Source organism: Actinacidiphila paucisporea, assembly GCF_900142575.1.
GTDB lineage: Bacteria > Actinomycetota > Actinomycetes > Streptomycetales > Streptomycetaceae > Actinacidiphila > Actinacidiphila paucisporea.
Map to the genome: position 1 here is coordinate 173,014 of NZ_FRBI01000008.1, position 57,671 is coordinate 230,684.

The following is a 57,671-nucleotide window of genomic DNA, read 5'->3' on the forward strand; positions in this document are numbered from 1 at the left end:
GAACACCCGCAGCATGTTCGAGGCGTGGAACGCCCATCTGTGGGACGACGCCAGCGGCCTGATGCTGTGGATGTCGCACCCCGCCTGGCACAGCACCGTGTGGCAGACCTACGACTACGACTTCGACGTCAACGGGACGTACTACGGGGCCAGGTCGGCCTGCGAGCCCTTGCACGTCCAGGCCGACCCGGTGACCTGGCAGGTCATCGCGGTCAACCACACCGCGAGCGAGCTGCGCGGCGCCCAGGTCACCGCCCGGGCCTACGACCTCGCCGGCCGCCCGCTCGGCGCCGCCCGCACCGCCCGGGTGGACGTCGGCTCCGCCGCCACAGCCGAGGCCTTCACCGCCGGGTGGACCGGCGACCTGCCCGACCTGCACCTTCTGCGGCTGGTCCTGGCGGACGGACGGGGCCGCGAGCTGTCCCGCAACACCTACTGGCGCTACCGCACCCCCGCCGCCATGACCGCGCTCAGCACCGCCCGGCAGGTCCGCACCTCGGCCACGATCGGCCGGGTCACCGCCGACGGTTCGCGCCGCGGGCTGACCGCGACCGTACGCAACCGGGGGTCGGCCGTCGCCGCGATGGTCCGGCTGTCGCTGCTCGACCAGCACACCGGCGAGCGGGTGCTGCCGACGCTCTACGGCGACAACTACCTGTGGCTGCTCCCCGGCGAGTCCCGTACGGTCCCGCTGTCCTGGCCCGCGCACGCCCTGCCCTCGGGCCGGCCCGAGCTGCGGGTGGAGGGCTACAACAGCCCGGCGGTCACCGCGAGGTGAGCCGGCGGCGGACCGGCGTTCTCGTTATCGCGGGGCGCCGGTCCGGTCTCCTTGGCATGAGGCACGCAACGACACGCAGGGGCCACCAGCGACGGCACCGGGTCCGCCCCGCCTGGCCGCGGGCCGCGGCGGCGCTCGCGGCGGTGGCCGCCGTCGCGCTCGTCGCCTGGCTGGCGGCACCGGGCGACGCCGGACCGGAAGGCGGCGGCCCGGCCGCCGCCCGGCCGGCCGCGAGCAGTACGCCGGCTGCTCCCGCCACCGCACCGGCCCCGGCCGTGTCCTCGGCCACGGCCACGGCCGCGTCGGCGGCCGCGCGGCCGCCGACGCCCGGCCGCCGGGCCACCCCTGCCGAGCAGGCGGCGCCGCAGAAGACCGCGGCGCCGCCGCGGAAGCAGTCCGCGCCCGGCGGGCAGCGCAGCATCGTCATCGTCAACCACACTTCGCAGACGGTCTGGGCCGTGGCCACCGGCACTGCCGCGTACCCCAAGGGCCGCCGGCTGGCCCCGGGCGCCAGCACCTCGCTGCTGGTCGGCACCTCCTGGGGCGGCCGGATATGGGGCCGCACCGGCTGCACCGGCGACGCCTCGGGCCACTGCCTGACCGGCGACTGCACCACCACCTGCGGCGGCCCCGTCACCCCCACCACACTCGGCGAATTCACCTTCGACGCCTTCGACGGCATGGACTTCTACGACGTGAGCATGGTCGACGGGTCCAACCTGCCGATGTACATCAACATCTCCCACACCGCCAGCACCGACCCGCTCACCCCCACCGGCTGCTACCGCGGCGCCTGCACCCACCCGGTCGCCTGCCCCGCCGCCATGCGGGCCACCGCCGCCGGCGGCCAGGTCATCGGCTGCAAGCCGCCCTGCGCGGCCTTCGGGGGTGACACCTACTGCTGCCGCGGCGCCTGGTCCGGACGCGAGAACTGCCTCCCGGCGAAGTGGCCGGTCGACTACACCCAGGTCTTCAAGAAGGCCGAGCCCTACGCCTACTCGTACGCCTTCGACGACGGGGCCACCATGGCCTGCAAGGGCGCCTGCTACTACCGGGTGACCTTCGGTACGGGCTGACCGCATGGCCGGCCCCGAAGCGGGACGGGCCGCGACCGGCGGCTCGGCCTAGCATGGGCCGAATGCGCGACGACACGCCCGACGAGGCCCACCGGGCCCGGCTCAGCCGGGTCTTCGACGAGGACGCGGAACTCTACGACCGGGCCAGGCCCGGCTACCCGCCGGGACTTTTCGACGACCTCGCCGAACTGGCCGGCACCGGGCCGGGATGCCGGGTCCTGGAAGTCGGCGCCGGCACCGGCAAGGCCACCGTGCCGCTCGCCGAACGCGGCTGCCGGATCACCGCCGTCGAGCTGGGCGCGGGCATGGCCGCCGTCGCCCGGCGGCAGCTGGCCGCCTTCGACGCGGTCGAGGTCGTGACCGCGGACTTCGAGACCTGGCCGCTCCCGGCCGAGCCGTTCGACGCGGTCGTCTCGGCGACGGCCTTCCACTGGATCGACCCGGCGGTCCGCACCACCAAGTCCGCCGACGCGCTGCGCCCCGGCGGCGCGCTCGCCGTCGTCGCCACCCTGCACGTGGCAGGCGGCACCCGGGACTTCTTCGCCGAGGCCCAGGCCTGCTACGAACGCTTCGACCCGGCCACCAGGCCGGGCATACGGCTGCCCGCCGCCGCGGACATCGACACCTCGGCCCACGCGGCCGAGATCGCCCGCAGCGGCCGCTTCGGCCCGCTCGCCGTCCGGAACCACGAATGGGACCTGACGTACACCACGGAGCAGTACCTGGAGGTCCTGCGCACATACTCCGGCCACCGAGCCCTGCCGTCCGCGGCGCGCGAGGGGCTGCTCGCCTGTATCGCGGGGCTGATCGACGGGGGCTACGGCGGACGCGTCACCAAGCGGTACCTCACACAGCTGCGGGTGTCGCGGGCACGGTGAGGCGGCCGGCGGGCGTCCGCCGCGGGCCTCAGACGATCCTGGTGCCCGTACCGCTCACCCGGACCCGGGCGTCCCCCGCGCGCAGTTCGACCGTAAGGGTGCCGGGACGGCCCATGTCGGCGCCCTGGTACAGGGTCAGCACGGCGTCCGCCGGGACCAGCGCGAGGTCCCGCGCGTACGCGCCGAAGGCCGCCGCGGCCGCGCCGGTCGCCGGGTCCTCGACGACGCCGCCGACCGGGAACGGGTCGCGGACGTGGAAGGTGCGGTCCGCCTCGCGCCACACCAGCTGGACGGTCGTCAGGTCGAGCCGGTGCATCAGCGCTCCGAGCCGCGCGAAGTCGTAGTCGAGGTCGGCCAGCCGGGCGCGGGTCGCGGCGGCGAGCACCAGGTGGCGGGCGCCCGCGAAGGCGATCCTGGGCGGCAGCGCCGGGTCCAGGTCGGCGGCGGCCCAGCCGAGCGCGGCCAGCGCCTCCGCGACGTCCGCCGGGTCGGCGGCCTCGACGTACGGTTCGACGCTCGTCAGCGTCGCGCGCAGCTCGCCGCCCTCCCTGGCCACGCTGACCGGCACGGTCCCCGCGGCGGTGGCGAACTCCAGCTCGCCCGGGCCGTCCCGCTCGGCCAGCGCGACCGCGGTGGCGACGGTGGCGTGCCCGCAGAAGGACACCTCGGCCTTCGGGCTGAAGTAGCGGATCGTGTACGCACCTTCCCCGGTCCGCTCGGTCAGGAAGGCCGACTCGCTGTAGCCCAGCTCGGCCGCGACGGCCAGCATCCGCGCCTCGTCGAAGCCGGACGCGTCCAGGACGACACCGGCGGGGTTGCCGCCCGCGGGGTCGGCGGAAAAGGCTGTGTAGTGCAGAATCTCGCTCACGCCTCACCCCAACCGCACGGTCCGCCAAACCATTCCCGTCCCGCCACCCGCACTGCCGCGCGGGCGGGCGGCGTACCCCCGTGAGCGAGCGCGCAGCGGCCCTCAGGTGTGGCCGATCACCGGGTGCGGGCGGTACGGGGCTGTCAGCCGGGTGGTGTGCTCGGAGGGAAGGCGGAGGGAGACGGAGGCCACCGCGTCGTCCACGTGGTGGGGTTTGGTCGCGCCGATGATCGGGGCCGTCACGGTTGGCTGGGCGAGGAGCCAGGCGAGGGCGATGCGGGCCGGGGGGACGCTGTGGGCGGCGGCGACCTCCGTGAGGGCGTCCACGACGTCGAAGTCGGTCTCGGCGTGGGCGTCGAAGCGGGTGTCGGCCAGCGGGTCGGAGGCCGCGCGGAGGGTTCGGCGGGCGCCGGTGCGGGTGCGGTTGCCGGCGAGGAGGCCGCGGGCGAGGGGGCTGTAGGGGATGACGCCGACGCCCTGGTCCGCGCACAGCGGCAGCATCTCGCGCTCCTCCTCGCGGTAGACGAGGTTGTAGTGGCTCTGCATCGAGACGAAGCCGGGGCCGCCCGCCGCCCGGGCGGCGTACTGCGCCTTCGCGAACTGCCAGGCGTACATCGAACTCGCCCCGATATAACGTGCCTTGCCGGAGCCGACGACGTCGTCCAGCGCGGCCATCGTCTCCTCGACCGGGACGTCGAGGTCGTAGCGGTGGATCTGGTAAAGGTCCACGTAGTCGGTGCCGAGCCGGGTCAGGGAGGCGTCGATCGCCGCCATGATGTGCCGGCGGGACAGGCCGCGGTCCTCGGGGCCCGGACCGGTGGGGAAGTAGACCTTGGTGGCCAGGACGTAGTCCTCGCGGCGGGCGAAGAGCCGGGACAGCAGCCGGCCGGTGATCTCCTCGCCGGTGCCGCCCGCATAGCTGTCGGCGGTGTCGAAGAAGGTGATCCCGGCGTCGACGGCCCGCCGCACGATCGGCTCGGCGGCGTCCTCCCTGAGCTGCCACTCGCGCGCCGGCGTGTCGCCGAAGCTCATCATGCCCAGGCAGATCCGCGAGACCGTCAGCTCCGAGGACCCCAGCGCCGCGTATTCCATCCGTGCCTCCTGCCGCCGGGGACCGGGAGGCGGACCCCGCGCCACACCGTACGGGACCGCGAGGGCGCGGCGCGCGGCCATATTCTGCTGCCGTGCACATCTGCTTCGTCTGTACGGGCAACATCTGCCGGTCGCCGTCCGCCGCGCTCGTCCTCGCCGAGCGGTTGCGCGGGGCGGGCCTCGACGACCGGGTGCGGGTCAGCAGTGCCGGGCTCGGCGGCTGGCACGCCGGTGACGCCGTCGACTCGCGGGCCGCCCTCGTGCTGGCCGCGCACGGCTTCCCGGTGGACCACGTCGCGGCCCAGCTCGGCCCCGGGCACCTGGACGCCGACCTGCTGGTCGCGATGGACCGGGGCCACGAGACGGCGCTGCGCCGGGTGGTGGACGACCCGTCACGCGTCAGGCTGCTGCGCTCCTTCGACCCGGACGCGACCGGCGACCCCGACGTGCCCGACCCGTACTACGGCGGCCCCGAGGGCTTCGAAGAGGTGCTGGACATGGTCGTGGCCGCGATGCCGGGGCTGCTGGAATGGGTGCGCGAGCACCTCGACGCATGAGCACCGAGGGGCCAGCCGCCGAGGGGCCCGCCGCCGCGGCGGCCCGGCTGACGGGGCGCCGGGTGACGGGGGAGCGCCGGCTGTCCGGCACGCTCAGCGAAGTCGTCCTGGACGGCGGCGCGGTGGTGATGGTCAAGCGCGCGGACGGGCCCGGCGCGGTACGGGCCGAGGCGGCCGGCCTGCGCTGGCTGGCCGACGCCGGCACGGTCCCGGTGCCCGCGGTCCACGGCGACGACGACCGGTGGCTGGTGACCGACCGGGTCGCGACCGGCCGGCCCGACCCGCAGGCGGCGGCCCGTTTCGGCCGGGACCTCGCCGGGCTGCACGCCGCGGGCGCACCCGCCTTCGGCGCCGCGCCGCCCGGCGGCCCGGCGGACGCCTGGATCGGGGCGGCGCCGATGCGCAACACGCCCGGCGCGGACTGGCCGCACTGGTATGCCGAGCACCGCGTGCTGCCGTATCTGCGGCAGGCCGTGGACGCCGGCGCCATGGCGAGCGCCGGGGCCGCGGTCGTGGCGGAGGTCTGCGACCGGCTCCCGGAGCTGGCGGGCCCCGCGGAGCCGCCGGCCCGGCTGCACGGGGACCTGTGGAGCGGCAATGTGCTGTGGGGCGCCGACGGGCGCGTGCGGGTGATCGACCCGGCCGCGCACGGCGGGCACCGGGAGACCGACCTGGCCATGCTCCGGCTCTTCGGCTGCCCGCAGTGGGACCGGGTCTTCGGCGCCTACCGCGAGGCGGCGCCGCCGGCCGACGGCTTCGCCGCCCGCGTCCCGCTGCACCAGCTCTTCCCGCTGCTGGTGCACACCGTGCTCTTCGGCGGCGGCTACGCGGACCAGGCGGTCGCGGCGGCCCGCGCCGCCCTGGCGGGCTGATCGCGGGCTGATCGCGGTCACGGTCGTCGGCTAGTCTGCGTGCCGTACGCGGAGGCGGGGACAAGGACGTCGGCCTCGGCGGCGGGGGCACCGCGAAGCCCCTCCCTCGAAACGGCGAGATGGTGAGTGACCATGACCGACGTCCCCAGCGGCCACCGCTTCGTGATCCTGCACGGCTGGGAGAACCACCGGCCCGCCGGCCACTGGCAGCACTGGCTGGCCGGGCGGCTGACCGGCCTGGGCCACGAGGTGGCCTACCCGCAGCTGCCTGACCCCGACGACCCCGGACTCGCCGAGTGGCTGGGGGAGTTGCGTACGCTGCTCGCCGAGCCGGCAGGGCGGCAGGTCACCGTCGTGTGCCACAGCCTGGCCTGCGCGCTGTGGCTGCACGCCGTCGCCCGCGGGGAGGTGGCGGTGCCGGTCGCGCGGGCGCTGCTGGTCGCTCCGCCCTCTGCGGGCTTCCTGCGGCAGTACCCGCAGGTCGCGGCCTTCGCGCCGCCGCCCCTGACCGCCGGGCAGGTGGCCGGCGCCGCCGGGCGTACGCGCGTCGTCTGCGGTGACGACGACCCGTGCTGCCCGGAAGGCGCGCTCGCCGAGTTCGCCGTGCCGCTGGGCCTGCCCGCCGACGTCGTCACCGGCGGCGGACATCTCACCGTCGCCTCGGGGTACGGCCCTTGGCCCGGCGTACTCGACTGGTGCCTGGCCCCCGAGGGCGAGGGACCGGTGCGGGGCCTCGACCCGGCCGGGGGCGCCGGGGCGCGGACGTAGGCTGGTGGACCATGGACTACCTGAAACTGGGCACGACCGGTCTCGACGTCTCCCGCATCTGCCTGGGCTGTATGAGCTACGGCGTCGCCGACCGCGGCAACCACAGCTGGACGCTGGACGAGGAGGCGAGCCGGCCGTTCGTGCGGCAGGCCGTCGAGGGCGGGATCAACTTCTTCGACACCGCGAACGTCTACTCCGACGGCACCAGCGAGGAGATCGTCGGCCGGGCCCTGGCCGACTCCGCCCGCCGTGACGAGATCGTGCTGGCCACCAAGGTGCACGGCCGGATGCGGTCGGGACCCAACGGCGGCGGGCTGTCCCGCAAGGCGATCATGACCGAGATCGACCACAGCCTGCGCCGGCTCGGCACCGACTACGTCGACCTCTACCAGATCCACCGCTGGGACTCCACGACTCCCGTCGAGGAGACGATGGAGGCCCTGCACGACGTGGTGAAGGCCGGCAAGGCCCGCTACATCGGGGCGAGTTCGATGTACGCCTGGCAGTTCTCCAAGGCGCAGTACGTGGCCGAGCGGAACGGCTGGACCCGTTTCGTCAGCATGCAGAACCACTACAACCTGCTCTACCGCGAGGAGGAGCGGGAGATGCTGCCGCTGTGCGCGGACCAGGGCGTCGGCGTCATCCCGTGGAGCCCGCTGGCCAGGGGCCGGCTGACCCGGGCCTGGGACACCACCAGTGCGCGCAGCGAGACCGACGAGTTCGGCAAGACCCTCTACCAGGAGACCGACCGGCACATCGTGGACGCGGTGGCGGCCGTCGCGGACGAGCGCGGTGTCACCCGCGCGCAGGTCGCGCTGGCCTGGCTGCTGCGGCAGCCCACGGTGACCGCGCCGATCGTCGGCGCGACCAGACCGCAGCACCTGGACGACGCGATCGCCGCGGTCGACCTGCGGCTGGACGACGACGAGTGCAAGCGGCTCGAAGAGCACTACACCCCGCGCGGCGTCGCCGGCTTCGCGTAAGCCGCCGGGGACGACGCGGGGGAGCGGCCCGGCCGTCCGGCCGGACCGCTCCCCCTTTCTTCGGTGCTCACCGCTACGCCGTGGTCACCGCCACGGCGGCGGCTCGCGCCGGGGTGCCGGTCGGGTCCTCGGCGGTGGCCCGGAAGGTGTGCGGCCCGGCGGCGAGGCCGCCGGCGCCCGTGCAGGTCCAACTGCCGCTGTCGGAGACCGCGGCCGTGCACAGCGGCGCGTCGTCGGACGTCACCGTCACTGTCGCGCCGGGCTCCGCGGAGCCCGCCACGACGGGCGCGGCGCCGACGGTCTCGCCCGCCGCGGGCGAGGCGATCGCCACCGGCGGTGCGAAGTCGGCGACGTCGGGAACGCCGTCACCGCTGACCTTCACCGCGACGCTGTGCACCGTCACCTGGCCGCCGCCGTTGCGCAGCCGGAAGTCGGCCGCCGAGTGCTGCTGCCCGCCGAAGTACGCGTCGGTGGCGGTCACCGTCGCGGTCTTCCAGGTGTTGCTGCCGGTCAGCGGGATCCCGGCGGTCGACTTGTAGGGGTCGGAGCTGCCGTTGTCGTACTGCACAGAGAACGAGCCGGTGCCCTGGTCGTAGTAGGAGACGGTGAAGGTCGCCGAGTAGTAGCCGGCGTGGGCGACCGAGTCGTCGACGTCGAAGTAGATGTTGCCCTGTGTGCTGGTACGCGCCGACAGGCCGCCGACCACCGCGGCCGTCGTCGGGCCGTCGAAGCCGCCGGAGGGCCGCTCGTCCTGGCTCATGCCGTAGGCGTGGTTGTCGGTGCCGACGACCGCGCCGACCACGGCGGTGCCCGGCGGCAGGTCGGAGGCGTCGAAGGCGACCCCGGCCGACGCCTCGCCGACCAGGCCGGTCGGGTCGGTGGCCGTCGCGGTGGCGGTCTGCCGCCCCGGGGTGAGGCCGCCGCCGGGGGCGCAGCTCCACACGCCGCTGTCGTCCGCGGTGGCGGTGCACAGCACCCCGGACGCCTCCCGCACGGTCACCGTGCCGTCGGGGATCGCCGTACCGGACACCGCGGAGGCGAGCTTGACGGTGGCGCCGGCGCGCGGGGTGGTGATCACCGGGGCCGGCGGGAAGGCGTGCCGGTCGGGCACCCAGGCGCCGGTGACCGTCATGCCGACGCTGTGCACGGTGACCGGGCCCGCCGAAGAGTGCAGGCGCAGGTCGGCGCCGTCCTTCTGCAGGCCGCCGAAGTAGCCGCCGGACAGGGTGATGTCGGCGGTCTTCCAGGTGCCGGTGCCGGTCAGCGCGATGGTGCCGGCCTCGCGGTAGCGGTCCTTGGGCCCGGCGTCGTACTGCAGGGACAGCGAGCCGGTGCCCGAGTCGTAGTACGACACGGTGACCCTGGCGTCGTAGGAGCCGGTCGCGGCCGTGTCGTCGCCGACGTCGAAGGACAGGTCGCCGGTGGCGGTACGGGCCGAGAGCCCGGCCACGTCGGCGGCGGTGGTGGGGGAGCCGGGGTCCTCGATCCGGGTGAGGCCGTAGGCCCGGTCGGTGGCGCCGAGTACGGTGCCGACGGTGGAGCTGCCGGACCGGGTGCCCGCGTCGAGGCCGAGCTGCACGCCGCCCAGGTGCCTGGCCGTGGCCGGTGCGCTGCCGGTGACCGGCGCGAACGGCAGGGCGGTGGTGGGGGCGGCGGCCTGCTGGACCAGGTACGTCCTGCCGGACTTCACGGGCACGTTCAGCAGGGCGGCGGTGGACGCCTTGAGGACGACATGGCCGTTCTCGCCGTCGACGACTTCGGTGGGCTGCCCGGGCCACGGGTTCTCGACCCGCTGGGTGCCGGAGGTGCCCGCCTCGATCGCGGCGGTGACCAGCCTGCCGCCCTGCACCTGCACGTCGGCCTTGCTCCTGCCCTTGATGAAGACGGTGCCCGCGCCGTCCCACTCGGCGGGCCAGGCCGGTGCGAAGCGGAGGATGCCGTCGTAGTCCTGCGCGAGCGCCTCGCCGACCGCGGTCGCGACGCCCGACTCCTGCTCGATGTACGGCTGGTAGCCGACGGAGTTGCCGAGGTCGGCGAAGCCGTTGGGGTAGACCTGGTGTCCCTCGGTCAGCGCGACCAGGTTGCTGCGCACCTCGGCGGGATCCTGCAGCCGGGCCGCGTCGATGGCGTCCATCGACCAGTCGTTGCCGCCCTTGTTGGGGCGATGGGCGTAGCTGCGCTGCTCCAGCGAGAAGAGGTTGGGGTCCTGGTCACTGACGGTGTTCCAGGGCCACAGCGGTTCCAGCTCGATGTTCTCGCCGTTCCTGCGCTGGGCGGCCGGCTCGTAGGAGATCGCCAGCATGTCGGTGCCGGTCGCGTCCGCCGCCGCCGTCTCGGCGGCGGTGTAACCGGGGTTGAGCAGCCGGCTGCGGGTGGCCTGGTCGGTGCGCGGGTAGGGCGGGATCTGCCGCTGGGCGGTGGCGACCCGGGCGACCAGCACCTTGTCGGCGCCGTGGTCGGTGCCGAGCAGGGTCGCGATCCGGCCGATCAGCGGGAAGACCGCCTGGTCGAGCGCGATGTCGGTGGTCGGGTCCTGCACGGCCCACTGGGTCTCGTGGGCGTTGGCGTTCGCGTGCAGCAGCCCGTCGGCGCCGGGGGTCTGGTAGGCGAGCTGGAATTGGGTGACCGACTTGATGAACGGCCAGTACCGCTTCAGCGCGGCCTTGTCGCCGGTGGCCTCGTACTGCTCCCACATGTAGAGGGCGATCTCCGGTCCCGAGGAGATGTCCAGGGCGTTCCAGTTGGGGCTGCCGGGCTCGCTGCACGAGCCGTTCTCGCCGGCGCCGGGGGAGATGCCGTTGCCGTTGAAGCGCATGGTCTCCGGCACGCAGGACCCGGGGCGGCCGCCCATCTGCTGCTTCGTCCAGGCCTCGATGGCGGGCAGGTCGTCGGCGTACATGTCGAAGATCGGGGTGTTGAGCCGGTAGTTGCCGCTGCTCATGTTGGCGGCGATCTGGGTGCGCAGATTCCACAGCCAGTACGCCGACGGTGTCCACGTCTGGGCGTCCTTGTTCCAGGCGAACATGTCGGCCTCGCCCGCCTGGCTGCCCGGGTGGATGCCCTCCTTCATCGACGCCGCCTCCTCGTAGAGGTAGAGCGTGCGCAGGTTCTCGATGTAGTCGGCGCTGCCGTCGGCCGAACTCATCGAGATCAGGCCCGAGTTCGCCCAGAAGTCGCCCCACCGGCGGTCCTGCCCCTGCAGCAGGCCGCGTTCGGCGGCGGTGGCGTCGCGGCCGATCACCTCGGCGGCGGTCCTGGCGGCGTCGCCGCCGGTCCAGCCGGGGGAGGCGACGACGACCCGGAAGGTGCCGTCGGCGTGCGGGGTGAGGCTGACCTTGATCTGGGTGGGGCCGGCGACGGTGGTGGTCACCTGGCGGCCGCCGGCGGTGATGGCGGCGAGCGAGCCGAACGTCGCCCCGGTCCCGATCGGCGGGGCGCCGTCGGCCCAGGTTTCGGCGAGGGTGCCGACGGTGCCGGACACGGCGGCGGTGGGCCTGCGGGGCGACCACAGGTTGAGGGTGGCGGTCTGCGGCACGCTCGGGTCGGCGCCGGAGACGTCGACGATCAGCTCGTCCTTGCCGGCGGCGACCCAGGCCTTCATCGACATGCCGCCGCCGGACTCGCGCAGCACCCCGTCGGTGAGGTCGAGCTGTCCGTGGAAGTCGGCGGCGTGCGAGAGGGCGGTCAGGCCGGGGATGGTGAGCTGCCCCGGCGACTTGCGGTCCGGCATGGTGTCGGAGCGGTTGAGCTGGGCGGTGAAGCCGCCCGCGGCCCAGGCGGCCACCCCCAGCGATCCGTTGCCCAGCGGCATCGAGGCGACGGGGTCGGAGTTCGGTGAACCGAGCACGAGGTCGGAGCGGCTGACGACACCGGTCGGGTCGAGTGTGAAGTCTCCGTGCTGCCAGGCGGTGGTCGGCCCCGCGGCGGCCGTCGCGGTCCCCGCGTCGGCCACGGCGGCGCCCGCGAGCGCGGTGAGCGCCGCCGAGCACAGCGCGACGACCCGTCTGTACGCGACCCGCCGGCGACGGCGGGGGAAGTTCTGCACGATGCCCTCCAGGGCGGTACGGCTTCAGTCAACGGCGTTGACGTAGTAGTCCGATGAATGCGCCTGCTCCCGTGCATGGCTCCAGTACGGCGTGCGGAAACAGGACGCCGGGCTCACGTAACATCGGATGACTGTCGTTCTAGACCATCCAAGGCGACGGCGTAAAGACCCGGGACGCAGCAAAGTGCCGGTCCGCGGGAAGCCCGCGAACCGGCACCTCGTCCCCCTGTCGCGCGGTGTCACCCGGCGGCGGTCGTCGGCATCCCGAGGTCGACCGGGCCGCCGGCCCCGCGTGCGGCGGGCTTGCAGGCGTCGTGGCAGTCCTTCTCCAGGCTGCAGCACAGCGAGCAGATCGCACCGCTGTGGAAGGGGCAGCCGGCGATGTCGGGGCGCTCGAAGTCCTCGGCGCAGACCGTGCAGGTCATGGTCGCCGCCGACAGCAGGCCGTCCTCGGCGAACAGCGGCTCCGCCAGGTCGTCGGTCCGCGCGATGTAGTAGCGGCCCTTGGTGGCCACCGCGAGCACGGGGGAGAGCACCATCGCCACGACCAGTGCGATGAAGGGCGAGAAGGCCTTGCCGTACGCGCCGAAGGCGTGGAAGTAGGCGGCGATGGACACCGCGGACGCCACCAGCATCGAGCCGAAGCCCACCGGGTTGAAGTTGTACAGGTGCGCTCGCTTGAACTCGATGAAGGACGGGCTGAGTTTGAGCGGCTTGTTGATCACCAGGTCGGCGACGACCGCGCCGATCCAGGCGATGGCCACGTTGGAGTAGAAGCCCAGCACCGTGTTGAGGAAGCCGAAGACGCCGCCCTCCATCAGGGCCAAGGCGATGCCGACGTTGAGGAAGATGTAGACGACCCGGCCGGGGTGGCGGTGGGTCAGCCGGGAGAAGAAGTTCGACCAGGACAGCGACCCCGAGTAGGCGTTCGTCGTGTTGATCTTGATCTGCGAGAGGATCACGAAGAAGGTCGCCAGGCCCAGCGCCACCGGCGCCGCGAAGGTGTGGATACCGGAGACGTACTGCTGGATCGGCTCGTTGGCCTTGGCCAGGCCGATGTGGCCGGCGATGTAGAAGGCCAGGAAGGCGCCGCCGATCTGCTTGGCCGCGCCCAGCACCACCCAGCCGGGGCCGGCCGCGAGCACCGCGGTCCACCAGCGGCGGGCGTTGGCCGGGGTCTTGTCCGGCATGAAGCGCAGGTAGTCGACCTGCTCGCCGATCTGCGCGATAAGTGACAGCGCCACACCGGCGCCCGCGCCCACCCCGATCAGGCTGACCGAGGAACCCGTGGGCGAGTTGCCCGCGAAGTGCGTGAACCGCGAGAAGGCGTGCGGGTCCTGGATCGCGATCGACACGAAGGGCGCCACCATCAGCACCAGCCACACCGGCTGCGTCCACACCTGCATGGTCGACAGCGCGGTCATCCCGTAGAAGACCAGCGGCAGGATGATCAGCGCGCAGATCAGATAGCCCACCGCGAGCGGGATGTGCAGCCCGAGGTCGAGCGCCTGGGCCATGATCGAGCCTTCGAGGGCGAAGAAGATGAAGGTGAAGCTCGCGTAGATGATGGACGTGAGAGTGGAGCCGAGATAACCGAATCCGGCGCCCCTGGTCAACAGGTCCATGTCGATGGAGTATTTCGCCGAGTAATACGAGATCGGAATTCCGGTGAGGAAGATGGTGACCGCGGCGGCCAGGATCGCGATCAGCGCGCTGCTGAATCCGTGGGAGATCGCGATGGAGCCGCCGATCGCGAAGTCGGCGAGATAGGCGATGCCGCCGAGCGCGGTGGTGGCCACCACGTAGGGGGTCCAGCGGCGGAAGGACTTGGGCGCGTAGCGCAGCGAGTAGTCCTCCAGCGTGGTGTTCTTCGTCCAGCCGTTGTAGCGGCGGGTCGTCGTACCGGTGGCGCCGCCGGGAGGCGCCGGTGTGTCGACCGTGTCCGTCACGAGAACTCCCTTTTCCGTCCGCGGTGTGCGATCCACCGCCTGGGATACATCCCGGGCGGCGTTGGAAGAGTCCCGCCGGTTTGTTTCTCGGTGATGTCGGGGTCTTTAAATACGTGACGCGTCGCCGGGAATTGGGCGACGCGCGTAGATGAAAGGGAGTGATCGGCCGGGATAAGGCGGTGGTCCGCTCCTGGTGTCCGGCCGGCGGAATTCCGCGGCGAATCCGGAACCGCGGTCGGCGGGCGGCCGGGGCGCGCGGGGTGCGGGACGGCGCTGTCCTGGGCTGCCCGGCGGCAGATGCTTCCCCTAGAAAGTATTTCCTGGGGAAGGTACTGTCAATGCCCGGAGGTGGGCTCACAGTTGGGCGATGACGGCGAAGTCGAAGGTGTCCGCCCTGGCCAGGTAGACCCGCTGGTCGAGGTGGTTGCCGCGCAGCCGCAGGGCGCCGCGTGGCCCCTCGTAGCCGACCGAGTCGCGGACGGCGTGCATCGCGCGCACGTCCGCCGAGCCCGCACGCTCGGCCAGTGCGCCGAGCAGCCGCAGCCCCTCGAAGCAGGACTCGCCGAGACTGCCCACCACGGGCGCGTCCACGCCGAAGCGGCGGGCGAAGCGCCGGTTGAAGTCCAGGCTCTCCGCGGTGGCCAGCGTCTCGAAGTAGCCGGCCGCCGCCCACAGTCCCGCGGTGCCGTCGGCGCCGCTGGCCAGCAGCATGTTCTCGTCCATGTGGGTGCTCAGCCGCTGGCAGCGGGCGGGCAGCCCGCGGGCGGCGAAGGCCCGGTTGAAGCGCACCGCGTCCGCGCCGACCAGCAGCATCAGCACGGCGTCGGCCTCGCTGCGCTCGATCCGCCGCAGGACGGGACCGAAGTCGGCGCTGCCCAGCGGCAGCAGCGCCTCGCCGACCGTGCGCCCGCCGCACTCCCGCGCGTGCCGGCGGGCGGCGGCCGCGGTGACCCGCGGCCACACGTAGTCGTTGCCGACCGTGAACCAGCGCCGCACGCCGGTCACTTCGGCCAGCAGCCGCATCGCGGGCAGCAGATGGCGCCGGTCGGTCTCCCCGGTGAGAAAGACCCCCGGAGTGCGCTCGCCGCCCTCGTACTGCGCGGTGTAGACGTACGGCACCAGGTGCGCGATCCGCGGCGCGAGCGCTCGGCGTACCGCCGAGATGTGCCAGCCGACGACCGCGTCGACCGCGCCGAACCGCACCAGTGCCTCGACCTGCGCGGCCACCTCTTGCGGCGGCCCCGCACCGTCCACCGGGACCAGCCGGACCGGCCGCCCCGCGACGCCGCCCGCCGCGTTCATCTCCTCCGCGGCCAGCTGCGCGGCCAGTTCGCAGGAAGGGCCCAGGATGCCGCCGGGTCCGTGCAGCGGGACCACCAGTGCCACGGTGAGCGGCAGGTCGGTGCCGGCGGCGGGCCTGCCGCCGCGCCGCCGCGAGGGGACGTCCGGCGGTTCCGGGAGCATGCGGCCACCTCCGGAGGGGCGTACGGGTACGAGAAAGGCCGACCCGGTCCCGGCGCCCTCGCAGAGACCTCCTAATGTGGCCGAACAGTAGACCTGGGAAAGGACACCGGCAAACATGCCATCGGATCCGGCACGGCAGCCAGGGCGGGACCTCGCTCTCGTCCTGAGCCGCGCAGAACGCCTCATGGTGGCGCGGCTGTCGGAGCTGCTCGCGGCCGAGGACTGCTCGGTCGAGCAGTGGCGGGTGCTGAGCGCGGTGGCGGACGGCGGCGGCCACCCGATGACGGAGATCGCCGACTACGCGCTGATGCCCGCGCCGAGCCTGACCAAGCTGGTCGACCGGATGGTCGCCGACAACCTCGTCTACCGCAGGGCCGACCCCGGCGACCGGCGCCGGGTGCTGCTTCACATGGCCGCCCGCGGCCGCATCCTCCACCAGCGCGCCGCCCACCGGGTGGCCGAGGACCACGCCCGGGTGCTCGCCGCACTCGGCGACGGCGGCGACCTCGCCGCGGCTCTGTCGCGGCTGGCGGACGTCGCCGGCGACACCTCGCACGCCCACTTAGCCGGCTGACCGACCAGGGCACGTCCGGTGACCTGCCCTTCCGGGGTGGGGTGCCCTTTCCACGCTGAGGGTCCACTTTCCCGCGGGTCCGGCGTACGCGCCTCCCGGCGCCTGTCCCGGTGGCAGGCGTCTCCCGCCGTTCCGGTCGCACCGGTGACCCCGTACGCCACGCGCGGCCGTCGACGTCTGTCACAGCACGCTTGACGAGGGGCGTTGTGGCCAATTCACAGAAAATTGTGCACAATAACAGAGGTCGGACCGTCCGTTTCGATGGCGTTTACGGCGAGTGCGACCCATGACGAAGAGAGAGGCGGTGGCGTCAGTGGCGGGACCCGCGAAGACGACCGTCCGGTCGGACGGCGGCGAGCAGAGTGTCTACAACGAGCTGCGCCGCCTGATCCTGATGGGAGACCTGGAACCCGGCGCCGAGATCAGCCAGTTGGAGCTGGCCGACCGGCTCAAGGTCTCCCGCACCCCGCTGCGCGAGGCGCTGCGGCAGCTGGTCAGCGAGGGTCTGGTGGTCAGCGGCGGGCCGCACCGCTCGGTCCGTATCAGCACCCTGAGCATGAGCGACCTGGACGACCTCTACTCGATGCGGGTACTCGGCGAGGGCCTGGCCATATGGCTGACCGTGCCGATACTGCGCGGCGAGGACTTCGAACGGCTGGAGCGGGACCTGGAGTTGACCACCTCGCGGGCCGACGCGGACGCGCACGGCCGCTTCCACGCAGGGCTGCGGATCGGCGCGGGGGCCCGGCTCAACGACGAGTTGAGCCGGCAGTTCGACCACGCCGAGCGCTACCAGCGCGCCTTCCTGCGGCTGCTCGACCCGGAGGTCTTCGCCGTGAAGGTCGCCGAGCACCGCGCGATCCTCGACGCGTGCGCCGCCCGGGACGCCGAGCGGGCCAGGGACCTGATGGTCGACCACCTGGCGGGCACCGCGATGCACCTGATGACCTCGCAGCGCCACGCGCCCTTCGCGCTGCCCGCCGCGGTGGTCATGGCCAAGGCAGGGCGCTCCGCCGGCCGGGGGTGACACCGCGGCCCGGTGACGGAAAAGGGGTGCCGCCTGGCCTTCAGGTCCGGCGGCACCGCTCTTTCCCCGGTCAGATACGGCGGTCGTGCCCCGCCCAGTACTCCTCGCGCAGCGTCTTCTTGAGCACCTTGCCCGCCTCCGAGCGCGGCAGCTGCCGGAAGATCACCTGCTTGGGCGCCTTGACGCTGCCGAGCCGCTCCCGGCACAGCGCGACGACCTCCTCGGCGTCGGCCCGCGCGCCGGCCTTCAGCTCCACCACCGCGGTCACCCGCTCGCCCCACTTGTCGTCGGGCAGCCCGATGACGGCGCAGTCGCCGACCGCGGGATGCGACCAGAGCACCTGCTCGACCTCGCTGGGGAAGACGTTGAAACCGCCGGAGATGATGACGTCGCGCTTGCGGTCGACGAGATAGACGAAACCGTCCTCGTCGACGTAGCCGATGTCGCCGGTGGCGTGCCAGTCCCCGGGGCGGCGGACCGCGGCGGTCTGCTCCGGGTCGTCGTGGTAGCCCGTCATCCGCAGCGAGCTGCGCACCACGATCTCGCCGTGCGTACCGCTGCCGCACAGCTGCCCCTCGTCGTCCATGATCGCGACGTTGGCGACCAGCGACGGCCGCCCGCAGCTGGCCAGGCGCCGCCGCAGCGCCGGGTCGGCCAGCGCCTCGCTGTGCTCCTGGGGGGAGAAGAAGGCGCACATCATCGGCACCTCCACCTGGCCGTAGAACTGCGCCATCACCGGGCCGAAGACGCTGATCGCCTCCTCCAGCCTGGCCACCGACATCGGCGCGGCGCCGTAGAGGAAGTAGCGCAGGCTGGAGGTGTCGCGCCTGCCCGCGTCCGGGTGGTCGAGCAGGGCGTAGATCGCGGTGGGCGGCAGCAGCAGGCGGGTGACCCGGTGCTCCTCGATGGAGCGCAGGATCTCCGCGGGGGAGACGCCGTCGTGGACGATCGTGGTGCCGCCGAGGCTGAGGACCGGGAAGGCGGCCGCGCCCGCCGCGTGGGTGAGCGGCGCGGCGACCAGGTTGACCGGCCGCCGCTCGGGCAGATGCGCGTTGAAGGCGTGGATCATCGCCTCCAGGGAGCGGTGCGGCAGCCCCACCGCCTTGGGCCGCCCGGTGGTGCCGCCGGTGCCGAAGTAGGCGGCCACACCCTCGGGTTCGAGCGGCGGCAGCTCGACCCGGGTGCCCTCGGGGGCCATCCAGTCCTCCAGGCACAGCTCGCCGCCCGCCGTCGGCCGCAGCGCCACCAGGTGGTCGAGTTGCGGTACGAGCTCGCTCAACTGCCAGGCGGTGTCGGCCGACCGGGGCGCGTAGACCAGCATGCGCGCGCCGACGAGGGCGAGCATCGCCGCCAACTCCTCCGTGCTGGAGGTCGCGTTGAGCGCGACCCAGCGGCAGCCGGCCCGCATGATGCCCAGCACGCACGGCATGACCAGTGGGTCGTTCGGGCTGAGCACCGCGACCTGGGCCGCCTCGCCGCCCAGGTCGCGGTGCAGGGCGGCGGCCACCCGGTGGGTGATCTCCCGCGTCTGCGCGTAGGTCATCGCGTCGGTGCCGTCCTGCCGCATGAAGGCGACGGCCTCGGGGTCGAGGGACACCCCCCGGTCGAAGAACTCGATCACGCGCATCGCGTACCGCCCGCCGGCCGGTCCTGCCCGGTCACCTGACGCCCTGCGCGCTGTGCACGGGTCCTGGCGTGCCGGCCGGCGCCACGCAGCGGTTGGCCTGCTCGCCGAGACCGGCGATGGCGGTGCGCAGGGTCTGGCCGGCCGACAGGTACAGCGGCGGGCGGCGGGCACCGCCGATGCCGGCCGGGGTGCCGGTGGCGATCAGGTCGCCGGGGACCAGGGTGATGAAGGAGCTGATGTAGGAGATGAGGCTGCCGACCGAGTGGATGAGCTGGCTGGTGTCCGACTGCTGCATCACCGTGGAGTCCACCGCGCAGCTGACCGCGAGCGCCTTGGCGTGCCCGACCTCGTCGGGGGTGACCAGGAACGGGCCGACCGGCGTGGAGGCCTCGAAGGTCTTCCCCTGCAGGAACTGCGAGGTGCGCAGCTGCCAGTCGCGCATCGAGACGTCGTTGACGATGGTGTAGCCGGCCACCGACTGCCAGGCCTGCTCCTCGTCGGCGCTCCTGACCGTCTGGCCGATGACGACGCCGAGTTCGACCTCCCAGTCGACCGCGTCGGAGTTGGCCGGCAGGACCAGGTCGTCGTACGGGCCGATCAGGCTGCGGCTGTACTTCGCGAAGAGCGTGGGGTGGTCGGGCAGCTCCAGGCCCACCTCGGCGACGTGGTCACGGTAGTTGACGCCGACGCAGACGACCTTCTCCGGATGCGGCACCAGCGGCGCGTAGTCGGCGTCCGCGCAGGAGACCCGGCCGCCGTCCGACTGCATCAGCGCGCTGGCCCGCCAGTCGGGACCCGAGGCGAGCAGCGCACCGACGTCGGCGTACGGAAGCAGCCGGATGTCGTCCCCGTCCACCCGGCCCGCCCTGGTGCCGCCTTCCCATCGGATCGTCGTCAGTCGCATCGGTCCCGTCCTCCCGTTGATGAGCCAAGAATGCGCGAAACACCGGTCTCCTGTACGCTCTTCCCCTCCGAGTGTATACTAATCGTATTATCTTGGATACAAAGACTGGCCTGCCGTTATCCCATGGGATCCACGGCCCGTCGGGCAACCCGCCTTGAAGTGCGTTGCCAGTCACGCCACTTGAGCACATGAAGTATCCCAAAACACCTGAATCACCTGAATCATTCGGCTTGAAGCGACCGCTTGAAGCAATCGAGGAAGGATGGACGCCGTGATCCCACGACGCACCCTGCGCAGCGCCGTAACACTGACGGTCGGCACTCTCCTGCTCGTCGGTGCCAGTGCCTGCGGCAGCGACTCGGGGTCGGGCAAAGGGGGCAAGCTGACCTCGGTCAGCTACCGCGGCCCGTTCGTCACCTCGGGCGGTGACGCACCGATCTACTACGCAGACAAACTGGGCTACTTCGCCGACGAGGGCCTCAAGGTCACCATCCGGGACAGCAAGGGCTCGGGGCAGACCATCACCGACGTCAACAGCGGCGGTTCGGACTACGGCATGGCCGCCGCGGTCAACCTGGTGCTGGCCGTCGGCCAGGGCCAGCCGATCACCAGCGTCGCCACCCCGCTGGGCCTGAGCAGCTTCGGCTTCTTCGTGCCCAAGGACTCGGGCATCACCTCGATCAAGCAGCTGGCCGGCAAGAAGGTCCTGGTCACCGCTTCCGCCCAGCCCAACGTCTTCGCCGCGATCGCCGCCGAGGGCCTGGACAAGTCGGCGGTGCACCTGGTCGTCTCCGACCCGACGACGCTCGGCGCCGCCTACACCGGCTCCAAGGGCGTCGACGCCGTCTACACCACGCAGTTCCTCGCGGCCACCTTGACCAAGCGGCCCTCGACCTTCCTGCCGCAGTCCCAGGCCGGTTACAACCCTCCGGACTACGCGCTGCTGGTCAAGAAGAACCTGCTGAGCTCGTCCCCCGACCAGGTGCACGGCTTCGTCCGGGCGGTGCTGCGCGGCTACCAGGCCGCCGCCAAGAACCCGCAGGCCGCGATCGACGCGCTGCTGGCCAAGCACCCGGAGCTGAACCCGGCCCAGGCGATGGGCACGTTGAAGGCGACGCTGCCCTTCTACTGCTCGCCGGGACAGCTCGACCAGCCCTTCGGCATGAACGCCAACCGCGACTGGGTGATCACCGCCAACGCGATGAAGACCTACGCGGGACTGCCGGGAGCCACCAACGGCAGCCGGTTCTATTCGAATGACCTGTTCTCCGGGAAGGACCCGCTGAGTGTGGCAACGTGCTAGCTGCGCACCGGAGACCGGGCCACGGTGCGGAACGGGAAGGGGAGGCGATCATGACCGGCACCGCTAAGCGTCCGCCCACGACGTCCGCCGGCCTGCCGCTGCGGGTGGAAGGTCTCGGCAAGACCTTCCGCTCCGCCCGCGGCGCGGCGGTACGGGCACTGGACGGCATCGATCTGACCATCGGCGCCGGCGAGTTCGTCAGCATCCTGGGGCCCAGCGGATGCGGCAAGAGCACCCTGCTGGCGATCCTCGCGGGCCTCGACACCGCCACCGACGGCACCGCGTCCGTCGGCGGCCGGCCGGTGACCGCACCGCTGGTGGACGCGGGGGTGATGTTCCAGCGGGACCTGCTGCTCGACTGGCACACCTGCGAGGACAACATCCTCATGCAGTTCAGGATGCGCGGTCTGGCCACCGCCCCCTACCGCGACCGCGCCCGCGAACTGCTGGCGCTGGTCGGCATGGAGCACGCGGCGCAGCGCTATCCGCGGGAGCTGTCCGGCGGCATGCGCCAGCGGGTCGCCATCTGCCGCGCGCTGGTGCACGAACCGCCGCTGCTCTTCCTCGACGAGCCGTTCGGCGCGCTCGACGCGCTGACGCGGGAGAACCTGAACACCGAACTCGCCGCGCTCACCGCCCACTCGGGCGCGACGGTCGTCTTCGTCACGCACGGCATCGACGAGGCGGTCTTCCTGGGCGACCGCGCGGTGGTGATGTCCGCCCGCCCGGGCCGGGTCATCGCGGACGTGGCGATCGACCTGCCGGTTCCGCGCGGCCCGCAGGTGCGCGAACTGCCGCAGTTCACCGCCTACACCGCGCGGCTGCGCAAGTTGCTGGCCCACGAAGTGCAGGCGGTAGCAGTGGAAGGGGCTCGATCATGACGGGGACCGGGCAGCGGGTGCGCACCCGGCACAGATTCGGGGTGGCCGGGCCGGAGGCGGCCGGCGTGGACCGGAGGGCCGGCGAACCCGGCGCGCGCGGCGCCGCGGCGCTGGCCGGACGGGTGGGCCGGTGGACCGCGGTGTGGTATCTCTTCGCGGTGCTGCTGGTGCTGCTCGCCTGGGAGATCGCGATCGTGGTGGGCGGCACCCCCGACTACCTGCTGCCGACCCCCACGCAGGTGGCGAAGGCCTTCGACACCTACCACCAACCACTGCTGCACCACAGCTGGTTCACGCTCAAGGAGATCCTGCTCGGCTTCGCCGTCGCGGTGGCCGCCGGCATGCTGATCGCCGTCCCGATCGCCTTCTCCAGGACGGTCGAGCGGGTCGCGTACCCGCTGATCGTGATGACCCAGGCGGTGCCGAAGGTCGCGCTCGGGCCGCTGTTCATCGTGTGGTTCGGCTTCGGCCTGGAGACCGACGTCATCATCGCGGTGTCGGTGGCGATCTTCCCGGTCATCGTCAACACCGCGCTGGGCCTGACGTCCATCGATCCCGACCTGGTGCGGCTCGGCCGCTCCATGGGCGGCTCCAGGATGCGGCTGTTCTGGCTGGTGCGGCTGCCGACCGCGCTGCCGAGCATCTTCGCCGGCCTGAAGGTCGCGGTCACCTTCGCCGTGATCGGCGCGGTCGTCGGCGAGTTCATCGTCGGCGGGTCGGGCCTGGGCTACCTGACGCTGTCGGCCAGCGGCAACCAGAACGTGCCGCTGCTGTTCGCCTCCGTCATCGCGCTCGCCCTCATCGGCGTGCTGTTCTACGCGGCCATCGACCTCGCGGAACGGGTCGTGCTGCGGCACCACCCGCAGTCCGGGAACCGTGGATGACCACCGACACCGAGGCCCTGCTGGCCGCGCTGGCCGCGGCACCCCGGCAGGCGCTGCCCGCCACGCGGCTGGCGGCACTGGTACGGGCGGCCGGCGTCGACGCCGGCCGCTTCGCCGGTGCGCTGGCCGCGCTGGCGGACGGCGGACGGGTCGCCGTACTGGACCCGCCGCCGCCCGACCGGCATCTGGCCGACACCGACCTGCGGGTGGTCGCCGCGGTCGCCGGGCCGGCCGGTGACGACCCGGCGGACGCGTACCGGCGGGCCCGGCAGGCATGGGAGGAGATCCTGCGGGGCCTCCTGGCCGCCCACCGCTGCCAGTAGGCCGCGCACTCCCGCCGCACCACCGCGTACCACCCCGTACCGACGAGGAGCGAGACACCATGGCACTGCGTGCAGCCGTCGACATCGGAGGCACCTTCACCGACGTCGTCACGTACGACGACCTCACCGGTCAGCTGCTGCTGGGCAAGTCGCTCAGCACGCCGCAGGACATGATCCAGGGCGTCTTCGACGGGCTGGCCGCGGCCGGGACGGCGCTGGACGAGCTGGCGTTCGTCATCCACGGCAGCACCGTCGTGGTCAACTCGCTCATCGAGCGCAAGGGCGCCCGCACCGCCCTGGTGACCACGGCCGGCTTCCGGGACGTCTACGAGATCGGCCGGATCAACCGGCCGGACGCGTTCAACCTCGCCTTCACCCGGCACGAGCCGCTGGTACCCCGCGAGTTGATCCACGAGGTGGCGGAACGGCTCGGCGCCGACGGCCGGGTGAGCACCCCGCTGGACGAGGACCAGGCCAGGAAGGTCGCCCGCCGGCTGGCCGCCCAGGGCGTCGAGGCGGTCGCGGTGACCTTCCTGCACGCCTACCGCAACCCCGCGCACGAGATCGCGATGGGCGAGATCCTGCGCGAGGAGCTGCCCGGCGCCTACGTCTGCCTGTCGCACGAGATCAGCCGGGAATACCGGGAGTTCGAGCGGACCTCGACGGCCGCGGCGAACGCCTTCGTCGGGCCGCTGGTCAGCGACTACCTGCGGCGGCTCGACCAGCGCCTCACCGAGGGCGGTTCCGCGGCGCCGCTGGCGGTCATGCAGTCCAACGGCGGGGTGTGCGACGTGGCCACCGCCTCGTCGAGTTGCGTCCAGATGCTGGAGTCGGGACCGGCCGGCGGGGTGGTGGGCACCATCGCGCTGTGCGAGGCGCTCGGCTACCGGGAGGCCATCGCCTTCGACATGGGCGGCACCACCGCCAAGACCGCCGTCATCCGCGACCTGACCTTCCCGCTCGCCAGCGACTACTTCCTCGGCGGCTACCGCACCGGACTGCCGATCCGCATCCCGTGCCTGGACATCGTCGAGGTCGGTACCGGTGGCGGCAGCATCGCCTGGCTGGACGAGGCCCGCGGCATCCACGTCGGCCCGCGCAGCGCGGGTGCCGACCCGGGCCCGGCGAGCTACGGCCGCGGCGGCACCCAGGCCACCATCACCGACGCGGCGGTCGTCCTCGGCCATCTGCCGGCGGGCGGCCGGCTGGCCGGCGGCCTGCGACTCGACGGCGACGCCGCCCACCGGGCGGTCGGCGCCCTCGCGGCCGAGCTGTCGCTGGGCCCCACCGCCACCGCGGCCGGCGTGATCGCGATCGGCGCCGCCGCCATGGCCAACTCGGTGCGCGCGGTCACCACGGAAAGAGGCCTGGACCCACGGGACTTCGCGCTGTTCGCCTACGGCGGCAACGGGCCGCTGCACATCTCGCTGGTGGCCCGCGAGCTGGCGATACGCAAGGTCGTCGTGCCGCCCTTCCCCGCCGTCTTCGCCGCGCTCGGCATGCTGATGGCCGACGTCCGCAGGGACATCGTGCAGACCGGGGTGCGCACCCTGGGCACCGAGGAGCACATCGACGCCGACACCGCCGACTCGCTCGAAGCGTCCTTCCAGGAGCTGGAGCGCGAGTGCGCGCAGGCGCTGCGGGACGGCGCGGTCCGCTTCGAGGGCCTGGAATTCCAGCGCGCCGCCGACATGCGCTACGTCGGCCAGGAGCACACCGTGACCGTCCAGGTGCCCGGCGAGCCGGGCGCCGCCGCGCTCAAGCGGGCCTTCGACGTCACCCACGGGCAGCGCTACGGCCACAGCGCGCCCGAGGAGCGCGCGCAGATCGTCAGCCTGCGGGTCTCGGCGGTCGGCACCCTCGGCAAGCCCGACCTGCCCAAGATCGCCCGCGGGCGGCAGGAGCCGCCGGCCGGCGCCAGGACCGGCGGCCGCGACATCGTCTTCACCCCCGCGCAGGGGCCCGTCCCCTCCGCGGTCTACGCCCGCGAGGCGCTGCTCGCGGGCAACAGGATCGCCGGCCCCGCCGTCGTGGAGGAGCCCACCGCCACGACGCTGCTGCGGCCCGGCGACACCCTCGAGGTCGACGCGTTCGGCAACCTCCTCCTGACGATCGGACAGTGAGCACCGCCATGGACGACACCACCGTGCCCGCGGCCGCCGCCCCGCAGGACGCCGCAGCCCCGGATCCCGCCGCCGCCCCCGACCCGATCACCGCGGAGATCATCCGCGCCTCGCTGGTCTCGATCACCGACGAGATGAAGACCAACCTGATGAGGACGGCCTACAACCTCATCATCTACGAGGCCCAGGACTTCACGGTCGGCCTGTTCGACGCGAACGGCGACACCATCTCGGTCGGCCTCGGCCTGCCGATGTTCGTCGGCGGCCTGTCCGACGCGATCAAGGCCAAGATCGCCTTCTACGGGCCCGGCGGCATCAAGCCCGGCGACATCCTGCTGACCAACGACGCCTACATCATGGGCAGTCACCTCAACCACATGATCTTCACCCTGCCCGTCTTCCACGAGGGCCGGCTGGTCGCCTTCGCCGCGTCGATGGCGCACTGGCTCGACGTGGGCGGGCTGCTCGGCGGCACCACCACGGACATCTTCGCCGAGGGACTGCAGATCCCGATCGTGAAGCTGTTCAAGGAGGGCGTCCAGGACGACGAGCTGACCCGGCTGATCGCCACCAACGTCCGCTTCCCGGACCTGGCGATGGGCGACCTGCGCGCCCAGGTCGCGGCCATCCGCACCGGCGAGACCCGGATGCGGACCCTGCTGGAGCGCTACGGCGCCGGCACCGTGCAGGCGGGGGTCACCGGACTGTTCGACCACAGCGAGGAGTTGGCGCGGCAGGCCGTCCGCGACATCCCGGACGGCGACTACCGGGCCGAGGCCTTCATGGACGACGACGGGGTGCACACCGGCACGCCGGTGCCGATCAGGGTCCGGGTGGTGGTCGAGGGCGACACCATGACCATCGACCTGAGCGAGATGAGCCCGCAGGTCGCCGGCTACTTCAACTCGGGCGCGACCGCCGGGCGTTCGGCCGCCCAGGTGGCCTTCACCTGCCTGACCTCGCCCGGCCGGCGGCCCATCAACTCCGGCTCGGTGCGCCCGCTGAAGGTGCTGCTGCCGCCCGGCACGGTGGTCAGCGCCACCAAGCCGGCCGCGATGCGCTGGTGGATGACCTATCCGATGACGGTGGTGGACTGCGTCTTCCGGGCGCTGGCCGAGGTGCTGCCCGACGCAGTCATCGCCGGCCACTACGCCGACCTCGGCATGACGCACAGCTACGGTGTCGACGACCGCACCGGGCAGTTCTTCCAGTTCTTCGGCGGCCCGCAGGGCGGCGGTTGGGGCGCCACCTCGCGCGCCGACGGGCAGAGCGCCACCATCTGCATCAACGACGGCGACACCCACAACGCCCCCGCCGAGGTCATCGAGGCCAAATACCCGATGGTGACCGTCGAGGAGTACGCCCTGCGCGAGGACTCCGGCGGCGCCGGCCGCAACCGCGGCGGCCTCGGCACCCGGATCCGGGTGCGGATGAACACCTCCGCACGGCTGGACTCGTGGATCGAGCGGACCTCCTGCGCCCCCTGGGGCCTGGCCGGGGGCCGGGACGCGCTCGCGAACCGGATCTCCGTGGAGCGGGCCGACGGCGAAGTCGTCGACTTCCGCAACGGCAAGGTCGGCACCCGGCTGTCGGCCGGCGACTGCCATGTGGTGGAGCTGGGCGGGGGTGGCGGCTACGGGGATCCGTACGAGCGCCCGGCGGCACGCGTGCTGGCCGACGTGCGGGCCGGCTACGTCTCGCCCGCGGCCGCCAGGGACTCCTACGGTGTGGTCGTGGTCGCAGACGGCGAGGCCTTCCGGCTGGACGAGGCGGCCACCGCCCGGCTGCGGGAGGCCTGAACGGCGCACGGGCGCCGGTCGTTGACCCGCAAGCCTGTACACAATTTCCGAGAAGATGTACGTTACGATCTCCGTAGTGAATACAGATCAGACCGGCGGCCGCCACGGCTCCGGCAGCTCGCTGGCAAGGAGGCCGCAGATGCGCCGCGCGTACGCCGATGTTCCGGCGGGCCAGATCCACTACGTGGAGGAGGGCGAGGGCAAACCGGTGCTGCTGCTGCACCAGTCGCCCCGCTCCTGGACGGAATTCCGCGAGGTGCTGCCGCTACTCGGGCGCACCCACCGCGCGATAGCCATGGACACCCTCGGCTACGGCGCCTCCTCCGCCCCTCTGCCCCCCGCCGGCGGGCCGCCGGGGGAGTCCGTCGAGGCGTACGCCGACGGCGTCGTCCAGCTGTTCGACGCCCTCGGCATCGAACGGGCCGCCCTGGTCGGCCACCACACCGGCGGGGTCATCGCGGTCGAGGTCGCCGCCGTCCACCCGGACCGGGTGGAGAAGATCGTGCTGTCGTGCACCCCGCTGGTCGACGCCGAGGGCCGCACCCAGCGCCCCCGGGTCGACCACGCCGAGGTCCACGAGGACGGCGACCACCTGCTCGAACTGTGGCGCGCCCGCCAGCCGTACTACCCGCCGGGCCGCCCCGACCTGCTCGAAGCCTTCATCGTGGACGCGTTGACGGCCGGTACGCGCCGGCACGAGGGCCACGCGGCCGTCGCGCGCTACGCGATGGAGACCCGGCTGCCCCGCTTGCGCTGCCCCGTCATGGCGGTCGGCGCCCCCGGTGACGTCGCCTACCGCGACCTGCCCCGCTGGGCCGCCGCGGTGCCCGGCATCCGTATCGAGGAGATCAAGGGCGGCATGGTGCCGCTGCCCGACCACCTCCCCGAGGAATTCACCGACGTGGTCCGCGACTTCCTGGACGCGGCATGAGCGCCCCCCGGTTCGGCCTGCGCCTGCCGCCGTGCGCGCCCGCCCGCGAGGTCGCCGACTTCGCCCGGCGGGCCGAGGCGGAAGGCCTCGACACGGTGTGGATCCCCGACTCGCAGTTCCTGTGGCACGACGTGTGGACCACCGCGGCCCTGGTCGCCGACCGCACCGAGCACATCGGCATCGGCGTGGCGGTCACCAACTTCGAGACCCGCCACATCGCGGTCACCGCCAACGCCGTCGCCTCCGTCGACGACATCTCCGGCGGCCGGGTCAAGGTCGCCTTCGGCACCGGCGACAGCTCGGTGAAGACCATCGGCAAGCGGCCCACCCCGCTGCACCGGATGCGCGACAACATCGCGCTGCTGCGCCGGCTGCTGCGCGGCGAGGAGGCCTGCTGGCCGGGCCCGTACGGCGAGCGGCCGATGCGGCTGCGCCGGCACGCGAGCCGCGAGGTGCCGGTCTACATGGCGGCCAGCGGGCCCAAGGCGCTCGCGCTCGCCGGCGAGGTCGCCGACGGCGTGATCCTCGCCGCCGGCACCGCGCCGCCCCTGGTCGAACGCGGCACCGGCTTCATCCGCGCCGGGGCCGAGCGCGCCGGCCGCACCCTGGCCGACCTCGACGTCGTGCTGGCCGCGCACACCCTGGTCACCCAGGACGAGGCCGACGCGGTCCGCCAGGTCAAGCCGCTGTGCCTGGCCATGGCCCAACTCGGCGCGGGCGCCGCGCTGCGCGCGGTCGGCATCGACATCGAGGTGCCGGACGTGGTCGAGGGCGTCTACCCCGACATCACCCACGCCGAGAGCTGGGACCTCGCCGTCAGCATCGCCGACCGCTACATCGGCGACGACGACGCCGAGCGCTTCGCGACCCACCTGACGCTGGCCGGCACCCCCGGCCAGCTGGGCAAGCGCGTCGACGGCGCCATCGGCGCCGGCATCGAGTCCTTCTACCTGCTCGGGGCGTCCTCCTACCAGTTGCCGCACAACCAGCTCGACGCGTTCGCGTCGACCTTCGCCCGGCACAACCGATAGCTGGCCCGCGGTCGGTCCTCCGGCCGCCCGGCCGGACCGGTCCGCCGCCGCACACCACGGGGGGTGCGACGGCGGACCGCCCCCTTCCCCGGCGCGGTCAGTCCTGCCAGGCCCAGTCGGCGACCTCGGGCAGGTCGGTGCCGTGCTCGCGGATCCAGCCGTGGTGCCGCAGGCGTACCTCCTCCATCCGCTGGCGGACGGCGGCCGCGGTGACGGGCAGGCCGGGAACGCGGTCGATGACGTCCATGACCAGGCGGTAGCGGTCGAGGTCGTTGCGCAGGACCATGTCGAAGGGCGTGGTCGTGGTGCCGATCTCCTTGTAGCCGCGCACATGGAGGTTGGCGTGGCCGGTACGGCGGTAGGCCAGGCGGTGGATGAGCCAGGGGTAGCCGTGGTAGGCGAGGATGACCGGCTTGTCGGGGGTGAACAGGGCGTCGTATTCCGCGTCCGTCATGCCGTGCGGGTGCGCCCCGTGCGGCATGAGGCGGGCGAGGTCGACGATGTTGACGACGCGGACGCCGAGTTGGGGCAGGTGGTGGCGCAACAGCTGTGCTGCCGCCAGCACTTCCAGGGTCGGTACGTCGCCGGCGCAGGCCAGGACGACGTCGGGGCCGCGGCGGACGTCCTCGGTGCCGGCCCACTCCCACAGCCCCGCGCCGCGGGCGCAGTGGGCGCGGGCGGCGTCCATCGACAGCCAGTCGAAGCCGGGCTGCTTGCCGGCGACGACGACGTTGACGTAGTCCCGGGATGCCAGGACGTGGTCGGCCACGGAGAGCAGGGTGTTGGTGTCCGGCGGGAGGTAGACGCGGACGACTTCGGGGGCCTTGTTGAGCACGTGGTCGATGAAGCCCGGGTCCTGGTGGGAGAAGCCGTTGTGGTCCTGCCGCCAGACGTGCGACGTCAGCAGGTAGTTCAGCGAGGCGAGCGGGCGGCGCCACGGCAGTTCGCGGGTGGTGCGCAGCCACTTGACGTGCTGGTTGACCATCGAGTCGACGATGTGGACGAAGGCCTCGTAGCAGGAGAACAGCCCGTGCCTGCCGGTCAGCAGGTAGCCCTCGAGCCAGCCCTGGCAGGTGTGCTCCGAGAGGATCTCCATCACCCGCCCGTGCCGGTCGAGGTGCTCGTCCACGTCCAGGACCTCGGCCTGCCAGGCCTTGCCCGTCGCCCCGTAGACGTCCTGCAACCGGTTGGACGCCGTCTCGTCCGGGCCCACCAGCCGGAAATTGCGGCGGTCCGCGGTGTCGGCCATGACCCTTTCCAGCAGTGTGCCCAGCACGGCTGTCGGCTCGTGCAGGGTGGCGCCGGGGGTGTCGACGGGCACGGCGAAGTCGTCCAGCGGCGGCAGCGGCAGCTCGCGCAGCAGCAGCCCGCCGTTGGCGTGCGGGTTCGCGCCCAGCCTGCGGGCCCCGCCGGGGACGCACGCGAGCACCTGCGGGCGGGGGCGGCCATCGGCGTCGAACAGCTCGGCGGGCCGGTAGGAGTGCAGCCACTCCTCCAGCTGGCGCAGGTGGTCGGGGTTGTCGCGCACCGCGGCGAGCGGCACCTGGTGGGCCCGCCAGGTGCCCTCGACCGGCAGCCCGTCGACCTCGGCGGGGCCGGTCCAGCCCTTGGGAGTGCGCAGCACGACCACCGGCCAGCGCGGCCGCTCGGTCGCGCCCTGCTCGCGGGCGGCACGCTGGAAGGCGGCGATACGGTCCAGCGCCGTGTCCATCGCGACGGCCATCGCCCGGTGCACGGCCATCTCGTCGTCGCCGGTGACGTGGATCGGGTCGTGGCCGTAACCGCGCAGCAGCTCCTCCAGTTCCTGCCGGGGAAGGCGGGCCAGCACGGAGGGGTTGGCGATCTTGTAGCCGTTCAGGTGCAGGATCGGCAGGACGGCGCCGTCGTGGACCGGGTCGAGGAACTTGTTGGAGTGCCAGGAGGTCGCCAGCGGCCCGGTCTCCGCCTCGCCGTCGCCGATGACGCAGGCGACCACGAGGCCGGGGTTGTCGAACGCGGCTCCGTAGGCGTGGGAGAGGGCGTACCCCAGCTCGCCGCCCTCGTGGATGGAGCCGGGCGTCTCGGGTGCCACATGCGAGGGGACCCCGCCGGGGAAGGAGAACTGCCGGAAGAGCCGCGCCATCCCGGCCGCGTCCCTGGTGACCTCGGGGTACGTCTCGGTGTAGCTGCCCTCGATCCACGAGTTGGCCAGCACGGCGGGGCCGCCGTGGCCGGGCCCCCACACGCAGATCGCGTCCAGGTCGCGGGCCTGGATCACCCGGTTGAGGTGGGTGTGCACCAGGTTCAGCCCGGGAGAGGTGCCCCAGTGCCCCAGCAGGCGCGGCTTGATGTGCTCCGGCCGCAGCGGCTCGGTCAGCAGCGGATTGCCCATCAGGTAGATCTGGCCGACCGCGAGGTAGTTCGACGCCCGCCAGTGGGCGTCGAGCGCCCCCAGCTCGTCCTCGGGCAGCGCCGCGGGCGGGCGGGTGGTGGACGCGTCGGGCATCGGGACCTCCAGGCGGAGACGGTGTCGTCCGCACCAGCCTTCCCGTCCGCCGCCCGACGAAGCAGGCCATTCGGGGGGATATGGGCGATTTGGCGGCACCGGGGCGGCCGGAGGTCGGGCGTACGCTCGACGGGACGGTACGGTGACGGACACGCGGGAGGCTGCCCATGCCCACCTCTGGCAGGGGAGTGGCACAGCGGGTGCTGTGGATCACGGCGGCGGCGGGGCTCGCGCTCGACCAGGTCACCAAGGCGATCGCGGCGGTGACCGTCGAGGGCCACCCGCCGAGCCACGTACTCGGCGGCCACGTCACCTTCACCGCCTACCGCAACTCCGGCGCCGCCGGATCCTTCGCGCCGCGCGCCACGCTGGTCTTCACGGTGCTGGCGATCGGCGTCCTCGCCTTCATCGCCCGCACGGCCCCCTCGGTGCGGACCCCCGGCTGGGCCGCCGGCCTCGGCCTGATCTTCGCCGGCGCCGGCGGCAACCTCGCGGACCGCCTCTTCCGCACCCCCGGCTTCGGGCGGGGAGCGGTGCTGGACTTCATCCAGGTCGGGCACGGCGGCATCTTCAACCTCAGCGACCAGTGCGTCATGGCCGGCGTCCTGACCGTGATGGTCCAGCTCCTGCGGGGCGTCCCGCTCACCTCCCCGGCCGCCTCCCCCGCCGTCGAGCCGGCGGACCCGGCGGCGGCCGGCGAGGCCGGCTGACGCGCCGCCGGCGGTACGCACGCGGGCCCTAGGCGGTGGCCGTCACGAGCCAGGCCGCGCCGGTGAGGCGGACACCCGCGGGGGTCTCGTACGCCGTCAGGGCCTCGTAGAGGTCCGCGTGGGCCCCGTCGGAGGAGTACGGCTCGGCCGGGAAGATGGCGCGCACCGGGCCCCATCCGGCGAGGAAGCGGGCGGCCGCGACCGCGTCCCTGCCCCACGTCTGGGGCGCTTCGACGCCGGTGGCGGCGACGTCGCGGAAGCCCGCCCGCTCCAGCAGCGCCGTGACCTCCGACCGGTCCGCGAGGGAGAAGGCGCCGGCCAGGTCGGCGGGGCGGACAGGGGTGCCGGCGGGAGTGTGGCGGCGGGTGAAGGAGCTGAGGACCGAGCCGATCTCGTTGCGCTCCATGGGCTGCAGGCACAGGAAGACCAGCCGGCCGCCGGGCCGCAGCGCGCGGTGGACGTTGCGGAACGCGGCCACCGGGTCGGCGAAGAACATCACGCCGAAGCGGCTGACGGCGACGTCGAAGCGGGCGTCGGGGAAAGGGTGGACCTGGGCGTCGCCCTGCACGAACTCCACGTTCGTGACGTCCTCGACGACCGCCGTGGCGCGGGCACGCCGCAGTATCGGCAGCGACAGGTCGATGCCGACCGCGTGGCCCCACGCGGCGCGGCGGGCGGCGAGCCGGGTGACCTGGCCGTTGCCGCAGCCGATGTCGAGCACCCGGTCCCGGTCGGCGACCGGGGCCGCGGTGAACAGCGCCTCGTTGAAGCCGCCGTTCACGGCGTCGTAGTCGGCCTGGTGATCCGCCCAGTGGGCGCCTTCGTCACCGTTCCAGGCGGCCGCCTGCTCAGTGTTGACGATGGTGTACACACGTCTCCTCGTTGCCTGGTGTCGACACCTCAACGACCCGCGCCGCCGCCCGTCACGGGGCGGCGGCGTTCCGCCGGGCAGCAGGCGCGAAGCCGGTGGGCGGCGGCAGCCGAGCGGCGCCGTCCAAGCCAGCAATCTGCGCGATGCCCCCGCATCGGCCCGGCCGTAGCGTCTGAGCCGGGAGTTTCGGAACATCGAGGTTCGTGGTGCTCGTACGGGGGTGGTTGCTGCCGCCTGCCCGTCGCCGTACCCGGGCCGCCGACCGTCTGGGAGGGGCATCCGGATGCAGGAGCAGGACGACGCGGTCGCGGTCATCGGGCTGGGGTGCAGGCTGCCGCAGGCCCCGGACCCGGCGGCGTTCTGGCGCCTGCTGACGGAGGGCCGCAGCGCGATCGGCGAGGTCCCGCCGGGGCGCTGGGACGCTGGCGACGACGGCGAGCTGCCGGCCGCCGTACGCACCGGCGGCTTCGTCGACGGGGTCGACCTCTTCGACCCGGCCTTCTTCCGGCTCTCGCCCAGGGAAGCCACCGCGATGGACCCGCAGCAGCGGCTGATGCTGGAACTGGGCTGGGAGTCGCTGGAGGACGCCGGCATCCGCCCCGCCGACCTGCGCGGCAGCGCGACCGGCGTCTTCTTCGGCGCGATGGCCGACGACTACGCCGCCATCGCCCGGCGCGGCGGGCACCGGGCGATCACCCGGCACACCCTCGCCGGCCTGGAGCGCGGGCTGATGGCGAACCGGCTCTCGTACGTCCTGGGCCTGCGCGGACCGAGCCTGACCGTCGACTCCGGGCAGTCCTCGTCGCTGGTCGCCGTCCACCTGGCGGTGGAGAGCCTGCGCTCGGGCCGCAGCGCGCTCGCGCTGGCCGGCGGCGTCCACCTCAACCTCGTCCCCGACAGCGCGGTCAGCGCCCACCGCTTCGGCGCCCTGTCGCCCGACGGCCGATGTCGCGTCTTCGACGCCGGCGCCAACGGCTACGTGCGGGGCGAGGGCGGCGGGGTGGTCGTGCTCAAGCCGCTGCGCAGGGCGCTGGAGGACGGCGACGACGTCTACTGCGTGATACGCGGCAGCGCCGTCAACAACGCCGGGGCCGCGGCGGGCCTGACCGTACCGAGCGCTCCCGCCCAGGAGGAGGTGCTGCGCGGCGCCCACGCCATGGCGGGCACCGACCCGGCGGCCACGCAGTACGTCGAACTGCACGGCACCGGGACCAGGGTGGGCGACCCGGTCGAGGCCACCGCGCTCGGCGCCGTCTTCGGTGCGGGCCGCACCGGCGGGGCCGCGCCGCTGCTGGTCGGGTCGGCGAAGACCAACGTCGGCCACCTGGAGGGCGCGGCCGGCATCGTCGGGCTGCTCAAGGCGGCACTGAGCATCAAGCACCGCCGCATCCCGGCCAGCCTCAACCTGACCACGCCGAACCCCGCGGTCCCGCCCACCGTGCGGGTCGCCACCGCCACGGGACCGTGGCCGCACCCCGACCGGCCGCTGATCGCAGGCGTCAGTTCCTTCGGCATGGGCGGTACGAACTGCCACCTCGTCCTGACCGACGCCCCCCGCCCGCCGGCCACTGCCGCGGAAGCGGAACCCGCCGCCCCCGCCGTGTCGCCCTGGCCGGTGTCGGGACGCGACGCCGGCGCTCTGCGCGGCCAGGCGGCGCTGCTGCGGCAGCACGTACTCGCGCACCCCGAGCACCGCCCCGCCGACCTCGGCAGGTCGCTCGCCGTCGGCAGGACGGCCTTCGCCGAGCGCGCGGTCATCGTCGCGGACGACCGGGACGGCTACGTCCGCGCGCTCGGCGCCCTCGCGCAGGGCGCGGACGACCCCGCCGTCGTCCGGGGCACCGCGTCGGAGGGCCCGCACCGGACGGCCTTCCTCTTCGGCGGCCAGGGCGGGCAGCGGGCCGGCATGGGCCGCGGCCTGCACGCCGGCTTCCCGGTCTACGCGCGCGCATTCGACGCCGTCTGCGCGCAGTTCGACCGGCACCTCGACCTCGACCTGCGCGAACTCGTCCTGACGCCGGACCGGTCCGGCCCGTCGGGGCTGATCGACCGGACCGCGTACTCCCAACCCGCCCTCTTCGCGCTCGAAGTGGCCCTGCACCGGCTGCTCGAACACCTCGGAGTGGTGCCCGACCTGCTCGCCGGGCACTCCGTCGGGGAGGTGGCCGCCGCTCATGTCGCGGGGACGCTGTCGCTGCCGGACGCCGTCACGCTGGTGGCTGCCCGCGGGCGGCTGATGCAGGAACTGCCCGCCGGCGGCGCCATGGTGGCGGTCCAGGCGGCACCCGGCGAGGTCGCGGCCCTGCTCGACGCGCACGGAGGGCGGGCCGGCGTCGCGGCGCTCAACGGGCCCGCGTCGGTGGTCGTCTCCGGCGACGAGGCCGCCGTGCTGGCCGTCGCCGGCGAACTGGCCGCACGCGGGCGCAAGACCAGGCGGCTGCGGGTCAGCCACGCCTTCCACTCACCGCTCATGGACCCGATGCTGGACGCCTTCGGCGAGGTCGTGGCGGGCCTGGACCTGCGCCCGCCGGCGCTTTCCGTGGTCTCCACGCTGACCGGCGCCCCGGCCGACCCCGAGCTCTTCGCCACCCCCGGCTACTGGGTCGAACACGCCCGCGGCACCGTACGGTTCGCCGACGCGGTCGGCGCGCTGCACGCGCTCGGCGCGACGACCTTCCTCGAACTGGGCCCGGACGGCGCCCTGTCGGGCCTGGCCCGCGGCTGCCTCGACGACCCGGCCGTGACGGCGCTGCCGACCCTGCGGGGCGACCGGCCCGAGGCGCGCGTCCTGGCCACCGCCCTCGCACACGCCCACGTCCGCGGCCTGCCGGTGGACTTCGGCGCGCTGTACGGCGCCGGCGCACGCCGGGTGCCGCTGCCGACGTACGCCTTCCAGCGCTCGCGGTACTGGCTCGGAGCCGCCGCCGAGCCGCCGCCTGCCCCTCTCGCCCCGGCCTCCCCGCCGGCCCCTGAGCCCGGAGAGCCGGTGGCCGCCGCGGACGCCGGCGCCGACCCGCTGGAACTGGTACGCACCAACCTGGCGCTCGTCCTCGGCCATGTCACCACCGACGTGGTCGACGTGGACCGCGCCTTCAGCGAACTGGGCCTCGACTCGCTCGGCGCCGTCGAACTCGCCGACAGGATCGCCTCCGTGACGGGCGTCGACCTGCCGCCCGAGGAGATCTTCAACCACCCCACCGCCGCGCTGCTCGCCCGGCACCTCGGCGGGACGCGCGGCGGCTCGGCCGCCGCGCAGGACGGCGAGGCGCCCGCGTGGGCCGCGGACCCCGCCGAGCCGATCGCGATCGTCGGGATGGCCTGCCGCTACCCCGGCGGTGTCGCGGGTCCCGAGGACCTGTGGGAGCTGGTGCGCTCCGGCGGCGACGCCATCTCGGACTTCCCCAAGGGCCGCGGCTGGGACCTGGGTTCGCTCTTCGACGCCGACCCCGACAAGCCCGGTACGTCCGCCGCGCGGGCCGGCGGCTTCCTGCACGACGCGGACCGGTTCGACCCCGCCTTCTTCGGCATCAGCCCGCGCGAGGCCGCCGCGATGGACCCGCAGCAGCGGCTGCTGCTGGAGACGTCCTGGGAGGCGCTGGAGCGGGCCGGCGTCGTACCGCGGACGCTGCGCGGCAGCAACACGGCGGTCTTCGTCGGCGCCATGTCGCAGGAGTACGGCCCGCGGCTGCACGAACCCGCGCTCGGCTACGACGGCTACCTGCTCACCGGCAGCACCGCGAGCGTCGCCTCGGGACGCATCGCCTACACCCTCGGCCTGCACGGGCCCGCGCTCACCGTGGACACCGCCTGCTCGTCCTCGCTGGTGGCCACCCACCTCGCGGTGCGGGCCCTGCGGCAGGGCGAGTGCTCGCTCGCGCTCGCGGGCGGCGCCACCGTGATGGCCACGCCCGGGATGTTCGTGGAGTTCAGCCGCCAGCACGGACTGTCGCCCGACGGCCGCTGCAAGGCCTTCTCCGCCGACGCGGACGGCACCGGCTGGTCCGAGGGCGTCGGCCTGCTCGTCCTGGAACGGCTCTCCGACGCGCGCCGCAACGGCCGTACGGTGCTCGCCGTGCTGCGCGGCTCCGCCGTCAACCAGGACGGAGCCAGCAACGGCCTCACCGCGCCCAACGGCCTCGCCCAGGAACGCGTCATCCGCCAGGCCCTCGCCGACGCCCGCCTCGCCCCCGCCGACGTCGACGCCGTCGAGGCCCACGGCACCGGCACGACGCTGGGCGACCCCATCGAGGCCCGCGCACTGATGGCCGTCTACGGCGCCGACCGCCCCGCCGACCGCCCGCTGCGCCTCGGCTCCCTGAAGTCCAACCTCGGCCACTCGCAGGCCGCCGCCGGCGTCGGCGGAGTGATCAAGACGGTGATGGCCCTGCGCAACGGACTGCTCCCCAGGACCCTGCACGCCGGCACCCCGACCCCCCGGGTCGACTGGTCCACCGGCGGGGTGTCGCTGCTCACCGAGCCGGCCCCCTGGCCCGGCACCTCCGCCGGCCGCCCGCGCCGGGCGGCGGTCTCCTCCTTCGGCATCAGCGGCACGAACGCCCACATCATCCTCGAACTGCCCCTCGACGACCCGGCTTTCGGACCACTGGACACCGCCCCCGCCGGGCCGGCCGACGACGGCGACCACGGCAGCGATCTCGTCGGTGGGCCCGAAGACGGCGACCTCGGCAGCGACCCCGTCGGCGATCTCGACGGGCCCGCCCCTGGCGGCGACCTCGGCGCCGTGGCCCTGCCGCTGTCCGCCAAGGACCCCGGCGCGCTGCGGGACCAGGCCGCCCGGGTCCGCGCGCTGCTGGAGGCCGGCGCGGCCGCCCCCGCCGATGTCGGGCACGCACTGGCCACCTCCCGCAGCCACTTCGAGCACCGGGCCGTCGTGGTCGGCGGGTCCGCCGCGGAACTGGTCGGCGCGCTCGGCGGCCTGCGGGACGGCGAGACACCGGCCGGGGTGGTCACCGGGCGGGCCGAGGCGCCGGGCCGCACCGTCTTCGTCTTCCCCGGGCAGGGGTCGCAGTGGCGCGGTATGGGGCTCGAACTGCTCGACTCCAGCGCGGACTTCGCCGGCAGGATGCGCGAGTGCGATGCCGCGCTCGCGCCGTACACCGGCTGGTCGGTGCTCGCGGTGCTGCGCGGCGAGCCGGACGCGCCGCCGGTGGAGCGGGTCGACGTGGTCCAGCCGCTGCTGTTCGCCGTGATGGTGTCGCTCGCCGAGGTCTGGCGCGCGCACGGCGTCGAACCCGACGCGGTCGTCGGGCACTCGCAGGGCGAGATCGCCGCCGCCTGCGTGGCCGGCGCGCTCGGCCTCGACGCGGCGGCCAGGGTCAGCGCCCTGCGCAGCCGGGCAGTGGCCGCGCTGTCCGGGCTCGGCGGCATGGCCTCCGTGCCGCTGCCCGCCGCCGAGGTCGAGCGGCGACTCGCCCACCACGGCGGGGAACTGGGCGTCGCGGTGACCAACGGCCCCGCCTCCACGGTGGTTTCCGGCGACGCCGCCGCGCTGGACGAACTGCTCGACGCCCTCAAGGCCGAGGAGGTCGACGCCCGCCGCATCGACGTCGACTACGCCTCGCACTCCCGCCACGTCGACGCCCTGCGCGACCGGCTCGCGGCGGAGTTGGCCGGCGTCACCGGGTCCGCGTTCGCGACGCCCTTCTACTCCACGGTCTGCGCCGACGTCTTCGACACCGCCGGCCTCGACGCGGACTACTGGTTCCGCAACCTGCGCCACACCGTCCGCTTCGACGAGACGATCCGGCGGCTGTACGCCGACGGGCACCGCTCCTTCGTGGAGATCAGCCCGCACCCGGTGCTGGTGACCGCCATCCAGGACACCCTGCGGGAGACCGCGCCCGACGACGGCGTCGGCGCCGACGCCTGGGGGACGCTGCGCCGCAACGACGGGGGCCGCAGGCGCTTCCTCGCCTCGCTCGGCCAGGCCCACGTCCGCGGCCTCGCCGTGGACTGGGACGCCGTCTTCGCCGGACACGCCCCGCGCCCCGTCGACCTGCCGACCTACCCCTTCCAGCGGCAGCGCTACTGGCTCGACGCCCCCTTACCTACCGGCGACGCCCCCGGCCTGGAGCCGGCCGGGCACCCGCTGCTCGCCGCGGCCCTCGACCTCGCGGACGGCGGCGGCCTGGTCATGACCGGCCGGCTGTCGCTGCCGACCCACCCGTGGCTCGCCGACCACGCCGTGCGGGGCACGGTGCTGCTCGCGGGCACCGCCTTCGCCGACCTCGCCCTGCACGCGGCCCGGCGGGCCGGGTGCGGCCAGGTCGAGGAGCTGACGCTGCACGCGCCCCTCGCCTTCGGCCCGCAGGACGCGGTGCAGATCCAGGTCACGGTCGGCGCCCCCGACGCCGGCGGCCGCCGGCCGGTCGGCGTCCACGCCAGGCCGCAGGCTCCCGCGGGTCGGCCCGCCGACTCCGAGGGCTGGACCTGCCACGCGGAGGGCACCCTCGCCCCGCAAGCGGGCACCGGCCGCGCCCTCCACGGCAGTTGGCCGCCGCCCGGCGCGGAGGCGCTCGACGTCACCGACGCCTACGACCGGCTCGCCGAACTGGGCTACGAGTACGGCCCCGGCTTCCGGGGGCTGCGCGCCGCCTGGCGCAAGGGCGACGAGGTCTACGCGGACATCGCGCTGCCGGCCGGCCCGGACGACCCGCACGACGCGGCCGGCGACTTCGAGGTGCACCCCGCACTGCTGGACGCCGCGCTGCACCCGCTGGTGCTCTTCGCCGTCGGTCACGACAAGCCCGGGATCGTCCTGCCGTACAGCTGGGGCGCCCTGACGCTGCACGCCACCGGGGCGAGCGCGCTGCGGGTGCGTATCGCCCCCGCGGGGACGGGCGGCGGCACCTTCGTCCTGGACGCGGCCGACCCGGACGGCGCTCCCGTGGTCAGTGTCGCCGCGCTGGCCACCCGGGTCGCGGGCGACGAGCAGTTCGGCGGCGCCCGGCGCTCGCCCGGCACCCCGCTCTTCCACGTCGAGTGGTCCCCGGCGCCGGCCGCCCCCGACCGGCGGGAGGCGCGGGCCCTGCGCTGGTCGCTCCTGGACGGCTCCTGGAGCGCGGCGCCGGTCGCCGACGTCTACGTGCTGCGCGACGCGACGCCCCGGGACGAGCCGAACCAGCCGGCCGCCACGCACCGCGCGACCGCGGCCGTCCTTGCCCTGGTCCAGGCCTGGTTGGCCGACGACCGCCTCGCGGAGAGCCGCCTGGTCGTCTCCACCCGCGGTGCGGTGGCCGCCCGCGACGGCGAGGACCTCCACGACCTGGCGGCCTCCGCGCTGTGGGGCCTGCTGCGGGTCGCCCAGACCGAACACCCGGGCCGCATCGTCCTGCTGGACACCGACCCGCGCCTCCCGGTGCCGGGCGACGGCCCGCAGCCGGCGGGTACCGGACCGGTACCCGCCCCGGCCGGCGGTCCCGGCGCCGGAGCGGCTGGCCCGCGCCTCGCGGCCGCCGTCGACGACCACTGGTGGGAGCGGTACGCCGCCGCTCTCGCCGTCGGCGAGCCGCAACTGGCCGAACGGGACGGGCAGCTGCTCGCGCCCCGGCTGGCCCGGGTGTCCGCCGACCTGCCGGCCGCGCCACAGGACGGCGCCCCGTGGCGGCTGGAGCCGGCGCCCGCCGCGCGGGGCGACCTGGACGCGGTCGCGCTGGCCCCGCGCCCCGAGCTGGGGCGGCCGCTGGAGCCGGGGGAGGTGCGGGTCGCGCTGCGGGCGGCCGGGCTGAACTTCCGCGACGTCGTCGTCACCCTCGGCATGGTCGACGACGGCCGGGCGATGTGCGGCGAGGGCGCCGGGGTGGTGCTGGAGACCGGGCCGGGCGTCACCGACCTGGCGCCCGGCGACCGGGTGATGGGCCTGTTCTTCGCCGGCGTCGGTCCGGTCACCGTCACCGACCGCCGCCACCTCGCGCCGATCCCGGTCGGCTGGAGCTTCGCCCAGGCCGCCACCGTGCCGATCGTCTTCGTCACCGCCTACCACGGCCTGGCCGACCTCGCCGCGCTCAAGCCCGGTGACTCGCTGCTGCTGCACGCGGCGACCGGCGGTGTCGGAATGGCGGCGCTGCAACTGGCCGCGCACTGGGGCGCGGAGGTCTACGCGACCGCGGGCCGCGCCAAGCACGCCACCCTGCGCGCGCTCGGCGTCCCCGCCGACCGCATCGCCGACTCCCGCACCCTCGGCTTCGAGGAGGCCTTCCGGACCGCCGCGCCCGGCGGCATGGACGTCGTACTCAACTCCCTGGCCGGGGACTTCACCGACGCCTCGCTGCGGCTGACCGCGGACGGCGGCCGGTTCATCGAGATCGGCAAGACCGACATCAGGGACGCCGCTGAGGTCGCCGCGGCCCATCCGGGCGTCACCTACAAGGCGTTCGACATCCTCGACGCCGGCCCCGACCGCATCCAGCAGATCCTGGCCGACCTCGGGGCGCTGTTCGACAGCGGTGTCCTGCGCCCGCTGCCGCTGCGCTCCTGGGACGTACGCCGGACCGGCCGCGCGCTGCGATATCTGGGCGCGGCCCGGCACACCGGCAAGGTCGTGCTCAGCCTGCCCCGCGAACTCGACCCGGACGGCACCGTGCTGATCACCGGCGGCACCGGCACGCTGGGGCTGCTGCTGGCCCGGCACCTCGCGACCGACCACGGCGTACGCCGGCTGCTGCTGATCAGCCGCCGCGGGCCCGCGGCGGAAGGGGCGGCCGGGATCACCGAGGAGATGGCCGCGCTCGGCGTCGAGGTGTCCGTTGCGGCCTGCGACGCCGCGGACCGGGGGGAGTTGACCGCCGTCCTGAACGCGATACCGGCCGAGCACCCGCTCACCGCGGTGGTGCACGCCGCCGGAGTGCTGGACGACATGACCATCGCCTCCCTCACCCCGGGGCAGTTGGAGTCCGTGCTGCGCCCGAAGGTCGACGCCGCCTGGAATCTGCACCGCCTCACCGCCGGCCGCGACCTGGCCGCCTTCGTCCTGTTCTCCTCGATCGCCGGCGTCCTCGGCAGCCCCGGCCAGGCCAACTACGCCGCCGCGAACGCCTTCCTCGACGCCCTCGCCCACCACCGGCACGTCAACGGGCTTCCCGCGACCAGCATCGCCTGGGGCTACTGGGCCGAGGCCAGCGGCATGACCGCGCACCTCACCGGCCTGGACAGCGCCCGCATGGCCCGCGGCGGGCAACTGCCGCTCGCCACCGACCAGGCCTTCCTGCTCTTCGACGAGGCCGTCGCCCACCGGTCCGCCGCCACCGTGGCCGCCCGCTTCGACCACGCGGCTCTCGGCGTGCAGGACTCCGGCATCCCCGCGCTGCTCCGCGGCCTGGTAAAGGCTCCCGTCCGGCGGGCCGCCGCCGCGCCCCGCGAGACGCCGATGTCGCTGGCCGGGCGGCTCGCCGCGGGAGGCGGCGCCGACCCGCGGCGGGTGCTGCTCGACCTCGTACGCGGCCACGCGGCGGCCGTACTCGGACACGGCGACCCCGAACACGTCCCCGCGGGGCGCTCGTTCAAGGAGGCCGGCTTCGACTCGCTGACCGCGGTGGAATTCCGCAACCGCATCACCGCGGCCACCGAGCTGCGGCTGCCCGCGACGCTCGTCTTCGACCACCCCACGCCCACGGCGGTCGCGGACCTCCTGCTGGAACGCCTCGCGCCGGCCGCCGCCCCCGCGGCCGCGCCGGCCGCCGGCTCCGCCCCGCCGCGGGCCACGCTCACCGCCGACCTGGACCGTATCGAAGCCGCGCTGGGCTCCCTCGGCGCGGACGAACCCGAGCGGGCGGCCGCCGCCGACCGGCTCCGCGAGCTGGTGAGCCGCTTCGCCGGCGACCTGCCGTGGACCGCGGCCCCCGCGCACGACTACGCATCCGCCTCCGACGAAGACCTCTTCAACGCGCTCGACAGCGACCCCTTGATGCGCCAGGTGGGAAATGACTACTGAAGCCAAGCTCCGCAGTTACCTCAAGACCGCCACCTCTCGCCTGGCCGAGGCACACCAGCGGTTACGCGACCAGGAGGCCCGCGACTTCGAGCCGGTGGCGATCGTCGGCATGGCCTGCCGCTATCCCGGCGACGTGGCCGACCCCGACGACCTGTGGCGGGTCGCCGCCGAGGGGACCGACGCGATCGGCGGCTTCCCCGAGGACCGCGGCTGGGACCTCGAAGCGCTGCGCCGGGCCGGCGACGCGCCCGCGGCGGGCGGCGGCTTCCTCGCCGACGCCGCCGGGTTCGACGCCGCCTTCTTCGGGATCTCGCCCCGCGAGGCCGTCGCCGTCGACCCGCAGCAGCGGCTGCTGCTCGAACTGGCCTGGGAGGCCTTCGAATACGCCGGCATCGACCCCGACACCCTGCGCGGCGGCGACACCGGCGTCTTCACCGGCCTGGTCCACAACGACTACTGCGCACCGATGCACGAGCCGCCGGCCGGATTCGAAGGGCACCTGCTCACCGGCAGGTCGACCAGCGTGGCGTCCGGCCGGATCGCCTACAGCCTGGGCCTGGGCGGCCCGGCCGTCAGCATCGACACGGCGTGCTCGTCGTCGCTGGTCGCGATGCACCTGGCGTGCGCGGCGCTGCGCCGCGGGGAGTGCGGGCTCGCCCTGGCGGGCGGGGCCGCGGTGATGCCGACTCCGGGCATGTTCGTGGAGTTCGGCGCGCAGGGTGGACTCGCGCCCGACGGGCGGTGCAAGCCGTTCGCCGACGCGGCGGACGGTACGGCGTGGAGCGAGGGCGCCGGACTCGTCGTCCTGGAGCGCCTCAGCGACGCGCGGCGGCGCGGCCACCGGGTGCTCGCCGTCATCCGCGGCAGCGCCGTCAACCAGGACGGCGCCAGCAACGGGCTCACCGCGCCGAGCGGTCCCGCGCAGCAGCGCGTCATCCGCCAGGCCCTCGCGGCGGCCCGGCTCGCCCCCGCCGACATCGACGCGGTCGAGGCGCACGGCACCGGTACGACGCTCGGCGACCCGATCGAGGCGCAGGCCCTGCTGTCGGTCTTCGGACCCGACCGCCCGGCGGACCGCCCGCTGCTGCTGGGCGCCCTCAAGTCCAACCTCGGCCACTCGCAGGCCGCCTCGGGCGTCGCGGGCGTCATCAAGATGGTCATGGCCATGCACCACGGCCTGCTCCCGCGCACCCTGCACACCGACCGCCCCTCCGGCCACGTCGACTGGTCCTCCGGCGCGATCACCCTGCTGACCGATCCCACCCCCTGGCCGCCCGGCCCCACCCCCCGCCGCGCCGGCGTCTCGGCCTTCGGTATCAGCGGCACGAACGCCCACGTCATCCTGGAGGAGCCGCCCGCCGCCGACGCTCACGCCACGGCAGACCCGGGCGTGTCGCCCGCCCTCTCCGGCACCCCCGACACGCCGGGCCGCAACGCGCACCCGGCCGCTGGGACGTCACCCGGTGGCGGGGACGCCGCGCCGGGCGCGGCCGCGGCCGGCGGTCAGGAGCCGGGCCCGGCCGACCAGGCAGCCGGTTCGGCTGCCACGGTGACCGCCGTGACCGCGGCGGCTCCGGCGGCCCCCGGCGCCGGGAGCCCGCCGGACGACCGGCGTGTCGCGGGCCCGGCCGGGACTCAGGTCGCCGCGCCCGGCGCGGCCGACGGCCGGAAGCCCGGCCCGGCCGACCACGCAGCCGGTTCCGCGGCGGCCCCCGGCACAGGCGCCGGGCTCGCCCCGGCTGACGGCGCCGGCTCGGCAGGCACGGGACTTCCCGCCGGCGCGGTGCCGTGGGTGCTGTCCGCGCGTGCGGGCGGGGCCCTGCGGGAGATGGCCGGACGGCTGCGGGCGTATGCCGAGGATGCCGGGCCCGCGGACGTCGGGGTCGCGCTGGCCACCACGCGGGCGATGTTCGAGCACCGGGCCGTGGTCGTCGGGGAGAGCCGGGCGGAGCTGCTCGCCGGCCTCGACGCGCTCGCCGCGGGGGACGACGCCGCGCAGCTCGTGCGCGGGCAGGCCGGCGAACGGCCGCTGACGGCCTTCCTCTTCACCGGGCAGGGCGCCCAGCGCCCCGGCCGAGGCGCCGAACTCCACCGGGAGCAACCCGTCTTCGCCGCCGCCCTCGACGAGGTGTGCGCGGCACTCGACGCGCACCTCGAACGGCCCCTGCGCGAGGTGATGTTCGCCGCACCCGGCAGCGAGGAGGCGGCGCTGCTCGACCGCACCGCCTACACGCAGCCCGCGCTCTTCGCGCTGGAAGTCGCCCTCTACCGGCTGGCGGAGTCCTTCGGCGCCGTCCCCGACTACGTGCTCGGGCACTCCATCGGCGAGCTGGCCGCCGCCCACGTCGCGGGTGTCTTCTCGCTGAGCGACGCCGCCGCGCTGGTCGCCGCGCGCGGCCGGCTGATGGGAGCCACGCCCGCGGGTGGGGCGATGTTCTCCCTCGACGCCGACGAGGCGGAGGTGCGCGGGCTGCTCGCCGGCCTTACCGGCCGCGTCACCGTCGGCGCGGTCAACGCCCCCGGCGCGACGGTGATCACCGGAGACTCGGACGCCACCACCGAGCTGGCCGAGCAGTGGCGCTCGCAGGGCGGGAAGGCCACCCGGCTGCGGGTCAGCCACGCCTTCCACTCCCCGCACATGGACGGCGCGCTGGACGAACTGCGGGCCGTGGCAGGCACGGTGGCCTTCCACCCGCCGCGCATCCCGGTCGTCTCCAACGTCACCGGCGCGGTCGCGGGCGAGGAGATGCTGACCGCGGACTACTGGGTCGCCCAGGCCCGCGAGGCCGTCCGCTTCCTCGACGGCGTCCGCACCCTGCGGGACGCCGAGGTCACCGCCTTCCTCGAACTCGGCCCCGACCGGGTACTCACCGCGCTGGTCCACCGCTGCCTGGGCGCCGACGACACCGGCAGCGTGCTGGCCACCGCGCTGCGCACCGGCAGCGCCGAGGCCCGCTCCGTGCTGACCGCGCTCGCCGAACTGCACACCGCGGGCGCCACGGTGACCTGGCCGGCCGCGGTCTTCGGCGCGGGGGCGCGGGCCGTGCGGCTGCCGGCGTATCCCTTCCAGCACCGGCGCTACTGGCACTTCGCCGAGCCGCGCACCGCCCCCGCCCGGCCCGCCGCGCGGCCGGGGCACCCGCTGCTGGGCGCCCCCGTCGAGCTGGCCGGGGCCGCGGGCCGCTGGTTCGCGCAGAGCCTGGCGCCCGACCGGCCGTGGTATCTCGACCAGCACCGGGTCGCCGGTGTGCCGGTGCTGCCCGCGGCGGCGATGCTCGAATGGGGGCTCGCCGCGGCCCGGTCGGTGCCGGGCGGGCAGGGTGCGCCCTTCACCCTCGAAGGCGTCACCTTCAACGAATTCCTGCCCCTCGCGCAGGAGCATCCCCGCCCGGTCCAGGCGGTGGTCGAGCCGCGCGAGGCCGGCGCCGCCCTGATCCGCTGCTACAGCCGCGAGGACGCCGCCGCCGAGTGGGTCGAGCACGCCACCGCGACGGCCACCCGGCCCGCGCCGGAGCGCCCCGCCGACGCGGAGCCCGCCACCTTGACCGCCGGGATGACCGAGATCGCGGTCGACGCGCTCTACGCCCGCCTGCGCGCGGGCGCCGTCGACCACGGCCCCGCCTTCCGCGCCCTGCGCCGCCTGTGGCGTGCGGGCGACGAGGCAACGGCCCTGGTCGAGACCGCCCCGGCGCCGGGCGGCGCCGCCGGCTCCGGCGGCGACGGCTACGTCATGGACCCGCCGCTGCTCGACGCCTGCTTCCAGAGCGTCGGCGCCTTCCTGGGCGACGGCGAGGGCGTACCGCTGCCCGTCTCGCTCGGCCGCTGCACCGTCTTCGAGCCGCTGCCCTCCCGGGTGTGGTGCCGGGTGCTGCGCACCGACGACGGGACGGCGGGGGAGCGGGTCCTCGACCTCGCGCTGCACGCCGAGGACGGCCGATGTCTGGCCACCGTCGAGGCCCTCAGATTCCGCGCCGTCCCCGCGGGCGCGCTGGCCGCCCTCGCCGGGCCGGGCCTGCGCCGCTACGAGACCGCCTGGGTGCCGCTCGCCGGCGTGCCGGGCACCGACGCCCCCGCGGCGGGGACCTGGCTGCTCTTCAGCGACGACCCGGCGCTCGCCGCCCGCTGGTCGGCCCAGCTGGCCGCCACCGAGACTCCGGCCACCCCCATCGCCGCGGCCACAGCGCACGCCCTGCGCGACGAGCTGACCCGCGTACGCGCCTCCGGCCGCACCGTCGCCGGCCTGATCCTGCACGCGGCGTCCACGGCCCCGGGCCCCACCGCGCCGGGCGACCCCGCGCAGGACACCCTGCAGGCCGCCGTCCGGCTCGCCCGCGACAGCTTCCTCCTGCTCCAGGAGTTCGTCCGCTCGCCCGGCACCGAGATGGCGAGGGTCCTGATCTGTTCCACCGGCGCCACCGACGACGCCCCGGACCCGGCGCAGGCGGTGCTCACCGGCGCCGCCAAAGCGGTCATCGCCGACTTCCCCGACCTGCGGGTCGCCCAGATCGACCTCGACCCGGTCGCCGAAACCCCGGCCCTGCCCGGCCTGCTCGACACCGTCGCGAGCCGGCCCGGGTCGGGGCACTACCGGGTACGGGACCAGCGGTGGTACGAAGCGCGGCTGCGCGAGGGCGAGCTGGACGGGAGCCAGCCGCCGCCGGTGCGCGCGGACGGCACCTACCTGGTCACCGGGGCCTTCGGCGGGCTCGGGCGGGTCACCGCCGGCTGGCTCGCCGAGCACGGCGCCGGCGCCCTCGTGCTGGTCGGGCGCCACCTGCCGGCCGACACCGCATGGCTCGCCGACCTGCGCGACCGCGGCACCCGGGTCGAGATCCGCGCCGCCGACATCGCCGACCCGGCGGCGGTCACCGACCTCTTCGCGCGGATCGCCAAGGAGATGCCCCCGCTGCGCGGTGTCGTGCACGCGGCGGGCGTCACCGACGACGCGGCCCTGGTCGACCTGGACTGGCCGCGCTTCAGCCGGGTGCTCGACCCGAAGGTGCGCGGCGCCTGGCTGCTGCACCAGCACACCGCCTTCCTCGACCTGGACTTCTGCGTCCTGTACTCGTCGATGCTGTCGCTGACCGGCTCGCCCGGCCAGGCGGCCTACGTCGTCGCCAACAGCTTCCTCGACGCCCTCGCGGCCCACCGCAGCAGCCAAGGCCGCCGCACCCTGAGCGCCGGGTGGGGGCCGTGGGCCGAGACCGGCATGGCCCACCAGCGCGGTCTGCTCGACCACTTCACCTCGCAGGGCATGGACGCGATCCCGACCCGGCGCGCGCTGGCCGCGCTGGGCGGCCTGATAGCCGGCGGCGGCCCGCAACCGCACGTCGGCCTGGCCCGGGTGGACTGGGACCGCTACGGCACCGCCTTCTCCCGCCGCCAGCCCTACACCCTGCTCGAAGACCTGGTCGGCGCGGCACCCGGCGAGCCCGCCGAGGCCGCCGCCGTATCGCTGGACGAACTGACCTCGCTGGTGCTGCGGGAGCCCGCGGCGGCCAAGCAGGCCGTGCTCGAAGGCCTGCTCGACCGGGTGGGACTGCTGCTGCGCATCCCCGGCGCCGACCAGGACGACCTGCGGCAGCGTTTCGGCGCCGTCCGGCTCAACACGCTCGGCCTCGACTCGCTGACCACCGTCCAGCTGCGCAGCAGGCTGCTCGCCGACTTCCGCGCCGACGTGCCGCCCGACCTGCTCTTCAGCGGTGGCACCGCGGCCGAGGTGGCCGAGCTGATCTGCCAGCAGCTGACGATCAGAAGCGTGTCGGCCGCACCCGACGACGACCTTGACGGAGACCAGGAGACCGAGGTGCTGACGCTGTGACCACCGTCCCGAATCTGCTGGCCGAACTCGCCGGGGCCGGGGTGAGACTGCGGCTCGTCGACGACGCGCGTCTCGAGGTGTCCGCGCCCAAGGGCAGCCTGCGCGCCGACCTGCGCGACCGTATCGTGCGGCACAAGCCCGAGCTGATCGAGTGGCTCGCCGGCCTCGCCGACACCGGAGCGGGCGACCTGCCGGTCATCACCCATGACGCGGCGGCGCTGCGCGAACCCTTCGCGCCCTCCGACCTGCAGACGTCCTTCATCATCGGCAGCCGCGAGGGCTTCGAGCACCACGTACGCCCCCACCAGTACATGGAGTGGGAATTCGCCGAGCTGGACCCGGCCCGCTACGAGGCCGCCCTGAACCAGGTGCTGCGCAGGCAGCGCAAGGACCTCGTCGTGGTCCGCGACGACCTGCGCCTGCAGGCCGTCGGCGACGACCCCGCGCCGGTCAAGGTCACCGTGTCCGACCTGGCCGGCATGACGCGGGAGGCGGCCGAGGCCGAGATCGCCCGGGTCCGCGCGGCGATGGAGCGGCACGAGCCGGACATCTCCCGCTGGCCGTGGGTCGAGGCGCACATCAGCCGCTACGGCGACGGCCGCGCCCGGCTGCACTGGAACAACAACAACCTCTTCAGCGACGCCCCCGGCACCATGGGCTTCCTGGCCAACGTGATGCGCGCCTACGACGACCCCGCGTCGGTCCGCGACGACCTGGAGATCGGCTACCGCGACTGCGTGCTGGCCCTCGCCGAACTGGAGGAGTCACCGGAGGGCAGGGCGGCCGAGCGCTACTGGCGCGAGCGCATCCCCGGCTGGCCCGAGGCGCCCGCCGTGCCCCTCGCCGCCGGCGCGGACCTGCGGCGCCGCTCGCTGCTGGTCCGCAGGGAGCTGCTCTTCCCCGCCGACCTGTGGGCGCGGCTGCGCGGCAAGGCCGAGGCCAGGGGACTGACCAAGACCAACGTGGTGCTGGCCGCGCACGCGGAGCTGCTGTCGTACTGGAGCGGTTCGCGGCACTTCCTGATCAACAACATGATCACCCACCGGGTGCCGCTGCACCCGCAGATCGGCCAGGTGCTGGGCAATTTCGCGTCGCTGTACCCGCTGGAGGCCGACTGGCGGCACGACGAGCCGTTCACCGCCCGGGCCCGGCGGCTCCAGTCGCAGGTCATCTCCGACGTCGAGCACTCCCAGTGGAGCGGGGTGAAGGTGCTCCAGGCGCTCAACTCGGCCCGCCGCACCCCGGGCCGCGCGGTCTGCCCCTTCGCGGTCGGCAGCGCCCTCTTCGTCGGCGCCACCGAGCGGCCCGACTACAGCACGCTGGAGACACCGCAGGTGCGGTTCGACTGCGAGTTCTGGGAACTGCCGGACGGCAGCCTGTGGGTGGTGTGGGACGTCATCGAGGAGATGTTCCCCGAAGGCCTGATCGACGCCATGGAGGAGGGCTACCGGACGGCGCTCACCGCGCTCGCCGACGGCGACGCGGCCTGGGAGGCGCCCGGCCTCGACCTGCTGCCCGCCGACCAGCGCGCCCAGCGGGCGCTGCCCGCGCCGCCGGCGACCCCGGTGGGCGGCTTCCTGCACGACGCGCTGCCCGCGCGCGCCGCGCAGGCGCCCGGCGCGCCCGCGGTCATCGCCGACGGCGCCACCCTCACCTACGCCGAACTGCAGGCCCGCAGCGCGGAACTGGCCGCCCGGCTGCGTGCGGGCGGCGTCACCGACGGCGCCCGGGTCGCGGTGGTGCTGCCCAAGGGCCCCGACCAGATCGTCGCGGTCTTCGCGGCGCTCGCGGCCGGCGCCGCGTACGTCCCGATGGACCCGGGCTGGCCCGAGGACCGCATCGGCTACCTGCTGGGCGACATCGAGGCCGCGGCCGTCCTCACCGGTGAGGACCGGCTCGCCGCCATGGCCTCCCTGACCGGGGCCCCGGTGCTCCCGGTCACGCCGCCCGGCGGCGCCGAGCCGGCAGCAGCCAGCGCCGGCGGCGGCGATCGGACGCCCGCCGACCTCGCGTACGTCATCTACACCTCGGGCTCCACCGGCCGCCCCAAGGGCGTGATGCTCGACCACCGCGGGCCGCTGAACACCGTCCGGGACATCAACAGCCGCTTCGGGATCGGCCCGGACGACGTCGTCTTCGGCATCTCCTCGCTCTGCTTCGACCTGTCCGTCTACGACGTGTTCGGCACGGCCGCCGCCGGCGCCGCGCTGGTGCTGCCGACCGCCTCGGCCGCCGATCCGGGGGCCTGGCTGGACCTGGTCGGGCGGCACGGCGTGACCGTGTGGAATTCGGTACCGGCGATCATGCAGCTGTTCACCGAGGCCGCGGAAGCCGCCGGCGCCACCTTCCCGCAACTGCGGACCGTGCTGCTCAGCGGCGACTGGATCCCCGTGCAGCTGCCCGACCGCATCCGGCGCATCGCCCCGAACGCCCGGGTGGTCAGCCTGGGCGGCGCGACGGAGGCGTCGATCTGGTCGATCTGCCACCCGGTCGACCACGTGGACCCCGAATGGACCAGCATCCCCTACGGCCGCCCGCTCGCCGGGCAGAGCTGGCACATCCTGGACGACCTCGGGCGGGACGCGCCCACCTGGGTCCCCGGCCACCTGTACATCGGCGGTGCCGGGCTGGCACTCGGCTACCTCGGCGACCAGGCCAAGACCGACGCGGCCTTCGTCACCCACCCCCGCACCGGCGAGCGGGTCTACCGCACCGGCGACCTCGGCCGCCACCTGCCCGACGGCACCATCGAATTCCTCGGCCGGGCCGACTTCCAGGTCAAGATCCAGGGCTTCCGGGTCGAGCCCGGCGAGGTCGAGCAGACGCTGCTGGAGCACCCGGACGTCGCCCAGGCCGCCGTGGTGGCCCGCAGTACCGGCTCGGGCAAGCAGCTCGCCGCCTACGTCGTCGGCCACCCCGACGCCGCCCCGGACGGCGCCCTCACCTCCGCCGCGCTGCGCGACTTCGCGGCCCGGTGCCTGCCCTCCTACCTGGTGCCCGCGCACATCACCGTGCTGCCCGCCCTGCCGCTGACGGCGAACGGCAAGCTCGACCGGCGCGCCCTCGAAGCGCTCGGACCGGCTGACGAGGGCGGCGGGGCCGAGCACGTGGCGCCGCGCACGCCGGCCGAGGCGGCCATCGCCGAGGTGTGGGCACAGACCCTGGAGGCCGAACGGGTCGGCGTGCACGACGACTTCTTCGACCTCGGCGGCCAGTCCTTCGCCGCGCTGCGCGTCATCGAGCGCCTCGCGGCCACCACCGGGCGCCGCATCCCGCTCGGCGTGCTGCTGGAGCAGCGCACCGTCGCCGGGCTCGCCCGGTGGCTGGAGACCGCGCAGCCCCAGTGGTCCCCGCTGGTCCGGCTCACCCACCGCCCCAGCGGCACCCCGTGGTTCCTCGTGCACCCGGCGGGCGGCAACGTGCTCTGCTACGAGAAGCTCGCCGACCTGCTCGACGCGCCCGTGCACGCCTTCCAGGCACCCACCCCCAGCAGCGGCGGCGGCCCGCTGGACAAGGTCGAGGACTTCGCCGGCCACTACCTCGAAGCGCTGCTCGCGGTCCAGCCGCACGGCCCCTACCGCCTCGGCGGCTGGTCGTCGGGCGGTGTCATCGCCTTCGAGTTGGCGCATCTGCTGGAGGCGCGCGGCGAGAGTGTCGAGCGGCTGGCCGTCCTGGACTCGCCGAGCCCCACCGTGCCCCGCGCGCTGGACGACACCCGGCTGCTGCTGTGGTTCGTCGAGGACCTCGGCCTCGGCTTCCGCGCCGCCACCGTCGCCGAGGACGAGGTGCTCAGGCTGGCCGCGCTGCCCGACCCGCGGGCGCTCGCCGAGGTGCTCGCACTGGCGGGCGCCGCTGCCGCCGGGATCGACCCGGCCTCGCTCGCCGACCCGCTGGCCGTCTTCCGCGGCGTGGTCCGCGCCTGCAACAGCTACGCGGCGCCGACCGTCGCCGCCGACCTGGTGGTCGTACGCGCCGGCCAGGGCGAGGTCGGCGAGTTCGCCGGCCACCCGGCCGCCGCCGCGCCCGACTGGGGCTGGGCGGCGCTGACTTCGGGGTCCGTGACCGGCGCCACCGTGCCGGCCACGCATTACACCTTGCTGACCCCTCGACATGCCGCCGCGGTGGCCGAAGCGATCAGCCGACCAAGACAAGGTGCGTAGACATCATGGCCCAGGCTCTGCTCTCCGAACTGCACCGGCGCGGCATCAGGCTGCGCCTGGTCGACGACCGTCTCGACGTGGTGGCTCCGGCCGGCTCGCTCACCCCGGAACTGCGGGAACAACTCAAGGCGGGCCGCGACCAGTTGATCGCGCTGCTGCGCGGCAGCGAGGCCGGCGGCGAGCGCGTCGGCGTCGTGCCGCGCCCCGACCTGCGCCACGAGCCCTTCCCGCTGACCGACATCCAGCAGGCGTACTGGATCGGGCGCAGCTCCGCGATCGAACTGGGCGGCGTGTCCACCCACTACTACTTCGAACTCGACGGCGAGGGCCTCGACCCCGGCCGGCTCACCCGCGCCCTGAACGCCGTCATCACCCGGCACGACATGCTGCGGGCCGTCGTCCAGCCCGACGGGCTGCAGCGCGTCCTGCCCGACGTGCCGGCGTACGAGATCGCGGTCGACGACCTGAGCGGACTGCCCGAGCAGCGGCGCGAGGACGAACTGCTGCGCACCCGCGCCGAGATGGGCGCGCGCACCCCGGATCCCGACGCCTGGCCGCTGTTCGAGATCCGCGCCAGCCTGCTCGGCGGCGGGCGGCACCGGCTGCACCTGAGCTTCAACATCCTCATCATCGACTTCTTCAGCCTGGCGCTGCTCTTCCACGACTGGCGGGTCTGCTACCAGCAGCCCGACCGGCTGCCCGAGCCGCCCGGCGTCTTCTACCGCGACTACATCACCGCACAGCAGGAGTTGCGCGAAGGCCCCGGCTACCAGCAGGCGGAGGCGTACTGGCTGGGCAGGCTGGCCGACCTGCCGCCCGCGCCCGAACTGCCGCTGGCCATGCAGCCGTCGCAGCTGCCCGCGGTGGAGTTCGTACGCCGCCAGGGCCGGTTGCCGCGCGAGCAGTGGGACGCGGTCAAGGCCGCGGCCAGGAAGCGCGGACTGACCCCGTCGGTCGCGCTGATGACGGCCTTCTCCGACGTGCTGCGGCTGTGGTCCGCCGGGCGGGACGGCTTCACCCTCAACCTCACCCTCTTCGACCGGCCGCCGCTGCACCCCGCCATCGGCGAGATCATCGGCGACTTCACCTCGCTGACCATGCTCGCCGTCCAGGAGCCGGGCGACGAGCCGTTCGCCGAGCGGGCGCTGCGGCTCGGTGAGCAGCTGCTGCGCGACCTCGGGCACACCTCCTACAGCGGCCTGCGCGTGCTGCGCGAGCGGGCCCGCAGCCTGTCCTCGGGGCTGGGCGCCGCCATGCCGATCGTGGTCACCAGCGCCATCGGCTCGGCCCCCGAGCAGGACCAGGCCGCCGACCGCGGCTTCTTCGGCCGGCTCGGCTACGGCATCAGCCAGACCCCGCAGGTGTGGGTGGACCACCAGATCATGGAGGAGTTCGGCGACCTCCTCTACAACTGGGACTGCGTCGACGCGCTCTTCCCTGACCGGCTGCTCGACGACATGTTCGCCGCCTACCACGGCCTGCTCGAACAGCTCGCCACCGGCGACAGCGTGTGGGACGACCCCTCCCTGCGCCCCCAACTGCCCGCCTGGCAGCAGGCCGAGCGCGACGCGGCCAACGCCACGGACCGGGAACTGCCCGGCGGCACCCTGTGCGGCCTCGCCGAGGACCGGGCACGGACCGCGCCCGACGCGGTCGCGGTGATCGACGGCGACACCCGGCTGACCTACCGCGGGCTCACCGGCCACGCCAACCGGCTGGCCCGGCGGCTGCTGGAATGCGGCGCCCGGCGCGACAACCTGGTCGGCGTCGTCCTGGAACGCGGCTGGGAGCAGGTCGCCGCGACCCTCGGGGTGACCGCCTCCGGCGCCGCCTACCTGCCCGTCGACCCGTCCTGGCCGCAGGCCCGCAGATCCCAGGTGCTCGAACTGGGCGGGGTGCAGCTGGTGGTGACCTCCGCGACGCTGCGCGACAGCGCTCAGTGGCCGGCCGGCGTCCAGGTGCTGACCCTGGAGGACGCCGAGGTGCTGGCCGCCGACGACGGCCCGCTGGACAGCGGACCGGCGCCCACCGACCTGGCCTACGTCATCTTCACCTCCGGCTCGACCGGTACGCCCAAGGGCGTCATGATCGACCACCGCGGCGCCGTCAACACCGTCCTCGACGTCAACGAGCGCTTCGGCGTCGGCCCCGACGACCGGGTCCTCGCGCTGTCCTCGCTGAGCTTCGACCTGTCGGTCTACGACGTCTTCGGCACCCTCGCCGCCGGCGCCGCCGTGGTGATCCCGTCCCCGTCCGGCGCCCGCGACCCGCAGCACTGGACCGAGCTGATGGACGAGCACGGAGTCACCGTGTGGAATTCGGTGCCCGCCCTCATGCAGGCCTGGGTGGACGCCGGCGGCCGCACCGCGGCGGGCACCCTGCGTACGGTGCTGCTCAGCGGCGACTGGATCCCGGTCACCCTGCCGGACGCGATCAGGGCCGCCGAGCCCGCCGCGCGAGTGGTCAGCCTGGGCGGCGCCACCGAGGCGTCGATCTGGTCGGTCTGCTACCCGATCGGCGAGGTCCCGCGGGAATGGGTCCGCGTCCCGTACGGCAAGCCGCTGGCGAACCAGACGCTGCACATCTTCGACGCGGCCTTCGAGCCCTGTCCGGTCTGGACCCCGGGGGACCTCTACATCGGCGGCACCGGAGTGGCCAAGGGCTACTGGGCCGACCCGCAGCGCACCGCGGCCGCCTTCGTCACCCACCCGGTCACCGGCGAACGCCTCTACCGCACCGGCGACCTCGGGCGCTATCTGCCCAGCGGCGACATCGAATTCCTCGGCCGCCTGGACTCCCAGGTCAAGCTGAACGGCTACCGCATCGAACTGGGCGAGATCACCGCGACCCTGCGCCGGCTGCCCGGCGTGGCCGAGGGCCTGGTCCGGGTCGACGCCAACCCCGTCACCGGCGCCCGCCAGCTGGTCGCCTACGTCGTGGCAGCGCCCGGCTCCGCGCCCGACACCGAAGCCGTACGGGCCGCGCTCGCCGACGTCCTGCCCGACTACATGGTGCCGCAGCACTACCTGCTCATCGACGCCGTCCCGCTCAGCGCCAACGGCAAGGTCGACGTCTCCGCGCTGCCCACCGCCTGGACCGAGCCGGACCAGGAGGCCGTCGTCGGGCCGCGAGACGACCTGGAGGAGCAGATGCTCGGCATCTGGCGCGAGGTGCTCCAGCGCGACGACTTCGGGGTGCTCGACAACCTCTTCGAGATGGGCGCCGACTCGCTGCACGCCGTGCGCATCCTCACCCGGCTGCGCGACGACCTGGGCATCGACACCGAGGGCGACGAGGGCCTGCGGCTGCTGTTCGAGAGCCCCACGGTCACCGAGCTGACCGCGGAACTGCGCAAGCGGGCGGGGGAGTCGGCCTGATGGCGCGGACGGCGAGCGACGTACTGGCGGGCGGCTGGGACGACATCGTCGTCGGCGCGGGCTCGGCCGGCTCGGTGCTGGCCGCCCGGCTGACCGAGCAGAATGGGCGGCGGGTGCTGCTGATCGAGGCGGGCACCGAACCCGCCCCGCAGTCGGGCCCGCCCGGCAGCCCGGTGCTGACCGGCGCGAACTGGGACCACGCCGCTTCCGTCGGCGACACCGCGCCCGGCACCGGGCGTCAGTATCCCTACCTGGTCGGCAAGGTGCTCGGCGGTTCCTCCGCGGTCAACGGCGCCATCGCGCTGCGCGGCCTGCCCGCCGACTTCGACGGCTGGGCCGCCGCGGGCAACCCCGGCTGGTCCTGGCCGCACGTGCTGCCGTACTTCCGCCGCCTGGAGTCCGACGCCGACCACCCCGCCGGCGCCCTGCACGGTACGGACGGGCCGCTGCCGATCCGCAGGCCCGCGCCGGATCGGCTGTCCGCGACCGCGACCGCCTTCCTGGCAGGTTGCCGGGCGGTGGGCCTGCCCGCGCGGCCCGACCTCAACGACGGCGGCACCGGCGCGGGACCGATCCCCGCCAACCTGGCCGGCCGGCACCGGGTCTCGGCCGCCGACGCCTACCTGGAGCCGGTACGCGGCAGGGACGGGCTCGCCGTCCTGGACCGCTGCGAGGTCACCCGGGTGCTGGTCGTGGGCGGCCGGGCCACCGGCGTGGAACTGCTCCTCGACGGCCGCCTCCACCAGGTGGCGGCCGACCGGGTCACCCTGTGCGCGGGCGCCATCGGCACCCCGCTGCTGCTCCAGCGCTCCGGCATCGGCGCCGCCGACCGCTCCGTCGCGCTCGGGCTGCCGGTGACCGCCGACCTGCCGGGCGTCGGCGGCAACCTGATCGACCATCCGCTGGTGCCGGTGTGGTCCGCCGCGGCCCCCGGGGTGTGCGGGGACGACGACCCCTGGCACGAGGCGATGGCCAGGGTCGCCACCACCGGCGGGGAGGCGGACGTCAACCTGCTGCTGGTCGCCAACGTACGCGGCGCCGCCATCCCCGGCATCGGCGCCGTGCTCGGCGGCGACGCGGGCATCTCCGTCGGCGCGCTGCTGCTGGCCCCCCGCTCGCGCGGCACGGTCGAACTGACCCACGCCGACCCCAAGGCCGCCCCGGCGATCCGGCTGGGGCTCGGCACCGACCCCGACGACCTGGCGCGGTTGATGAACGGCGTACGCCTGGCCTGGTCGGTGGTGCGCTCGGCGCCGTTCGCCCCGGTGGTGTCGCGGACCTTCCTGTGGACCGAGCGGATGGTGGACGACGACGCCCTGCTGCGCCGCGCGGTCGCCAACTTCGTGTCGCCCACCTGGCACGCGGCGGGCACCGCCCGGATGGGCACGGCCGGCGACCCGGGCGCGGTCGTGGACGAGCGGCTGAACGTGCACGGCGTGGCGGGCCTGCGGGTCGCCGACGCCTCGGTGATGCCCACGATCGTCCGCGCCCCCACCAACCTCACCTGCATCATGCTCGCCGAGCGGGCCGCCGAGTGGATGCGATGACGCTCAGACAGCGA

The 57,671-nt window shown here is 74.3% G+C and carries 31 protein-coding genes and 1 pseudogene (1 of these 32 running past the window's edge); 23 read left to right on the plus strand and 9 right to left on the minus strand.

Going from position 1 to position 57,671, the window contains the following annotated elements; all coding sequences use genetic code 11:
* The 3 genes from BUE44_RS15020 to BUE44_RS15030 form a co-directional block, all read left to right on the plus strand.
* A protein-coding gene (locus BUE44_RS15020) for a discoidin domain-containing protein (RefSeq protein ID WP_073498336.1) crosses the window boundary here: on the plus strand, window positions 1–778 show its final stretch. Its footprint begins 3,317 nt before the window's first position; 778 of the gene's 4,095 nt are visible here — the last part of the coding sequence; its start codon lies beyond the left edge, outside the window; its stop codon occupies window positions 776–778.
* Window positions 779–834: 56 nt separating this feature from the next.
* Window positions 835–1,854: a thaumatin family protein gene (locus tag BUE44_RS15025; protein WP_079189749.1), complete on the plus strand. Its 1,020-nt coding sequence runs from the start codon at window positions 835–837 to the stop codon at window positions 1,852–1,854.
* Between the two features lie 62 nt (window positions 1,855–1,916).
* Window positions 1,917–2,732, plus strand: a complete 816-nt coding sequence (locus BUE44_RS15030) for a class I SAM-dependent methyltransferase (RefSeq protein WP_079189750.1) — start codon at window positions 1,917–1,919, stop codon at window positions 2,730–2,732.
* A 28-nt stretch (window positions 2,733–2,760) separates the two neighbouring features.
* Here BUE44_RS15030 and BUE44_RS15035 read toward each other — a convergent pair whose 3' ends face one another.
* Window positions 2,761–3,600, minus strand: coding sequence for a PhzF family phenazine biosynthesis protein (locus BUE44_RS15035; protein WP_073498341.1), 840 nt, complete (start codon window positions 3,598–3,600; stop codon window positions 2,761–2,763).
* Window positions 3,601–3,702: 102 nt separating this feature from the next.
* Complete coding sequence (locus tag BUE44_RS15040; protein WP_073498343.1) at window positions 3,703–4,692, minus strand: aldo/keto reductase; 990 nt, start codon at window positions 4,690–4,692, stop codon at window positions 3,703–3,705.
* Window positions 4,693–4,784: 92 nt separating this feature from the next.
* Here BUE44_RS15040 and BUE44_RS15045 point away from each other — a divergent pair, with 92 nt between their 5' ends.
* The 4 genes from BUE44_RS15045 to BUE44_RS15060 all read left to right on the plus strand — a co-directional run bounded on the left by BUE44_RS15045 (window position 4,785) and on the right by BUE44_RS15060 (window position 7,872).
* Window positions 4,785–5,249 (plus strand): low molecular weight protein-tyrosine-phosphatase, encoded by a 465-nt coding sequence (locus tag BUE44_RS15045; protein ID WP_073498346.1) that lies wholly within the window; start codon window positions 4,785–4,787, stop codon window positions 5,247–5,249.
* Window positions 5,246–6,121, plus strand: a complete 876-nt coding sequence (locus BUE44_RS15050; protein WP_073498348.1) for a fructosamine kinase family protein — start codon at window positions 5,246–5,248, stop codon at window positions 6,119–6,121. Before BUE44_RS15045 ends, BUE44_RS15050 begins: the two co-directional genes overlap by 4 nt.
* Window positions 6,122–6,253: 132 nt before the next feature.
* Entirely contained in the window at window positions 6,254–6,889 is a 636-nt protein-coding gene (locus tag BUE44_RS15055) for an RBBP9/YdeN family alpha/beta hydrolase (protein ID WP_073498350.1), read from the plus strand.
* Window positions 6,890–6,900: 11 nt separating this feature from the next.
* Window positions 6,901–7,872 (plus strand): aldo/keto reductase, encoded by a 972-nt coding sequence (locus BUE44_RS15060; protein ID WP_073498353.1) that lies wholly within the window; start codon window positions 6,901–6,903, stop codon window positions 7,870–7,872.
* Between the two features lie 73 nt (window positions 7,873–7,945).
* Here the strand turns inward: BUE44_RS15060 and BUE44_RS37475 are convergent, their stop codons facing one another.
* From BUE44_RS37475 to BUE44_RS15075, 3 genes are all read right to left on the minus strand, one after another.
* Window positions 7,946–11,917, minus strand: coding sequence for an Ig-like domain-containing protein (locus BUE44_RS37475; protein ID WP_073498355.1), 3,972 nt, complete (start codon window positions 11,915–11,917; stop codon window positions 7,946–7,948).
* Between the two features lie 239 nt (window positions 11,918–12,156).
* Entirely contained in the window at window positions 12,157–13,866 is a 1,710-nt protein-coding gene (locus tag BUE44_RS15070) for a purine-cytosine permease family protein (RefSeq protein WP_073498357.1), read from the minus strand.
* Window positions 13,867–14,220: 354 nt separating this feature from the next.
* Window positions 14,221–15,330: a substrate-binding domain-containing protein gene (locus tag BUE44_RS15075; RefSeq protein ID WP_073498359.1), complete on the minus strand. Its 1,110-nt coding sequence runs from the start codon at window positions 15,328–15,330 to the stop codon at window positions 14,221–14,223.
* A 115-nt stretch (window positions 15,331–15,445) separates the two neighbouring features.
* On the opposite strand from BUE44_RS15075, the gene BUE44_RS15080 reads away from it, so the two are divergent.
* Window positions 15,446–15,904, plus strand: coding sequence for a MarR family winged helix-turn-helix transcriptional regulator (locus BUE44_RS15080; RefSeq protein ID WP_073498362.1), 459 nt, complete (start codon window positions 15,446–15,448; stop codon window positions 15,902–15,904).
* Between the two features lie 286 nt (window positions 15,905–16,190).
* Window positions 16,191–16,931 (plus strand): GntR family transcriptional regulator, encoded by a 741-nt coding sequence (locus BUE44_RS15085; protein ID WP_079189751.1) that lies wholly within the window; start codon window positions 16,191–16,193, stop codon window positions 16,929–16,931.
* A 70-nt stretch (window positions 16,932–17,001) separates the two neighbouring features.
* Here the strand turns inward: BUE44_RS15085 and BUE44_RS15090 are convergent, their stop codons facing one another.
* Both BUE44_RS15090 and BUE44_RS15095 read right to left on the minus strand, forming a co-directional pair.
* Window positions 17,002–18,552, minus strand: coding sequence for an AMP-binding protein (locus BUE44_RS15090; protein WP_159450256.1), 1,551 nt, complete (start codon window positions 18,550–18,552; stop codon window positions 17,002–17,004).
* 37 nt (window positions 18,553–18,589) lie between these two features.
* Entirely contained in the window at window positions 18,590–19,462 is an 873-nt protein-coding gene (locus BUE44_RS15095) for a fumarylacetoacetate hydrolase family protein (protein WP_073498370.1), read from the minus strand.
* A 271-nt stretch (window positions 19,463–19,733) separates the two neighbouring features.
* On the opposite strand from BUE44_RS15095, the gene BUE44_RS15100 reads away from it, so the two are divergent.
* The 8 genes from BUE44_RS15100 to BUE44_RS15135 all read left to right on the plus strand — a co-directional run bounded on the left by BUE44_RS15100 (window position 19,734) and on the right by BUE44_RS15135 (window position 28,737).
* Window positions 19,734–20,765: an ABC transporter substrate-binding protein gene (locus tag BUE44_RS15100; protein WP_159450257.1), complete on the plus strand. Its 1,032-nt coding sequence runs from the start codon at window positions 19,734–19,736 to the stop codon at window positions 20,763–20,765.
* A 50-nt stretch (window positions 20,766–20,815) separates the two neighbouring features.
* Window positions 20,816–21,646, plus strand: a complete 831-nt coding sequence (locus tag BUE44_RS15105) for an ABC transporter ATP-binding protein (RefSeq protein ID WP_073498374.1) — start codon at window positions 20,816–20,818, stop codon at window positions 21,644–21,646.
* Window positions 21,643–22,530 (plus strand): ABC transporter permease, encoded by an 888-nt coding sequence (locus BUE44_RS15110; protein WP_079189752.1) that lies wholly within the window; start codon window positions 21,643–21,645, stop codon window positions 22,528–22,530. The genes BUE44_RS15105 and BUE44_RS15110 overlap by 4 nt, the downstream gene beginning before the upstream one ends.
* Entirely contained in the window at window positions 22,527–22,853 is a 327-nt protein-coding gene (locus BUE44_RS15115; protein ID WP_073498376.1) for a hypothetical protein, read from the plus strand. The genes BUE44_RS15110 and BUE44_RS15115 overlap by 4 nt, the downstream gene beginning before the upstream one ends.
* Window positions 22,854–22,912: 59 nt before the next feature.
* Entirely contained in the window at window positions 22,913–24,976 is a 2,064-nt protein-coding gene (locus BUE44_RS15120) for a hydantoinase/oxoprolinase family protein (RefSeq protein WP_073498378.1), read from the plus strand.
* Window positions 24,973–26,775: a hydantoinase B/oxoprolinase family protein gene (locus tag BUE44_RS15125; protein ID WP_200804422.1), complete on the plus strand. Its 1,803-nt coding sequence runs from the start codon at window positions 24,973–24,975 to the stop codon at window positions 26,773–26,775. Before BUE44_RS15120 ends, BUE44_RS15125 begins: the two co-directional genes overlap by 4 nt.
* 76 nt (window positions 26,776–26,851) lie before the next feature.
* Window positions 26,852–27,706: an alpha/beta fold hydrolase gene (locus BUE44_RS15130; RefSeq protein ID WP_235002164.1), complete on the plus strand. Its 855-nt coding sequence runs from the start codon at window positions 26,852–26,854 to the stop codon at window positions 27,704–27,706.
* Window positions 27,703–28,737, plus strand: a complete 1,035-nt coding sequence (locus BUE44_RS15135; RefSeq protein ID WP_073498383.1) for an LLM class flavin-dependent oxidoreductase — start codon at window positions 27,703–27,705, stop codon at window positions 28,735–28,737. The genes BUE44_RS15130 and BUE44_RS15135 overlap by 4 nt, the downstream gene beginning before the upstream one ends.
* A 97-nt stretch (window positions 28,738–28,834) precedes the next feature.
* On the opposite strand, the gene BUE44_RS15140 is transcribed toward BUE44_RS15135, so the two are convergent.
* Window positions 28,835–31,222, minus strand: coding sequence for a phosphoketolase family protein (locus tag BUE44_RS15140; protein WP_073498385.1), 2,388 nt, complete (start codon window positions 31,220–31,222; stop codon window positions 28,835–28,837).
* 167 nt (window positions 31,223–31,389) lie between these two features.
* Here BUE44_RS15140 and BUE44_RS15145 point away from each other — a divergent pair, with 167 nt between their 5' ends.
* Window positions 31,390–31,932: a signal peptidase II gene (locus BUE44_RS15145; protein ID WP_079189753.1), complete on the plus strand. Its 543-nt coding sequence runs from the start codon at window positions 31,390–31,392 to the stop codon at window positions 31,930–31,932.
* 28 nt (window positions 31,933–31,960) lie between these two features.
* On the opposite strand, the gene BUE44_RS15150 is transcribed toward BUE44_RS15145, so the two are convergent.
* Window positions 31,961–32,803, minus strand: a complete 843-nt coding sequence (locus BUE44_RS15150) for a class I SAM-dependent methyltransferase (RefSeq protein ID WP_073498389.1) — start codon at window positions 32,801–32,803, stop codon at window positions 31,961–31,963.
* 283 nt (window positions 32,804–33,086) lie between these two features.
* On the opposite strand from BUE44_RS15150, the gene BUE44_RS15155 reads away from it, so the two are divergent.
* From BUE44_RS15155 to BUE44_RS15175, 5 genes and pseudogenes are all read left to right on the plus strand, one after another.
* A complete protein-coding gene (locus BUE44_RS15155; RefSeq protein ID WP_073498391.1) occupies window positions 33,087–42,752 on the plus strand; it encodes a type I polyketide synthase in 9,666 nt (3,221 codons plus the stop codon).
* A gap of 88 nt (window positions 42,753–42,840) precedes the next feature.
* A pseudogene (locus tag BUE44_RS15160) lies at window positions 42,841–48,573 on the plus strand (type I polyketide synthase); the annotation flags it as partial.
* Window positions 48,570–52,733 carry a non-ribosomal peptide synthetase gene (locus tag BUE44_RS15165; protein ID WP_073498396.1) on the plus strand — a complete coding sequence of 1,388 codons (4,164 nt, stop codon included), beginning with the start codon at window positions 48,570–48,572 and terminating at the stop codon, window positions 52,731–52,733. The pseudogene BUE44_RS15160 and the gene BUE44_RS15165, both read left to right, overlap by 4 nt.
* A 5-nt stretch (window positions 52,734–52,738) precedes the next feature.
* Window positions 52,739–56,110 (plus strand): non-ribosomal peptide synthetase, encoded by a 3,372-nt coding sequence (locus BUE44_RS15170; protein ID WP_073498398.1) that lies wholly within the window; start codon window positions 52,739–52,741, stop codon window positions 56,108–56,110.
* Window positions 56,110–57,657, plus strand: coding sequence for a GMC family oxidoreductase (locus BUE44_RS15175; RefSeq protein ID WP_073498400.1), 1,548 nt, complete (start codon window positions 56,110–56,112; stop codon window positions 57,655–57,657). The genes BUE44_RS15170 and BUE44_RS15175 overlap by 1 nt, the downstream gene beginning before the upstream one ends.
* The last annotated feature ends 14 nt before the right edge of the window (window positions 57,658–57,671 follow it).

Coding starts and splice junctions, on each gene's coding strand:
- BUE44_RS15060 (WP_073498353.1), top strand. CDS start 6,901: ATGGACTACCTGAAACTGGGCACGACCGGTCTCGACGTCTCCCGCATC.
- BUE44_RS15145 (WP_079189753.1), top strand. CDS start 31,390: ATGCCCACCTCTGGCAGGGGAGTGGCACAGCGGGTGCTGTGGATCACG.
- BUE44_RS15055 (WP_073498350.1), top strand. CDS start 6,254: ATGACCGACGTCCCCAGCGGCCACCGCTTCGTGATCCTGCACGGCTGG.
- BUE44_RS15140 (WP_073498385.1), bottom strand. CDS start 31,222: ATGCCCGACGCGTCCACCACCCGCCCGCCCGCGGCGCTGCCCGAGGAC.
- BUE44_RS15050 (WP_073498348.1), top strand. CDS start 5,246: ATGAGCACCGAGGGGCCAGCCGCCGAGGGGCCCGCCGCCGCGGCGGCC.
- BUE44_RS15030 (WP_079189750.1), top strand. CDS start 1,917: ATGCGCGACGACACGCCCGACGAGGCCCACCGGGCCCGGCTCAGCCGG.
- BUE44_RS15170 (WP_073498398.1), top strand. CDS start 52,739: ATGGCCCAGGCTCTGCTCTCCGAACTGCACCGGCGCGGCATCAGGCTG.
- BUE44_RS15175 (WP_073498400.1), top strand. CDS start 56,110: ATGGCGCGGACGGCGAGCGACGTACTGGCGGGCGGCTGGGACGACATC.
- BUE44_RS15040 (WP_073498343.1), bottom strand. CDS start 4,692: ATGGAATACGCGGCGCTGGGGTCCTCGGAGCTGACGGTCTCGCGGATC.
- BUE44_RS15075 (WP_073498359.1), bottom strand. CDS start 15,330: ATGCTCCCGGAACCGCCGGACGTCCCCTCGCGGCGGCGCGGCGGCAGG.
- BUE44_RS15105 (WP_073498374.1), top strand. CDS start 20,816: ATGACCGGCACCGCTAAGCGTCCGCCCACGACGTCCGCCGGCCTGCCG.
- BUE44_RS15080 (WP_073498362.1), top strand. CDS start 15,446: ATGCCATCGGATCCGGCACGGCAGCCAGGGCGGGACCTCGCTCTCGTC.
- BUE44_RS15120 (WP_073498378.1), top strand. CDS start 22,913: ATGGCACTGCGTGCAGCCGTCGACATCGGAGGCACCTTCACCGACGTC.
- BUE44_RS15135 (WP_073498383.1), top strand. CDS start 27,703: ATGAGCGCCCCCCGGTTCGGCCTGCGCCTGCCGCCGTGCGCGCCCGCC.
- BUE44_RS15095 (WP_073498370.1), bottom strand. CDS start 19,462: ATGCGACTGACGACGATCCGATGGGAAGGCGGCACCAGGGCGGGCCGG.
- BUE44_RS15025 (WP_079189749.1), top strand. CDS start 835: ATGAGGCACGCAACGACACGCAGGGGCCACCAGCGACGGCACCGGGTC.
- BUE44_RS15085 (WP_079189751.1), top strand. CDS start 16,191: ATGACGAAGAGAGAGGCGGTGGCGTCAGTGGCGGGACCCGCGAAGACG.
- BUE44_RS15155 (WP_073498391.1), top strand. CDS start 33,087: ATGCAGGAGCAGGACGACGCGGTCGCGGTCATCGGGCTGGGGTGCAGG.
- BUE44_RS15115 (WP_073498376.1), top strand. CDS start 22,527: ATGACCACCGACACCGAGGCCCTGCTGGCCGCGCTGGCCGCGGCACCC.
- BUE44_RS15110 (WP_079189752.1), top strand. CDS start 21,643: ATGACGGGGACCGGGCAGCGGGTGCGCACCCGGCACAGATTCGGGGTG.